This is a genomic window from Bacteroides sp., from assembly GCF_028690125.1.
In the GTDB taxonomy this organism is placed as follows: domain Bacteria; phylum Bacteroidota; class Bacteroidia; order Bacteroidales; family Bacteroidaceae; genus Bacteroides.
Window position 1 is genome coordinate 1 of the sequence record NZ_JAQVBV010000003.1, and the last position, 57671, is coordinate 57671.

Here is a 57671-nt window from a genome sequence, read left to right on the forward strand (position 1 = left end):
TAACGCTCATCACCACTTTCCTTCCTACAGATGAATTACTTAACCACATAAATGATTGAATTTAAATTATTTAATTGTTAGAACTAAAATTTCGTCATTTTACACCACTTACAGACTGCAAAAATAGAGCAAATTGATTGATTGACCAAAGAATTAAAGAAATTATTCCTTAATCGGGAAGCTTTCCGATTTTTTCACCATTGGCTGCTTTCTTTCGTAAAGCGCGCGGAGTGTCTCCAAAAGAGTCTTTGCAGAAATGTGCGAAGTGGGATAGGGAATCGAAGCCATACCGATTGCAGATTTCAGTAATACGCATTTTGGTATGCTGAAGATCCTCCAGTATACCTTCTCGTTTTTTCTCTAATATCCATTCGTAGACGGGTACACCGTATAAGTTTCTAAAAAGACGCCGGAAGGTAGTAGTTGTATACCCTCCTAAATGTGCAAATTCTTCTACATTCTTTACCTTACTGTAATTTTGCATGATAAAATATTGGAAGCTCTCTGTATACGTACTGATAGGATAAAAGAAAGCTCCTAATTGAGGAATTGGATAATAGTTGGTGATAAGATATGTTAATTCATGGCATTTTAACTCAATAAATTTACCACAAGGGAGTTGCTCGTCAAGATAAATGGCCAGGTCACCAATCAGGTACTTCAGCTTTGAACTCATAATCAGAGGAGTATAGGTAATTGGAGCTTCTGCCTGATTGATAATTTCTTCATATCGGTCCGGGCAGATCAGAGGGAGTTCGTTAAACCAGTAACAGATATATTTTACCTCCGTGAGTGCCAGCAATTCAACCATCGAACCAATAGCTTGAAGAATAAACTGTCCCTCGTACAATATTGTGCCGGGATATTCTTCGCTATTAATCAATAATTCTCCTGAAATCATGAAAAGGATGCAATTTTGTGTACACTTGTCTTTAGGGAAATGTTGCCCTCTCGACAGTTTTCTGTATACACATATACCTTCAGTGACTTTGGGGCATTGTGAACAATCTGTATATGTTTTGCAGAAAGGATCTCTAGCCATGAATTTTATTGTAATGATTCTTATAAGGGAACAAAGATAAACTTTTTCTATGAAAATATACGTAAATATGTAGAATCATTCCTTTTTTATTATTGTTTCGCTTGTTCTATTTGTTATAATTCTACCGGAAATATGTTGGATTTTACCTCTCTTTTTTTTCATCCTTTCGAAAATTCAGAGCAAAGATTATTTGGCGAGTGAGATATTTCTGTATTTTTGTCTTCTTTAATACTATCCTCTCAATTACCAAGACGTTAGTATGCCATTCTTGATCAATAATTTATTTAAAGTGTACATTTATGAAAATGAGATTATTAGTTACTTCCATAGGAATATGGCTAATGAATATGACAGCCGGGGCACAACCTGCCATTTCTTTTCAGATAGAGACCTCGAAACCTTGCCAGGTTATAGAGCACTTCGGTGCTTCCGATGCTTGGAGTATGCAGTTTATAGGTTTGTGGCCACAGGAAAAACAGGATCAAGTAGCTGACTGGCTCTTTAGTACCGAAAACGATGAGAACGGTCAGCCTAAAGGAATTGGTTTATCACTGTGGAGGTTTAATATCGGAGCTGGAAGTGCGGAGCAAGGGAGTGCTAGTGGAATTTCCTCTCCTTGGAGGCGTGCTGAATGCTTCTTACAGGCTGATGGAACGTATGATTGGACCAAGCAACAGGGACAACGTAATTTCCTGAGATTGGCAAAGGAACGTGGAGTTGATAAGTTTTTGGCGTTCCTGAACTCTCCTCCCGTCTTTTATACACAGAATGGCTTAGCTACCAATACAGGTCGTGGGGGGACAGCAAATCTCAAGCCTGATTGTTATGAGAACTATGTTCATTTTCTGGCAGATGTAGTGCAGGGAGTAAAAGAGCATGACGACATTAAATTTAGTTATATTTGTCCTTTTAATGAGCCGGACGGACATTGGAATTGGACAGGATCTAGTCAGGAGGGTTGCCCGGCAACTAATCGGGAGATTGCTCATACGGTTCGGTTATTAAACAAAGAATTTACCGATAGAAAGATAGATACAGAGGTTTTGGTGAATGAGTCGTCCGATTATCGTTGTATGTTTAGTACTCATATGACGGATTGGCAACGCGGATATCAGATACAATCGTTTTTCCGCCCCGATAGTGTGAATACTTATTTGGGGGACGTCTCTAAAACTCCTCGTCTGATGGTGGGGCATAGCTATTGGACAAATACTCCTTTGAGTGCTTTACGTCATATTCGATCTCAGTTACGCGATACATTAGACAAATATAAGGTCGATTTTTGGCAGACAGAGGTTTGCATCATGAGTAATGATGAAGAAATTGGCGGCGGAGGGGGCTTTGATCCTACGATGAAGACTGCGCTTTATGTGGCTCGAATGATTCATCATGACATAGTGTATGCCGGTGCTAAAAGTTGGCAATGGTGGCGTGCTATTGGTGAAGACTACAAGGATGGCTTGATTCGTGAGCTCGCAGACGATGACTTTCGGAATGGTAGGGTGGAGGACTCTAAATTGATGTGGGTGTTAGGTAACTATAGCCGCTTTATCCGTCCGGGTGCTGTCAGGCTGACTGTTTCTGCGTTTGACAACACCGGGAAATTGGTTCCTGAAGGGGATACCGACCAGAAAGGACTGATGTGTTCTGCTTATAAAAATACAGATGGAAAGTATGTGGTTGTCCTCATTAACTATGCAAATGAAGACAAGGAGTATTCAATAGGAAAAGGCAACGCGAAAAAAACAGAGTGGCAGGTTTACAGCACATCAGATCGTGAAGGTGAAAATCTGAAACCTGTAGCCAAGATAAAGGGGAGAAAAGTGAATCGGATTCCCGCACGTTCTGTCATTACACTTTTATCAGAGTAACTTTATTTTTATTTGCTATTTCTTTTAGTTTAATTCTATTATCAGCCTAAGTTCGTTGCATTCTTGCCCTATTAATGTGGAAGATTGCATTGTGAATTGATTGTGTCATTTTATTCTGTTGATGCAATTAGAATATATAAACTGTTTTCTATCTATGATTTTATCTCTGATTCAACTAATCCTTTTATACTATGTGTTTTGAAAAAGTTTATGAAACGAATAAGCTCAAATGATTTATTCAGTGAATAAATCATCATGTCTTCTTTTTTATTCTAAGGTCTTTGAAGGTCTGTTTGATTTGTATATTATTAATTGATAATATTCATGAAAAAAACGAGAGAGGAACGAACAATTAGCGAAAAGTTTAAGTCCTTGAAAGCGGTAATATTGCCAAATAATGGAATATAACCTCCTAATTCAATGTCGTGAGACTAACTTTATCAATGTTTTTTGAATGTAGATTAGAGAAACAATAGGTACGATGATTTAAATAAATTAGGCAGGTTGTTTTAATCAAACAGAGAAAAATGGGGAATTTAATTTCATTTATGCAAAAAGTAGCCGATGGGTTACAGACGAGTGGTAATTATGGGACCGCTCATGTGTATAGGAGTAGTTTGAATGCGCTTATCTCATTTCATGGAAATACTCATCTGCCATTTCGGAAAGTTACTCCTGAATTTATAAAGAGTTTTGAGATACATCTACGTGGAAGAGGATGTAGTTGGAATACTGTTTCTACTTATATGAGGACTTTGAGAGCGGTATACAATCGAGCAATAGAATGTCGTAGGGCGATTTATATACCACACTTATTCAAATATGTCTATACCGGAACACGTGCTGACCGGAAGCGGGCCCTGGACAACGGCGAGATGTCACAGCTATTAAATGATTCATCACCAAGTACCGTTATCCCTTATTGCTTGAAAAAGACGAAAGCATTGTTTGTGTTGATGTTTTTGCTGCGCGGATTGCTTTTTGTGGATTTGGCTTATCTGAAAAAAAAGGATTTGGATGAAAACGTACTTACCTACCGTCGGCGTAAAACCGGGCGACAGTTAAGCGTAACATTGACACCCGAAGCAATGGTGCTGGTAAGGAAGTATATGAATACAGACCTAAACTCTCCTTATCTCTTTTCATTGATAACGGCCGGGGAGGGTACTAAAGAAGCTTATCGTGAATATCAGCTTGCACTTCGTAACTTCAATTATCAACTTACCTCACTTAAAGAAATCTTGGGATTTACGTCCGATTTAAGTTCTTATACAGCCCGCCATACATGGGCTACAATGGCTTATTACAGTGAGATTCATCCCGGCATTATCTCCGAAGCAATGGGACATTCGTCTATCATGGTGACGGAAACTTACCTAAAGCCTTTTAGGAATAAGAAAATTGATGAATCAAACATTCAGGTGATTGACTTTGCAAAACAATATTTTAAAAGTGTAATAGCCTGAAATTTAATTTGTTACTTAGTAGGTAACGACAATACTTTCTTGTGACATCCCCAAAGGCGTTTTGGGGGATGATTGCTGACAAAAAGCATAAAAAGATTATTTCCCTCATTTAGGCAGAAAACTGAGGGGCAGAGAATTCTTTGTCCAAGTTTTAAGGTTAATAGACTGTTAATGCTAAGAATTCGTAGTTTCGTGTATTTTGCTATTCTTTTTTAATAGTTTATGAGAAAAAATATGTTATTTGTTTGCTTGTTTTCAGAAATATGTCCATATTTGCAGCGTGTTTTATTCCCGTTACCTACTAAGTAACGGGAAAGTATTGTTGAAACTTAGTGTTTAATAATATATTATTAATGTAATTTTTAAGTAGTTATGAGAAAAAAATTTGTGAAAGTGATGTTCTTCGGAGCATTGGCTCTTTCCACTGTCACCTATGTAGGCTGTAAAGACTACGATGATGACATTGACAATCTGCAAACTCAGATTGATGCCAATAAAGCCGATATCGCCAAATTACAATCGTTTGTGGATGCAGGCAAATGGGTGAAAACAGTAGAGCCTATTACCGGTGGATTTAAAATTACCTTTAACGATGAAAAGTCTTATGAAATCGTAAATGGTGCAAAAGGTGACAAAGGTGAAATAGGGGCAGAGGGTTCTGCGGGTTCTAAGGTTACTATTGATAAAGAAACCAGTGAATGGTTGATTGACAACGAACCGACAGGGTGGTATGCAAAAGTTCAGGACGGTCATTCTCCTTATATTGCTGATGGCAAAAATGGCGATAAAGGTTATTGGTATTTCTGGGACAGTGCAGCTGGTAAATTTGTAAAAGGCGATAAGGCACAAGGTAATGACGGTGAATCTATCACGGGACAAAACGGCAAATCTCCTTATATAGATAAAACTACCGGTCAGTGGGTTTATTATAACGAAGCAGGAGAAAAAGTATTTGGTCCTGTGGCTGCCGGAACTAATGGAAATGATGCTGTATCACCTTTTATCGGCGATGATGGATATTGGTACTATTGGGATGTTAAACAAACAGGTGAGGACGGTACTCCTGGTAAACTTGTAAAAGGTGCTTATGCACAGACAAGCGTGTACGTAGTGAAAGCTAAAGACAGGCCTGCTTATGACCTTCACATCAATGTACAGAACGCAGATGGTACGTTTACTGCAAAAACTTTGGCTCTTCCTTCTGCTGAAGCCATTGCTACAATGGACATTGTTTCAATTGCAGGCGGTGAGATTTCTCAAGGTATGACTCAAGCCATTGAATTGTACTATGGTGTAATTGATAAAGAGATAGAGTTTAACGGAAAGAAATTTGGTGCTAAAGACAAAAAGACTACATTGGTAGGCAGCAACTTTAATACGCTTTTTGCTCTGGTTAATCCCACAAGTGTGGATTTCTCTGAATATCCTGTTACATTGATCAACTCACACGGAGAAGAAGTGTTTAATGTCTCTCAGGAAAAGCACATGAGTACTACTCCCTTAACTACTACTCGTGCAACTGATAAGTGGAACGTTGGTGTATATGCTTTGAAAGTTTCTTTAAACCCTGCCAACGTTACTGGAGACTTGAACGGCAAGACTTATGCTTATGCTTTGAAGACCAAAGATGCATTCAGCAATGAAATTATCTCTAAATATGATGCCAAGATCATTGCAAAAAATGAAGCGAAATCTTTAGTAGCAAAGGAGGTAGATGTTGATTATACAAAAGCTGCGGAACTTGATCAATTGTTTGCCGGAGAATTGACTAAGGTTGTTGATCATTATTACACTATTGATGATAATGAATTGAAGGCTATCGGTGCTACTTTTGATAAGGCTACTAATACAATTTCTGCGCCTGCTAAGCAAGGTTCAGTTAATGTAAAAGTAAACTATTTAAAAACTGATGGTCAGAAAGTAGAAGGAGCAAGTGCTGTGATTTGTAAAGTGACATTTACATATAGTATCGGTACTGATATTAATGTTGCAGAAGCTGCCGTTTGGACGCTTGCTAAGAATGCAAACACTACTGATATGACTCAGAATAAAGCTTCTATCACTATTACTCCTGAAAGCAATGCTGACTTATTCAATTTGTTGAATAAAGACTTTGGTAGCGGTAGACAGGCAACTTTGAAGCTGGATGCTGCTGATGTTAAGTTTGCACAAAGCATTAATAATATTACTTATGCTTCTAATTCTATCAAGCTGGCTGCAAATCAACCTGAAAAGCTTATGAAAGATGGTAAGGTAACAGGCTATAAGATTACCTTTAACTTTGATCCGACAACTATTTGTGCTACCGTTCATAATGCTATGTTGCAAGTTATGAATCCTGCATCGACTCCTGCGTTGGGTGACAATGTACTGAAGAAAGTTAATGTGAAAGTAGAAGTTAAGAATCCGGGTATTTTCGAATTCAAACCTCTGGATGCATACTTTACAAACTCTAACACAGCAGTTGCTTACGGTACTCCGGCTAATAATACTGTAGGACAGGATCTTTATGCTCTCTTCGAAGTAATTAGTGATGCTGACAAAAATCATATCACTTTCTCTGAAGAACGTCCTAATTTCGGAACATCAGCTAATCCTCAATATGGTGCTGCTTGGCTGTCTGGAATATCATCTGAATTGAAAGTACCATTGTACAAAGCGGAGAAGAATGACGGAGTATATTCTGAACGTAAATTGATAATTTCTTATCAACCATTTGGAAACAATCGTCTGGCTTCAATCTCTAAAGAGTTTAATCTGACAGTAAGATCTGCTATCAAGCAAGGTTCACATCCTGATATTGAAGCGAAAAATGGTAAAGTGCTTTCTATAAAAGAGACAGAAAAATCATTCAAGATTGCACCGAATTTATTTGCTGTGAAAGATGTTTATGCTAAAAATGTAGTAATCGCGGCTACAAGTAGAGATGCCAGAGTGACAAATGTTACTATTGAGCTGAGCTCTGAAATTGCTAAATACGCTGAAGTTGCAGGTCAAACTAGTAGTCCTGTAGCCTTTGGTAATGAATTGACAGTACAGTTGAAAGCTAATACAGTATCTATCGCACGTGAAATTACAGGCTATGCTTTAGTGAAGATCACAGATACATGGGGTGCTGTAACTGAAGTTAAATGCCCGATCACAATGAAGGCAGATGGCGCTAATTGAATTTCTAATCAATAAGACTGAATAAGTTTTAGATGAGAATTTAATCTAAGGGTATCTCTTCCCCACTGGAGATACCCTTTTTAAATTATAATTCAAGGAGTATAAATCTGTTCTTGGGAAAGCCCAGATTTTATAACAAACTCTTGATCAAGGATACCTCTAGTTCCCCTGGGGTATCCTTTCTTTTTATACCATAGTATCCTTGAATCAGTACGTAGATTGGCCGATAACATAGGTATTGATGTTGTGTGGCTTTTTCTCCTCTTTCAACCGTTTAGAGCGGCATGAAACGGTGACTAGTACTAATTATAAAATCATTTTTAGACTTTACAGAAGGACTTTCTCTCTTTTCTACACCAAAAAATATCTAATTCGAAAGATACATATTGTAAATTAGTAGTTTGGCAAGGTCTTTCTACATAATCTTGCTGTTATCTTCTTAATTTCTTAAAATCGGCAAAGTGCCGATTCTATGGTTTCGATTATGGAAGTGGTGTGCGATCAAAAGAATGTTAGTCCGTTCGCATCAATAATCAGATTTGTTTTTTGTGCTCTTTAAATATCATAGGGCATAAATCTGTTTTATTTCAACTTTTCCTTAAATTCTTTACTATTCAATATTTCCAGTGCCTTTTGTACACTTTCATTGGTCGTATTCATTATTTGAAAGTACTCATTCATATCCCAGATGTCACGTGCAAGGAGTGCTTTTAATTGGATTTTGATTAATGGAAGCGATTTTTCATACTGTTGTTCATCGAACTTCACTCCTTCTTTTTCACCCATCTCACGCAAAGCGGATAACATATCATCACTGATAACAAACTTCTTGTTGAACTCGTCAAAGTTCTTGTATTTATTTGCTAATTCCTTCCGTTGATTTTCGATGTACTTCATTACATACTTGATCACTACTCCCTTGGCAACCAGATTTCGGTGATAGTCCGTAAAAAGAGTAGTATCAATTGGAACAAAATAATCCGGCATAATACCACCACCGCCATAAACAGTACGTTTGAGTTTCTTGGTCTGTACTTTCAGTGAGTCGGGGAAATGAATACTGTCGGCATTCATCAATTCTCCGTGGTTGAAACGATCTATCAGATCTTTATTATAATCAGTTTCGCTGTCATAAGGTTTTTGAATGCAACGACCGGACGGAGTATAATAGCGTGCGATAGTCAGACGAATCATGGAACCATCGGGAAGTTCAACAGGCCGTTGTACCAATCCTTTGCCGAAAGAGCGGCGACCTACGATTATACCTCTATCCCAGTCTTGTATAGCGCCACTGACAATTTCACTGGCAGAAGCCGTATATTCATCTACCAAAACGACGAGACGACCATTACGGAACTCTCCGTTACCTTTTGCAAAGAATTCACTGCGCTGTGCAGCCCGTCCTTCGGTGTATACGATCAGTTCTTTCTGCCCCAGAAACTCGTTGGCAAGGTCGATAGCGGCATTCAGATAGCCTCCACCATTTCCTTGCAGGTCAAGGACCAGATCTTCCATTCCTTGTTTCTGAAGATCTTTCATTGCTTTTTTGAATTCTTCAGCCGTAGTTGCCCCGAAACGGTTGATACGGATATACCCTATTTTCGGTTGAATCATATAGGATGCATCAAGACTGAGAATAGGAATCTTGTCTCTCTTTACAGTGAATACTAACGGATCTTTTACACCACGGCGGACGATTGTGAGATCTACTTTTGAGTCTTTCGGACCACGAAGTCTTTTCATAATATCCTCCGTACTCATCTTTACTCCGGCAATGGCACTGTCATTGACTGCAATGATCCGGTCACCGGCAAGGATACCGACCTTTTCGGAAGGACCGTTGCTGACAGGTTGTACCACTAGCAATGTATCTTCAATCATTTGAAATTGTACTCCGATACCTTCAAAATTTCCTTGAAGGGGTTCGTTCATCTTCTTTACCTCTTCTGCATCTGAATAGGTAGAGTGGGGGTCGAGTTGTGCCAACATTTTGATGATGGCCTCTTCTACCATCTTGTCCTCGTCTACTTTGTCCACATAAAGATTGGTAATGGCGTACTCTGCCATTTGTAGTTTGCGCATGGCAGGTGAACCGAAGTCCTGAGCTTGTGTGGTGATTGCCCACAAACAAGCTAATAATATATATACCTTCTTCATTGTCTTTTTCCTTCTAATTTATAATTCACCTACCAAGAGGTCTAATCTTTTACTTTCATTCCTTGTGGAATAAATTGGCTAATATCTTTATCATAAGTTAATAATTCACGTACGATAGTTGAACTGACACAGGTTAATTCCGGTTCGGTGAAGAGTAGGATTGTTTCGATACCTGCTAGTTTGCGGTTAATGTCTGCAATCGTTTCTTCGTACTCGAAGTCTTTCACTGTACGGATGCCGCGGATAATAAATTTCGCATTTACTTGCTGGGCAAAGTCAATGGTCAGGCAATCGTATGACATCACTTGAATATGAGGATTGTTTTTATAAAGACCCCAGATCATTTCCTCTCTTCTCTCGATAGGGAAATATGTATTTTTGTTTTCGTTGATTCCAATCCCAATCACTATTTCGTCCATAAAAGTGAGTGCACGTTCCACTACCGAGTAATGTCCGATGGTGAAGGGGTCGAAAGTACCCGGAAATATTGCTTTTCTCATGATGCCAAGTCTTCTTCTATAACCAAATTGTCTATAATAAAGTTTTGCCGTTCCATGGTATTTTTACCCATATAGAATTCAAGGAGTTCTTTTACAGCATCAGTTTTACGTAACGTAACCTGCTCCAAACGAATGTCTTTACCAATAAAATGCTTGAACTCGTCCGGTGAAATTTCTCCCAGACCTTTGAATCGGGTGATTTCCGGGTTAGGGTTAAGTTCGTTAATGGCGTTGATGCGTTCTTCTTCACTGTAGCAATAGATGGTTTTCTTTTTATTACGTACACGGAAGAGTGGTGTCTGTAAGATGTATACATGACCTTTCTTGATGAGATCAGGAAAGAATTGCAGAAAGAAGGTAATCAGCAATAGGCGGATGTGCATACCGTCCACATCGGCATCGGTTGCCACAATCACCTTGTCATAGCGTAATCCTTCAATTCCGTCTTCTATATTTAAAGCAGCCTGGAGTAAATTGAATTCCTCATTCTCGTAAACTACCTTTTTGGTTAATCCAAAAGAGTTCAACGGTTTACCGCGAAGGCTGAATACTGCTTGAGTATTGACATTACGACTTTTAGTGATAGAACCACTGGCTGAGTCTCCCTCGGTGATGAAGATACAGGATTCTTCTTCGAGTCCTTTTCCTTTCGGATCATTCAGGTGGATACGGCAATCGCGCAATTTGCGATTGTGCAAGTTTGCTTTTTTAGCACGTTCGCGTGCCAGCTTGGTGACACCTGCAATGGCTTTACGTTCCTTTTCTGATTCTTGAATCTTCTGGAACATAGTATCGGCTATATCCTGATGCTTGTGCAGATAGTTGTCTACCTCCTGTTTGATGAAATCGCCTACATATTTATTAACGGTTATGCCACCGGGAGTCATATTAGTGGAACCTAGCTTCGTCTTGGTCTGACTTTCGAAAATAGGTTCTTCCACATTGACAGCAATAGCGGCTACCAGTCCGTTACGAATATCTGTATAATCCAGGTTCTTATTATAGAATTCTTTAATAGTACGGGCAATATGCTCTTTGAAAGCACTCTGGTGTGTACCTCCTTGGGTAGTATGCTGTCCATTGACGAAGGAATAATATTCTTCTCCGTACTGTCCGGTATGCGTGAAGGCTATTTCTATATCTTCCCCCTTCAGATGGATGATCGGGTAAAGTCCGGTAGCAGTCATATTATCATTCAGCAAGTCTACCAGACCGTTGCGTGATAAGATACGATGACCGTTGTAGATGATGGCAAGTCCGGTGTTGAGATACGTATAGTTGCGCAGCATCGTTTCAATAAACTCAGGCTTGAAGCAATAATTTACGAATAATGTATTATCCGGTTCGAAAAAGATAAAAGTTCCGTTTTCTTCTTCCGTATCCGCTGTCTTGTCAGTAAGCAGTTCTCCTTTAGAGAAAGTAGCGATACGTACTTTGCCGTCGCGGTAGCTTCGTACCTCAAAGCTTGAACTTAGCGCATTGACCGCTTTTACACCGACACCGTTCAGCCCGACACTCTTTTTGAATGCCTTACTATCATATTTACCACCGGTATTGAGCATACTGACAGCTTCTATCAGTTTCCCTTGCGGAATGCCACGGCCATAGTCGCGGACACTCACACGGAGATTCTCTTCAACAGTGATTTCGATTTTCTTGCCTGCTTGCATTTTGAACTCGTCAATACTGTTGTCAATCACCTCTTTCAGGAGGACATAGATTCCGTCTTCGGCATGTGCACCATCCCCAAGCCTACCGATATACATACCGGGCCGTGTGCGCACATGTTCCATGTCGCTCAGATGTCGGATGTTGTCGTCTGTGTACTCTACTGTTCCATTGTTGTTGTCTACAGATATCAATTCGTTCTCTTCCATAGTTTTTATTTTATCTCTTTGATGAACGCACGGCGGCGCTTATGTTGTTGAGTCTCAAAGTAATCCCACTGTGCCTGAACTTTTCCATTCAATTCCAGTTCGGGGTTGCTTTCCGCAAAGATAAAACCTAATTTTTGATAAACCGGAATTAAATCGGAAAATAACAAAGCATTAACACCTTTATTCTGATACTCCGGCTTTACTGCGATGAGCAGTAAATCGAGCATTTTAGCACGACGTTTCATAAATAAGGCTTTCAACAGATAGAACCATCCGAGAGGTAGCAACCGCCCGTGTGACTTTTGTAAAGCTTCGGACAATGACGGCATGGAAATTCCCACAGCTATCAATTTGTCGTCTGCATCAACGATGAGTGGAACCATTCGCAAATCGAGGATAGGAAGGTACATTTTGACATATTGGTCAATCTGACGCTGTGAGAGAGCAGAGTAGCCATACAGTTCTTTGTATGCCTCGTTCATGAGCCGAAATATTTCTTGTCCGTATTCTCGTGCAAGTTTTTTTCCGGAGGTATATTTCTTTATTCTAAGATTATATTTTCGCTGAATGATGTCCGAGATACGTTGGTGTTTCTCCGGTACAGTTTCCGGAATGTATATTTTGTATTCCACCCAGTCTGCATCCTTCTCAAATCCCATCTTTTCTATGTGTTCGGGGTAGTAGGGATGATTGTAGATAGTAGCCATGGTACTAAGTTGGTCAAATCCTTCTACTAACATTCCTTCGGCATCGAAATCCGTAAATCCTAATGGTCCTTGAATATGGTCCATACCTTTGGATCTTCCCCATTCTTCCACAGTACGAATCAGTGAAGCAGATACCTCAGGATCGTCAATGAAGTCTATCCAACCAAAGCGGACATTTTTTTTATGCCAAGCTTCATTAGCACGGTGGTTGATGATGGCGGCCACACGGCCTACGATTTTATTGTCTTTGTATGCCAGAAAATAATCTGCCTCACAAAATTCGAATGCTGCGTTTTTCTTTTTATTGAATGTGTTGAGCATATCGTCGTAGAGGTCGGGCACTGAGTAAGGATTTTCTTTGTAAAGTTTGTAATTGAAACGGATAAATTTTTTCAATTCTCTCTTCGAAGAAACTTTCTTGATTGTAATAGCCATATCTCGTATTTATGATTGAGGAAGCAAAGATACGTGATAATCTTTAAATTTCAGCGTTCAGGGACTCAAAATCCAAAGAGATGACTTCAAATAGTTGTCCCTGATCTCTTTATGTTACTGTGGCTTATGGGTTGATTGATACTTTTTAGTCAGACAATTGTCTTCTTTTTGCAATACATTTCCCTGAATTCGTGAGGTGTTCTCCCTTTTTTTTTCTTGAAAATACGATTGAAGTTTGATATATTATTATAGCCACATTCAAAGCAAATTTCTGCGACTGTTTTATTTGTATCAATCAGCATACGGGTAACCATGCCAATACGTATGTCAATGAGGTACTCAGTAAAACTTCTTCCTGTATGCTGACTGAAGAAACGGCTGAAAGCTCCTTCGCTCATATTAGCCAGTTCGGCTACTTCGCGAAGGGTAAGATCGCGCATATAGTTTTTCTTTATGTAGTCGTCTACCAACCGGATACGCCGGCTTAGTACATTGGCATCTGCATTTGCGAAACACGAACTGGAGAGTGCGCGGGTATCTCTTGCCAAAGACATCTCATACAGTAAAGAAAGAAAAGTTATCACTGAATAAAATCCTTTTTCTTCGCATGTCAGGGAATTGATTAATGAACGTATTTTCAATATGGAAGATAAAGAAAATGCTAATCCTTTATTCCCGTTTTTAAGCATATTATTTATACTGGAAAACTGATCTTTTCCTAATAATTTCTCAGATAACCAGTCACCGGAAAATTGAATGGTAACTTCACGGATGTTACCCGGAACGAGATTATGGTTACGCCACCCATGTTCTAAGTTTCCATTAGAGATCATGACCAGTTCATAATCTCCTATTTCTTCGATTGAGTCACCAACAACTCGTTCTGCCCCTTTGGCATTTTCTATATAGTTAATTTCAAATTCTTTATGTGTATGAATCGGATAATTAAAATCCGCTTTCTTTCTCTCAATTACGTAGAGGCAATCACTCTCTGAAATAGGGGTGATTTCATGCAATACTGTGTTTTTAGGTGTTGTCATAGCCCGTCTTTTATTTAATGCCTAAAAATAATGTTTTAATTTCAGCTTCACAACAAAAAGGTAGGATAAAATGCAAGTAGCTTATTTAACTTATACTCGAAATAAGTGTTTGGGGGTAAATGTTAAAGTGTTTAGTGCTTTGCGTCTTGTCAATATTTGAATTCTGGTTCATTTGAAATATTGCCTGATAATTGGGATTTTGTGATGAATTTATATTGATGTATGTAGATTATATTTCAGACGCGGATGACGCAGACAACTCCGGTTTAAAAGATAAAATTAAAATTAAATCTTAAAAAATCCGCCTTGCCTGCGTCATCCGCGTCTAAAATATTTTTGTATATTTAGTCTTGTATATGTAATCTTATTTTTTTAATAGTTTAGTGTATTTCTTGATTACTTTCATGGTTGAATTGTCTTGAGAGAATACTGAGTTGAGTCCTTGCTCTTCTTGTGCCGGATCTCCCGTGTAATCATCACCGGGTTTCCAGAATATATGATCTGCCACAGGCTTAGCAAAACCACCCCAACTCCAAAAATTACATCCTGCAAAGCGACCGTTGTTCTCCATATTTTCGTGGATATAAGAGAATACTGCTTCATAATAGCTATCACGGCTTTTTGTAGGACTGCCGGGAACGAAGCTTAGTCCGTCGCGTGGAAATCCGAATTCTTCCAATACAATGGGTTTGTTGTATTTTTGAGCGATAACTGTGTGCTCATCAATATATGCTTTCGTATTTGTAATGGCTGTCTGTAGGTTTGTTGTCAGTGTCTCTTCGTTCACCCATCCCCAGTTCTTAGGCCAGATATGAATAGTCATATAATCTATGTTGGCATCTGAATGAATTGTTTCATATAAACTCAGGTCTCCTTCACATCCGGCTTTGCCTTCGCTCCCTGTAGATACCAAATGATTCTTATCCAATGACTTAATTTGTGTGGCAATGTCAGACATCCATTCGGCAAATGCTTCTTTGTTGGCATCACTGAAAGCACGAGGCTCGTTACCGATTTGCCAGGACATAATGGTAGGATCGTCGGTATATTTACATCCGGTATAACGGTTGGTACGTTCCAGCATATCGTTTATATAGTTTGAAAACAATGCTTTTGCCTTTTCGTTTTGGGCATATTTCTGCACATAAGTAGTGAAGCTGTTCCATCCGTCCACAGAAGGGATAGGTGCTTTTCCTGCTCCCGCCCATTCCAGGTATTGAGAATAACCTCCGGACCATTCCCATGAATTATTCAAGTAAAGCACTGCATACATTTTTCTTTTGCTCATTTCTTTCAAAAGAAAATCCAGTCCGTCGAGTATTTCGTCATTATAAACTCCCGGTTCTTTTTGCAAGGTGGGCTGGATACGTGAAGCAATACCGTCTGCTCCGTCACCCCCAACTAAGATGCGGAGGTTGTTGATACCGTTCTTTTTCATGAAATCCAGTTCGTGTATCAGACGGGTTCTATCTCCTCCTTCTCCCTGTGAACCTAATATTGCACCGTACCAGAAGTTTGTTCCGACATAGCTGTAGGGTTTGTCTCCAATATAGAACTTACCGTTCTTAACAGATACAAAAGGGTTGCTGCCGTTACAAAAGCATACAATACAAAATAAACAGATGATGCTTAAAACTCTTTTCATTATTCTTAGGGTTAGGTTTATTATTTGTTTATATGATTTTCGACGTTGGTACATCCTTTAATAATGGCTAAAGGAGCGGAAAAATTTGCCGGAGACGGAGAAGCTGTAACATGATCAATAGATAATGTGTTTATTTCTGTTGCTTCTATCGGTGCAGTGAAATAGGGTTGGCTGATGTTGTCACCCCATGACATTGTACCATTGCTCAAGCGAATATTTTTTGCATTTTCTGCATAGAAGATAGGAGTATTGGATGCAAAAAATTCTTTTTCGGGTATGCTGGTTGGTCGTAAGTCGATATTACCCCCGGCAACATTATCGAGGTGGCTTTGCTGTAGACGAAAATCGAAGTTAGTAAAGTCGATATTCTCAATCGTACAGTCAGGGGCTGCATAGATATAGACGGAATTTTCAGAGTTACAAGTTACGTTTGTGAAATGTACGTTTCGAATGGCTCCCGGAATACTTTCACGTCCACGAATAGCAGAAATCTTAATAGGCTCTCCATTGCCCCACCAATCGCCTGTATGCAGACGGGTTTCGATATTCAGGTTGGCAAAGTTGATATTGTCAATACCTGCATAATCGCGGATATTAATATTGATACCGCAATTGGAATCAAAGATAGTGATATTGCTAAAATTATAATTGGACATTACATTCTGGTCCCATCCACCAATGCGGATAGCACTTGATCTGGAACGTAATATACAATTGGAAATATTGATGTTTTTAGAGGGACGTGTGATACGCTGAAAACCGGGATCACCGAAGTGCCAGTCATAACCTGCCAATACAATTGCGTCGTCTCCACAGGAAATGTAGCAATCGGAGACATTGACATTACTGCACGAAATAATGTCTAAACCGTCGCTGTTGGGGATAACGAGGTTATTATCTATTTTCAGGTTACGAACTGTGATACGGTCACAATGCACGATGACAAAACACCAGTAAGGAGAGTCAATACAAGTAAAGTCATTCAATTCTACGTTGGTACAGTCACTAAATACAATCATTTGGTGGAAGCGGTCTTTCGGATACAAAGGTCCGTCGCCAATTCCGCTATTGACTTTACGCAGATTCTTTCCTTGACGTACGTAGTCCAATACAGTACCAGAGATTACTTTCGCACTGTCAGTGTACATAAATTCCATTCCTTGCCCGTAGATGGTTCCTTTGCCTGTGATAGATACATTGTCTGCTTTTTCTGTGTAGAAAACTCCTGCAAGTTCTGTGTTGTGACGTTGATATTGTGTTAAATCTGTTGTAGCAATCAGACGCGCACCGGTTTCGAAGCGAAATTCGATGTTGGAGCGCAGGTTTAAAGTCCCTACCAGATAATCGCCTTTGGGGAGAAGAACCACTCCACCACCTGCTTTGTAACAGTCGTCGATAGCTGATTGGATAGGAACTGTAGTCAGTGTTTGACCATCACTTTTTGCTCCGTAATCTAATACGTTGAATTCACTTTTTGCACTTTTACCGCATCCCATCAACATGAGTAATGAGACCAGTATCAGCATATTTGTAAGTTGAATATTTCTCATGGGTTATTTGTTTTTTATTTTTCCGGATAAATATGGATGGCAGCACCGCCATTATTGGCCAACTGAAGCTTAATGGTACTTTTCTTGTCAATCTTCATTGTATGTTTTACCAAATGGTTGGGGTTACTGTTTGTATCATTTGCATCACTATAAATTTCGGCTACATATTTTCCATCACCGAGGAAATCGGTTTTGAAAGATACAGCACGTTCCTTGCTATTATTGATTGTTCCTATATACCAGTCGTTTCCTTTTCTGCGTGCTACAGTGACGTATTCCATTACAGAGGCAGAAGGTACTACAGTGTCGTCCCACGTAGTAGGTACTTTCTGTATAAATTCAAAGCCCGGCTGTCCTTCATAAGCTATCGGAGAATCACAAACCATACCCAAATAACACTCTAATACTACGTACATACCCAGCATATGACAACGTGTATTTGTTACCAAAGGATTGGTGTATTGAATCTGGAATTTGTCTTTGGGTACAGCACGGAAACCTCCCAGATGATAATCTGTAACACCGGCTAAAAGACGGGTGAATGGAATAGCAATGTCCAAATCTGCTCCCATATCCTTTGACCATTTGTAACATTCGTAGTTGCGGGTACCTTCACGTGCAAACTCGTTCGGATAAGTACGATTTAAACCTGAGGGCTTGCTGGAACCGTGGAACTGAACAAATATTTTATGTTCGGCTGCTTTTTTTAGTATCTCTTCCTGAATGCAGATCATTTCCTGATCGTCACGGTCCATAAAGTCCACCATCATTCCTCTGACACCCCATTTCTCGAATTCCGCCAGAGCTTCTTCCAGTCTGTTATAGAGAGGTTTCCAGTTCACCCACATATGCAGCCCTACTCCCTTGCTTGCGGCATATTTGGCAATAGTATCCATATCCAGTGATTTCACAGGCTTCATTACATTGGCTGTTTCGCTTGGAAACTCAAAACTCATGTTTTCATCTTCATACCAAGGTTGTTCTGCATAGCCATAGATAGAATGAAAATCAAGTCCGGCCCGTGCAACGAAATCAATATAGTATTGGTTGGTATAGAAGTTATTACCGGGTAAAAAGAAACTATCCGGAACTATATTCCCGTTCCACCAGGAGAAAGTTGTTTTTCCCGGTTTAATCCAGGAAGTATCTTTGATGGCACACGGATCGTTCAGGTCGGTCAGTAGATTAGAAGCGATAAGAGTTCCTACCTGTTCGCCGATCATCATTACTCGCCAGGGAGACTGATGAGGAAGTTGTGCTTTCACTTTAATCTGTTGCTGACCGGGTAATGGAGATAACTTTCCACGTAGTGAACCTTGTTCATTCATCAGGTACATACCCGCATAGTTGCGGATAGCAGCCTCGGTAATGGCCATATATACACCATCATAATGGTATAGAGTCGGCATTTCCATTAGCTGATTGGCAGGGATATCCGAATATTTCATTTGGGAATAAAATCCTTCATGTGAAGTGGTATATGATTTCAGAAACATGGTCAATACATCCGGATTATTAGCCAGATTGAAAGAGGTCAATTCGTCATACATGATGTAAGATGCCCACTGATCCTGTTCAGGAAATACATAGCGGAATGCTGCCCCGTCATTGAACACGCGAACTACTACGTCCACTTGCCGGTTAGGAGCTTTAGTCTCTTTCAATGGAATGATGGCTTCCTGAAAGGGATCTTCCACATGAGAGCTTTTTCCGGCAATGAGGTTATATTTCTCTATGCCGGAACGCTTAGAGATCTTTCCAATAGTGACATTGTCTCCGAATTTTCCGTTATCAAATTCAAAGCCAAGTGCTCCGTCTTTAACTAATTGTGTGTTTTTATAATACACACTATAACTTGGAAGGTCGTTCTTCTTTATTTGCACCGTAAAACGGATGTTGCCATCCGGAGACTTCACAGTGATACTCTTTTGTGCTTGGATTGATCCGTAAGTACAAAGTAAAAGAGTAAATAGGAATATAATCTTTTTCATCATAATAGTATTTCGTTGTTTAACTCGTCTTTTGCAAGTATTCAGTAACGTACGTAGGTATCAAACGGAAGCTTGTTGAATCTGGTTTACTGTATATATATTCAGGAAGCCCATTCCTAAAGACTAGTTATTTATATCCTGATTCATTAAGATACGTGGCTGTGAAACCATTTTCTTAAAGTCTTCCGCCGACTCATGTCCTTTGTAGGGCAAATAGAAATGTCCCGGTTTATTAGGTTCCCAAGCGTTACGCCAGAATAATATCCATGAGATCTTATATGGTTCTAATAATGGAGCAATGACTTTTGTGAAGTAATCAGCTTGCTTAATTCCTTCCCATCCGGTTTCGGAAACAGTAGGAATCTTACCTGCTTTTTCTGCATATTTTGTCACAATATCCATGTTGTGTTTCATATCGCGACAGTAGTTTTGAATAGCCGTTTCATCGTCACCGAACTGATAAATGTCGAAACCAACAATATCCACATATTCATCTCCCGGATAACGCTCTAAGTAAGCAGCTTCATCCGTGCAGCCGGAAGGGGAATAGGCAAAAAGAAGGTGATGCACACCAGATTCACGTAAGTGGTCTACTGTCATACGCCACATAGCAATATAATCTTCAGGGGTACTTTGTTCAGCTCCCCACCAGAACCATGAACTGTTATGTTCATGATATAAGCGGAAAACAACCGGAATATATTCCCCGTTTTTATCTTTTAAGGTATTAAAAAATGTAGCCAGACGGTCGAGCCACTGGATAAATTCCTCGTGTTTAGCTTGTCCCGGAAGGACGGAATGAACGACGTCATTACCTTTACAATCCCATGTGGAACCACCTGTGATAATATTGTCACCGTGCCAGCTCATGGTGTTGATACCTCCGCGCGCATCCGTTTCGATGATACCTTCACGCATCTTGTTAAAATATACAGAGTCCAGACTTCTGTCTGCTCCCAGTTCCAGATGCCCTATTTCCCATCCGGTTACTGCCGGATAATCCCCTGTGACTTCTTTTACGTCAGAGGTTCCGGGCTTATAGCTCTGATGCCCATAAGCCAAATCGTCCTGATGTCCTACCATAATACCTTTATCCTTTAGTTGGAACAGACGGTTATAGAGGGAACAAGCACGTTTTGTAGCCTGAGGGTCGGAAAGCTTCTTATCTGTGTCCTGTGTTCCACAACTCATGTTCATAAAAGCAGAACATATCATGATGAATAGAATAGATTTTTTCATTGTTTATTTTTGTTATAGGCTTCATTTCTGTCAATAAGCTCATATAGAGTTTCTACAGAAGCCACACTTCTAAAGCCGTCCGGAGAAGTATTGAAACAGTAATCTAAAAGGCGGTCGATGGATGACACAGCTACGTGCATACGCGTATCACAAGACGCATAATAGATGTAAACCGTTCCATCTTCATCCGCAATCCAACCATTGGAGAAAAGGACATTGGAAACGTCCCCAACGCGTTCTTGTCCTATGGGAGCCAGTAGATGACCGGCAGGTTCGGCGATTACTTGATCCGGATGTTCCAAATCCGTCACGTACAGATATAGGACATAGCGTAACCCTGCAGCACACATCCTTACTCCATGTGCCAAGTGAAGCCATCCTTTATTTGTTTTAATAGGGTGAGGTCCTTCACCGTTTTTAAGTTCTTTAATGGTGTGGTAGTGACGGAAATTAATAATGCTTTCTTTATCTATTCTGGCATGGGTAATATCATCCACCAGTGCCCAGCCGATTCCTCCACCGTTGCCGGCATCAATAAAACTATCTTGCGGACGGGTGTAAAAAGCATATTTGCCGTTTACAAACTCAGGATGAAGCACCACATTCCGTTGTTGGCTTTGGCTAATCAGGTCCGGTAACCGTTCCCAATCAATCAGATTCTTAGTGCGGGCAATACCGGCAGCTGCAACAGCAGAAGACAAATCACCTTTGGGAGCATTTTTGTCTTTGCGCTCTGTGCAGAATACACCATAGATCCATCCGTCTTCGTGGCTAGTCAAACGCATATCGTATACATTTACATCAGGCTCTGTGGTTTCTGGTAAACGAACCGGATATTTCCAGAAGTTGAAGTGGTCGATACCGTTAGGACTCTCCACTACAGAAAAGAAAGATTTGCGGTCGTTACCTTCTACGCGTGCTATCATTACATACTTCCCATTCCATTTCATTGCTCCGGCATTGAATACCCCGTTGATACCAAAACGTTCCATAAAGTATGGATTGTTATCAGGGGATAAATCATATCTCCATTCAATAGGAGTATGCGCAGCTGTCACTACAGGATATTTATAACGCTCGAAAATTCCATTACCCGGTAATATCGGTTCATTAGGACGCTCCATAAGAGCAGCATATTCTTCAGCAACCTGTGTAAGGCGCTGATTAAATACATTTACCATTTCTGTCTTTATTTAGATTAAAAAACTTAGTTCTTTAAGAAGGTGTTTCATTCCTGCTCAAAAGAGTCCTGTGATATAGCTCTTCAGATACAGGCGACGCAGACAACGCGAATTTTTAAGTTTAAGATCCGCGTCATTCGCGTCATCTGTGTCGAAAGAATTATTCATTGAGAGTCTATGATTATTCTACTTTTATCTTCTTGACAAAGCGTAAGTTCCAGAAGTAAAACTCCATATCGCCTGCTAACTCGCGATTCATTGCCATTTTCAGGTTAATGCGCTCGCCTTTGTCTTCATAAGGCTTTTTAGCGATCTTCAGACTCGTTTTATTTCCGTCTTTGCCTTTGAATACATCTGTTACTTCTAAGGAAACAGTCTGCCATTTTCCCATTGTGTTGAGAGAAACTCCGTTGTTGGTAGAAGCTGGGTCCCAATTGTATATCAGACCGTCTCCTTCTAGATCCCCATTTCCTATCTTTATGTAGCGTGCCAATGGTACTTCAGCTGGATTGAGTATTTCCATTTTTACGTAGTAATTTTCAGGATTAGCCAATAGATCTGCAGCTGTATCATCCAACCAGAAGTGAGTAATCATAATGTTGTCATATTGCCAAGCTCCCGTATATGTCTTTTTCAACGTAACGTACCATTTAAATAATGGAGCAGCGGGATCAGAGTCTGGATTAACAGGAACAATACCTGTAGGCCACCATCCGTCTGACCATGTTCTGTCATCATTGGTCAGAATGGCAATTCCCTTTTCTCTGAATGGAATTTTTGCAGGTGAATCTAGTTCCGGTGTTGAAATTGTAAGATATGATGTCTCATCCGTAGACGTTCCTTCTGGAACTTCAATGCTAAATCCGCTTTGAGAACAATTAAAGATTCTGATATCTTGATTATTGAATTTAACACTGGCACTGATTGAGTCTATCTTATACAAGTCGAAATCGCTTCCCAATACTTCTACAGTATCTCCGTCTGCCGCAAAATCATTAGAGAATCCTTTGATTTTTAATTCCGGCAGTGTTACATTTAAAGGAGTCGTTATTTCTCCTAAAGCAGTTTTGATAGTCAGTGTATTGGTTACTGTACCGGGCAACACACGTGGAACAACTATCTCCAGGCGATGACGTTTGGTATATACTTGAGAAAGGTCCAAGCTGATATCATTAACAAGTACTTCTGTTACCCGTGCAAGATTGTCGCCAAAAATAGCTATTGATTGATTAAGAGAAGCTACACTGATAGCTTTGGTCGTATCCGATGAGGCTGTGATTTTTCGTACTACAGGTGCTCCGTTGGCTCCCAAGTCAGCGTCCCATCCTTCATCCATATTCACTACATCACTGCAACTAATAGTAGTAAGGGATGTGAATAAGGCAAAAACTGTATGTTTCAAATATGTAATTTTCATGATTGCACTTTATTAAATCTATTCATTAAGTTTATTAACTCCAACCCGGATTATTCTCGTTAATCGAAGAGTTAGAATCTATTTCGCTGGAAGGGATCGGGAACAAACGATGTTTTTCCGAACGTACTTTGTTCACGCCCTGTTCATCTTGTCCGCCGATAGCATTCATTACATCTACATAGATTCCCCACCGAATCAAATCCCAACGACGGTCTCCTTCGAAAGCAAGCTCTATTGAACGTTCTTTCAATACGTTGGATCTGAAATCTATGATGTCGGCAACATTACCTTCTCCGGTTAAAGAGAGTAAGGTAGCTTGACTACGTTCGCGAACATCGTTTAATGCACCTAATGCTATACCATCACTTGTTCCGTGTACTTCTGCATAGGCTTCTGCATAGATTAAAAGTATATCTGCATAACGTAACAAAGGATAGAAAGCATCTCCATGCGTAGTAGTACGATCTGAACGGTCGAGATATTTAGTTGTATACGCCAGATAATAAAGGTCAAATTGTTTAGATAAATAGGTCCAATCATCATTGAAAGGTGCTTCCTTGTTTTCTACTTTTTTACGGTATTCTTCCGTATTTGGATAGAATGCTCCCAATTTATTGGTTACTTCGTAAGTCCATCCTCTTTTCCATCTGTGACGGATACCTTCTTTTACTCGCAAGTCTTTGCTTTCAATCATCTTATACCAGTGGTCACGCTGTCCGTGCCACAAACCATCAGCAATGTAACCGCTTCCATCTTCGATTCCACAGAAATGATAGGAGTAATATTCGCAATAGCGAGTATCCGAAGCAGATGGCTGGAGAGACCATAAGAACTCAGAACCATTGCTGTTAGCACGTTTCCACAAATCACTGTAGGTCTGTATTAATGAATACTCTCCATATTCTTTATCCATTACCTGTTTTGCTTTTTCATAAGCTTTGGTATAATATACTTGCGGATCAAAAGCTTCGTATCCGGGAAGTTGGTGAGTAGTGATTTCAATTTTCTGAGGTTCAGTATAGGCTTTACCTTCTCCTTCACCGCTCCATGGTTTACCACCATATACCCATAGACGAGTACCATTAGGCATAGCTCCTGATGCCATTGTTGCATAAACTTTTGCTAATAAACCAGCGGCAGTACCTGCTGTTACGTGTCCTGTTACGTACTCGCCATCTGTATTTTTGTAGCATTCTGTTTCCGCATCTTGCAATAGTTCGATGATATAGGCATAAACATCTTTAACTTCGCTGCGTGGTACATTTCGGTCTCCGGTTTCGCTGATTGATTCTTTACGCAAAGGGACAGGTCCGTAAGCTCTGACAAGTTGGAAATAAGTCCATGCTTTTAGGAATTTAAGTTCTCCGTTGATCGCTGTTTTTAACCGGTCGTTCACATTCGACATACTGTTTACTTTATACATAGAAAAGTTGCAGCGGTGAATCATTGCATAGCCGTCTTCCCATAATGCATTGACCATGCTATTATTTTGGAAGTTACCTGCTCCAAATGTACCAAATGCCCAGCTAGGTCCCGTTAAATAATCACTATCATATTCCCAGATCAGAGGGAAATTGTTACTGTTGAACATCGTGAGAATCTTGCTATATGTGCCGGTTAGCCATTGATTAGCACCTTTATCGGAGTCTTCAATATCATCCGGTTGGATGAAGTCAAAAGATTCTTCTTTTAGCCAGTCTTGGCATGAGGTCATTCCCGCCATTAATGAGATCCCCATTGCGGCGGCCATGATAATATTATATATATTTTTTGTTTTCATTGTACATTTCAGGTCTTTAAATTAGAAACTCATTTTTACGCCAAAAGAAAAAGTACGGCTGCTTGGGTAAGAGAATAAATCGACACCTTGACGAGATACATCACTACCGAAAGCATTCACATCCGGATCATACCAGCTATATTTACTAATGGTAAAGAGGTTGGATGCACTGGCATAAACGTTGATAGAATTTACGCCTTTCCAGTTTTTCGGGAAGAAAGTGTAACCTAAACTTACATTCTTCAAACGCAGGTATGAACCATCTTCAATATATCTGTCAGTGAACTTCCATTCGCGGGTATATCCGTCGGCAACGGCTCTAGGCCATTTGGCTCCTTCTGTATTTCCTTCTCTCCAACGAGTATCATATTGCTCTCTGGTAATATTAGAGATGCCTGTCATAGAAGCACTGGTGTTGTTTGCAATAGTATTGGCATTTACAATATCATTGCCATAAGTACCTTGCAGGAAGAAGCTGAATGTGAAATTCTTATATTGCAAAGTATTAGTCAAACCATAGATAAAATCCGGGTTTGTATCTCCGATTACGCGCTTGTCTGCATCGGTTATCTGACCATCTTTATTGTAGTCACGGTATTTAATTTCTCCGATCAAGTTTTTTGCTTCACCTTCTGACACATTTGCATAGCGTGGATCTGCCCTAACTTCTGCCAGATTGTCGTAGAAACCGTCTTCTACAAAACCTACTACCGTTCCGATAGGACATCCGTTACGCATTACGAATACGTTCTTGATGCTGTTTACGAACTGGCTTGCATACTGGTCACCTGTCAATCCACCGATACGGTTACGGTTGAATGAGATATTTGCATCAATCTCCCAATTCAGATCTTTGTGTACTGTTGGGTGGAATGCTCCGGTAATTTCAAGACCTTTATTAACAACATTACCTATGTTAGTTGCCATCTGTGTGTAACCGGAGTTAGTTTCGATATTCACTTTCTGAAGCAAATCTTTCGTACGTTTGTAGTATGCGTCGATGGTCAGATTCACTCTTCCTTTTGCGAATGAAACATCCAGTCCGAGGTCTACTTGATCTGTAGTCTCCCATTTCAGATTTTTATTGATCGGACCTTTCCAGGTTTGCTCAGCATATCCTGAGTTCAAAGAACCGTTGAATACATAACCTGCAACAGACATTGCCGGAAGGGTTGCATAAGTATCTATGCCCTGATTACCTGTCTGACCATAGCTTAAGCGTAGTTTTAAATCATCGAAGATGTTCAAGCTTTCAATCCATGGCTCAGCAGACAAACGCCAAGCTAATGCCCCTGATAAGAAGTGTGCATATTTATTGCCTTCTACAAATACACTTGAACCGTCTGCACGATAAGATACAGTTGCCATATATTTGCTTTTATATGAATAGTTCAAGCGTGCCAGATTAGATTGCATCCGTTTCTTTCCGCGTCCAGAAGATAATGGGTAAACTTTACCTCCTGCGCTCATATCCCACATCATAGTCAGGTCGCTTGGGAAATTGTAAGCAGACATTCTGTTGTATTTCCAGTTGGACTCTTCGAAAGTAATACCGGCCAATGCGGCAAAGTCATGATCTTCTGCGAAAGTGTGATTGTAGGTCAATAAAGTTTCACTGGTAACACCTTCAGACCACCCTGTTCCTTGTGCACCTACCCCATTGGTCGGTTCGTAGCCTTGACGAGTCAATCGGTTGTAGTACATATTACGGTCGTTTCCTGAATAGCTGAAACCTAAGTTTTCACGCAATTTTAAACCTTTCAGTAGAGTTGCTTCGAAATAAGAAGATAAGTACACATTGTTTGCACGATATTCATCGAAAGCTTCCCGTACATATACATATGGATTGGTTGCAAGCCAGTTCAATTCATTGTTGTCTTTGGTGTTGATGCTGGCATCATAAGTCGGAGGGAATACCAAAGCTGAATAAATCACACCGTCACCACCTGAAGTACTTGAATTGACAAAGTTAGTCAATGCATTCGTATAGTTTACATTTAATCCAACTTCCAACCAGTTGGTTACCTTACGCCAAAGATTGGAGCGGACAGCAAAACGTTTGTAGTCAGAACCTACAATTGTACCTGCCTGCTTACTATAATTTAATGACATCATATATCCGCCTTGTGCATTACCACCATCTATACTTAAATTATATTCCTGAGTAAATCCTGTTTGGAAGATTGCATCTTGCCAGTCCGTTGAACCTACATTGTAATTATTGCCATATTCATCTGTATAAACTCCCGGGCGGCGGAAATCTTCCGGTGACGGAGAATACTTACCGGTATTGGTCATTAAGTTACCAGATGTATCTGTGCTATAATACCATTCACCGCGATAAGGCAATTGTCCTTTCGGATTAGAGTTCAGTACCTGCTCATTCATGTATTGAGCATAAGTAACAGGGTCCAGAACATCTATCTTCTTTGCAATTTTAGAAACACTGAAGTTGGAGGAGAAGGTGATGTTATTTTTACCTTCTTTACCACGCTTCGTAGTAATAATGACAACTCCGTTAGCTCCACGTGAGCCGTAGATGGCTGTAGAAGAAGCATCTTTCAAAACCTCGATGGACTCAATATCATTAGGATTGATATTGGCTAATGGGTTAGAACCTGAACCGGTACTACTGATACCAGTATCGGGTGCAGTGCCACCACCGCCATAAGGAAGTCCGTCTATTACATAAAGTGGTTGTGTGCTTGTACTAAAAGAGTTTGCACCACGTACCTGAATTGTTATACCTCCACCGGGAGCACCGTCGTTCTGCTTTACTTGCATACCGGCAATTCTTCCTTGAAGTGCACCGTTGATACTTAGTGCCGGGTTACCTTTCAGGATATCATCAGCCTTTACCTGGCTAACCGAGCCTGTCAAGTCCCGCTTCTTCATTGTACCATATCCCACTACCACAACATCATTCAACTGATTGACATCGTCGGCCAGCTTCACATCTAAACGATTTTGTGAATTAACTACTACTGTCTTTGAAGTCTTACCTATGTAAGAGAAGATCAGTATGTCCCCCTTTTGTACTTCAATAGTGTAATTGCCGTCAAAATCAGTAGTTGTCCCCTTCTGAGCACCTTGTACCTGGATAGTAGCTCCAATCATAGGAGAGTTGTCGCTTGCATCAATCACTGTTCCACTGAGTGGAAAGGATTGAGCCAAAACCAAGCTTGTATAGAACAAGCAACAAATAAGAATTAATCCGATTCTTTTCATGGTTTTTTTTAATGTATTAATTATATTAAGGTATGTATAAATCTCTCGTGTATTATACTAAGTGAATGATTTATTTCTTCTCTCTCATCTGTGGCAAAGTTACGATATTCAATGTTACTGAAAGCATACTATAATAGCATTATATAGTATTATTATGATCTCATTCTTCAGACTGCTAAAGTATCGTATTTTAGATATATATTCCAAATAATCAGTGTTAAAGGTGTACTTTTAGTTATCTTTGCAGAAATGATAAAATCATAAAAAAGTATAGTTAGTATCAAGATATAGCATTTTAATATTACTTTTATTACTTAGCTTGTTTTAACTTTGCACTTGATAGTTTTTGTCAGCTCGATTGATATTAACCATAAATAAATATACCATCTTATGAAACGATTGACATTCTTATTACTTCTTTGCTATGGGGGGATTCTGCAAGTTTTGGCATCCGTATTTAATGTGACTGAATATGGAGCCGTTGGCAATGGAAAGCAGTTGGATACACGTTCTATACAGCAAGCTATTGATAAATGCTATGAAGCCGGCGGTGGTCGCGTGTATGTCCCTGCCGGAACGTATTTGGTTGGTACGTTGAATTTACGTTCTAACGTGGAGTTCTATCTTGAAACGGGAGCTACTTTAAAAGCAACTACGGATCTGACTCAATATCAACGTCATAATTCAGAGTTGGCGGGTGTTTTTTATACCGAAAAAGCTAATAATGTATCTATTATTGGTAATGGTTGTATTGACGGAGACGGCATGAGTTTTATGGAACCGGGAAAAGAAAAGATCATTGGAGATCAGGAGAGGTTGCAAACTCGTCAGGGACTTGATTTCCGAAAAGTAAAAGGTACATTAGGTGACGGGCCATTGTATCCGAAAGACAGATATCATCAAATGATTGTTTTTAGTGAGTGTACGGACATTACTCTGAAAGATTTTAAGTGTTTGGATTCTCCGTATTGGTGTTTTGTGATTGTACATTGCGAAGGAGTTAAAATACAAGGACTATACATTAATAATAATCTGATGATTCCTAATAGTGATGGTATTGATATTATTTCTTGCAGCGATGTTACGGTTTCCGACTGTCGTATTTATGCCGGCGATGATGCAATTGTGGTTGCCGGATACGGCTGGCATCATGGAGATCCGGGTTTTAAGAATATTCTGAAACCATCTAAAAATGTGAATGTTAGCAATTGTGTCTTACAGTCACGTTCCAGTGGTATCCGTATTGGCGGACATGATCAGAATCCGATGTCGAATTATAATTTCAGCAATATCACGATTTTCGATTCTAACCGTGGTATCAATATCTCAGTCAGTGACTCTTGTTCTTTGGAAAATGTGACATTTGATAATATCCGTATCGAAACCCGTTTGCATACAGGCGACTGGTGGGGACAGGGAGAACCAATAAATATTACGGCTATGGTTCTTGTCCCGGAGAAACAGAAAATTGGTGTCATCCGTAATTTGTTTTTCAATAATATAACTTGTGTCGGTGAGAACTCAATTGTAATGATTGCCGATAAACAGACGCAATTACAAAATATTTATTTCAATAATTTCGACTTTATATTACGCAAAAGCGCCATTGAGGATGTTGCCGGAGGAAATTATGATTTACGGTTGAATGTAAATCCGAAACGTACTCTTTATGCTGCCGATATTCCCGTATTCTATATAGAGAACGCTAAAAATGTTTATTTCAATCAGGGAAATATCGGTTGGGACAGAGCGGATATGCCGTATCATACGTATGCTATAGATGCGGTTGATGTTACCGGTTTGCGAATTAGTAATACTACTGCTACTGCTTCTCCCGCACATCCAACTTTCCCAGCATTACGTACCCGTAATTGTAAACAGGTAATTAACAATATAATCAAGTAGGCATTAGGTAGGTTCGTTTTCAGGATAACAGTGTGTGTAAAGCCCATCTTCGCATTAGTGAGGACGGGCTTTTATTAGCTAAGTAAAAAGGAATATGTTGTTATACGAATGGTTACACCATCCAATACAAAAGGTGTCACCATACCGGGAAGATAGTGTTAGTATACTAACTGGATAGTTACCCCATTCTGGATATTGATAAAAGAAAACTTGTTTTGAGCTAAATTTATTAGTCTTTGATTATTTCACTCTTTCGATTATTTCCATACACATCCGGCTGTTATGGTAAGGGCATTTCCAAAATCCGGCTTTATCGTCTTTGCGATTGATAATCCCATTGGCTTGTACACTCCAAAACCACTCTCCGTGTTTATGGTCAATCAGCTGCTCTTTGATGAATGTCCAGGTAGATGAAACTTTATGCAGAGCTTCTTCATTGTCCCAATGTTCATAGATATTAAAAAAGCCGACAACGGTTTCTGCCTGTACCCACCAATGGAAATCAGTATCGGTATGCTTTGTATCCAGATGTTTCTCGTAAATCATTCCTTTTCCGGGCAATAGACCTTCAGCGGCTGCTTCGGCTATTTTATATACAATGGGTTCTGTTGCTACAATCAATGATGGGTCGCCTGTGACCAGAACCGCTTCGTGTAGTAACCAAGAGGCCTCTATGTCATGACCATAAGAAACAATGGGATATTTGCTCTGCCAATCATCATTGAAGAATAACTGTAGATGGGACGTTTCTTTATTTAATATTTTATGTGTAAATAGGCTGATCAGGTTTCTTAATTGTTTTTCGAGCTTCTCATCTTTCCAAACCCGGTAGAGGTTAGTATAAGGTTCCAAGATGTGCAAATGGGTATTCATCGTTTTGCGTTCATTGGCATCTTTCTCGCTGAGTCGCATATCGGCTATTTCCTCCCATTCCCGGGTCAGGGCTTCGTAATACCCGTTTTTGTTTTTGTCGAAACTATGTTCCTCAATGTCGTGGAAGAGGCGTATGGCATACTCTAACGCTTCGGGGTCTCCCGTAGCTCGGTGGTATTCACTCAGACCATAAATGGCAAAACCGATTGCATAAATTTGCTTTTTGGTATCCAGTGGCTTTCCGTCCTTGTCTAAAGACCAGTAGATCCCTCCATAATTGCAATCATAGAAGCGGTCTATTAAATAACGTTTTGCTTTGGTAGCTGTTGCCAGATATTCTTCTTGCCTCAATAAACGGTAAGCTGCGGAGAATGTCCACAGGATACGGGCGTTCAATACAGCTCCTTTTTCTGCATCAGGCATTAATACTTCGTTACCTGTGATGCGTCCGTAAAAACCGCCATGATCTTCGTCTGTCATTTGCTCCATCCAGTAGGGAAGGATGTTTTCAGTCAGCTCTTTCCGGAGCTCCTCTTTGAGGGTAGATGCTATTTTATTCATTTTGTTTTTCTTTTCTTTTTTGTTCCAATTCGTCGGTGATTTCTTTCATTCTTTTCTCAGATAATGGGTACATACTGATGAAGATAATCGAGAGAATAGTTCCCACAGCCGGTAGCCAGCTCAGGAATAGTTTTATTCCGTGGATAGCCTCAACGCTTTGTACTTCGTTGGCACGGAAGCCGAAATAAGCAAGGAGCCATCCGGTAAGTGCGCTACCGATAGCCCATCCGAATTTTTGGCTCATGGATGAGGAAGAGAAGATTAATCCTGTGGCGCGATTACCTGTTTTTAGCTCTGAATAGTCGGCGCAGTCTGCATACATCGACCATAGTAACGGGAAAATACTTCCTGCACAAATACTGATAATGATTTGTAGTGTGAAAATCCAAATCAGGTCGCCTTTGTCCAGCCAATAAAATAGGATAGAGAATATGGTTGCTATAACCATTGCACCCATGTATGTTTTGTTTTTACCCAACCGGTTGCTTACAGGAGCGGCCAATACAACTCCTACAATATTGGCTGCCTGACCGACTGCCAGATAAAGTCCGCTGAGTACGAATGAGACTCCGAATAGGGATATACTTTGATAGTCTTCTTCTACAATGAAATACTTAAAGTAATATACGGTAGCCCCGTCACGGATGGAATTGAATACTAATGCGGCTACTCCTGCTCCCAGAAGTATCCACCAGGGGCGATTGTACAAAAGATCTTTTAAATCGGTTTTTAAAGAACTTTGTTTGGCATTGATTGCTTTTACCCTTTCACGAGTCCATGCAAAACAACCGTAAAATAGTATGGCACACATCATCCCAATGACTACTACGCTCATTGTCCAACCGTATTGTTCGCTATGTCCTACACTAAACCAGTTCGTCATGGGCATGAAAAGTAACAGAGCGATAAAGCTGCCAATATAGGCAAATGCCATACGGTAAGTAGAAAGTGTATTTCTTTCTTTAGGATCGGCGCTCATTACTCCCAGCAAAGAGGCATAAGGAACGTTGATGGCTGAATAGACCATCATCATTAATGAATAAGTGACATAGGCATAGATTAATTTGCCGGTATCACTGAAATCGGGAGTTATAAAAGTCAAAACTCCAATAAATGCGAAAGGTATGGCAAGGAATAGTAAGTAAGGGCGGAATTTACCCCAACGTGAATGTGTCCTGTCCGCCACAATGCCAACTAACGGATCGAATCCGGAATCCCATATTCGTGTGATAAGAAACATGGTCCCTACTACTGCCGCCGGTAGCCCGAATACATCGGTGTAGAATATCATCAGATAAGAACCGAACAATTTCCAAAACATAGACGATGCCATATCGCCAAAGCCATAACCTATTTTCTCTTTTAGTGCTATCATAATAATCACAGTATTAAAATATCAGACGAAGCAAAGATAAGCATCTTTAGAGTGTAAATGCGATATAATTAGCACACATTATAGTACTATAATGACTGTTTGTTTTAGGAAATTATTGCCGTTTCGGGGAAATATGTACTATAATAACAATCTATTATATTATAATGGCTAATCGCATGATAGTATTTGTATGTTATCTTTTCATATACTATTTTTACCGCATCGAACAGTTCATTATCTAATCATTAATAACATGAAAAAGTACATTGTATTACTAACACTTTTATGGTTGTCTGTTTGTGCTTATAGTACAACTTCTTTGCGCAGCCGCATTTTACCGGGAACGCTATCCTCAACGGAAGCGATCGTCTTTTGGGAATTTCCTTCTGATTATCAGAAGATAAAACAGTATAATATACGTGTAAACGGGAAATTGGTGGGAAATACAACCCGGAACAGCTTTCGTATTGCCCAGCTCAAACCTGATACGGATTATCAGGTAATGGTATGTGCCGTTTCTGAGCGTAATAAAGAACGTGCGGATCGGGCTATCCAATTAAAAACAACTCCGGCGCCACAGGTTTTTGATGTTACTAAATATGGAGCGAAGGGAGATGGCAAGACTATTAACACGAAAGCTATTCAACAGGCAATTGATGATTGTACTCCTTATGGAGAAATTTATATACCCGCCGGTGAGTATCTGACCGGAGCACTTTTTATATTGAAAGATAACATCAACTTGCATATTGCTAAAGGAGCTACTCTGAAAGCAATGAATAACCTGGCTCATTTCCCATTAGTAAAAAGTCGCTATGAAGGGAATGGCGTGGATGCTTTCGCAAGTGTGCTTAATTTGGGAAAACTGAATAATAAAGATAAAAGGTATACGAATATCCGTGTTTACGGGGGAGGCACAATTGACAATCAGGGTAGTGTATTAGCTAAACAGCAGACTGACAATCTTAGCCGTATGTCTCGTTCGCGCGGACTTCCTATTATTAATTGTGATAATGTATCTATTGATAATATAACGATTACCAATCCTTGTACCTGGAATGTGCATCCTTTGCTCTGCAATGGTGTGACTACTTATGAATGCCATATCGTTTCTTCCGGCTTCGGCCTTAGCAACGCTGACGGATGGGACCCTGATTCTTCGGCAGATTGCTATCTGTTGAATTCTGTTTTGGACGGTCAGGATGATAACATAGCAGTGAAGTCTGTTCATTATATTGATGAAGACGGTAAGGAGATCAAGAAAATTTGTGAGAATATTTATGTTAGTTTCTGCCATTTCGTTCGCGGAGGTGGTATTTGTGTCGGAGTTGAATTGCCTGCAGGCGTTCGTAATGTATGGTTTACCAATTGCCTGATAGAGGGTAGTGACCGTGGATTTATGATATGTAGCCGCCAAAATGGACAAGGTACAGGTGCTATCGAAAACATTCATTTCCGGGATATGGAAGTGAAGCAGACGGGTGACTGGGGAATTAATATCAATCTGTGGTATTGGATTAACAGTTACAAACCGAATCGTTTTACATCAGCGGATATTCGTGAAATCAAGGATATATATTTTGAGAATATACATATTGCTAAAGCGTTGGGCAATCCTATACAAATCCTCGGATTGTCAGAACAGCCCATTAAGAATGTACATTTTAAAAATGTAACGATTGACGAGGCACAGTATGATGTGCTTTTACGGCATTGTGATAACATTTCTTTTGAAAAAGTAAATGTAGGTGACAGGTATTGGTTTTATGACAATGCTAAGAATGTGGTTTGCGACAGAAAGACTTCTCACCCTCTTGAGTTTAAATATCCCTATAAATTAGTGGATAAAGATGCTACATTCAAGGTAAAGGCACTTTATGAAAACCTTCACAAGGTAATGGATAGCGGACGTTTTATCTTTGGCGCGCAAGACGCTACTGCTTCCGGATATGGATGGTGTGATGATTCCGGTAAGAGTGATATTGAACGTATTTCCGGCAAGAAACCTCAATTCTATAGCTGGGATTTTATGAATATTGCTACTCCACACGCTAAGCATCATATCCAAGATACGGAGAAAGTGCGTCGATTGACTTGTCAGGCATTTTATGAAGGAGGAGTCATCTCTTATTGTTGGCATGCGGCCAATCCTGTGACAGGTGGTAGTTTCTATGAAACGGGGGATAGCATTGTGAAAAAGATTCTTCCGGGTGGAGAGTATCATAAGAACTTTACCGATATGTTGGATCAGGTAGCCGAATACAATAAAACATTGATAGGAAAAGACGGAGAACAGATTCCGGTGATTTTCCGACCTTGGCATGAATTCGACGGAGATTGGTTTTGGTGGGGGAAAAAGTATTGTACGGCAGAAGAGTTCAAAGAACTCTATCAGTTTACTGTCACTTATCTACGGGACAAATGTAATATTCGTAACTTCTTGTATGCGTTCTCACCAGACATCAATTTTACTTCTGAAGAAGAATATTTGGAACGTTATCCGGGAGATGAATATGTGGATATTATTGCAATGGACAATTATTGGAATTTCCGCTATGAAGAAAAGGATCTCGATGCAGCACATATTCGTTTAAAAGTCCTTTCGGATTATGCCATTAAAACAGGAAAGATTGCAGCCTTATCGGAAACTGGTCAAGGAGGAATTGATGATCCTAACTGGTTTACTAACCGCTTGCTTAAATCTATCTACGGCTATCCGGGGGAACCTGTTAAGCTAGCCTACGTTGCAGTATGGCGTAATAGTGTACAAGGTTTCTTTACTCCTTATAAAGGACATCCGGCAACAGATGATTTTCTGAAATTTATCAATGATCCGAGGGTTATTACTTCCAGTCCGTATGATTGGCTGGGAATGTATTATCATTTCAATTCACCTATAAAATAAGGTTTTCTTTTAAGGTAAAAAGATGTTTTGCCCTGACATAAGCTGGTAAGAAAAGATACAGCTTATGTCAGAGCTTTTTCTTTCTGGGAACTTATAAAGTCAGCCCATCATTTTTCTTTCTGTCAATCTTGAATGAAAAAATAGAAGGTAGCTTATTTGTACTTATTCTATAGTTTGTTTTTGTTTGTTACATATTGATCTTAAGCGTATTATAACTTATGCTTGTGCCACGCCTTTGGCACAACTATGCCATAGTACTGGCACACTTGTGCCAATGCGATGGAACGGCTGTGCCAAAGGCATGGCACAAGTGGAGATAATAAGCTTTTATTTGAGGCGTTTAAATGATCTTATTATTGTTGTCTAAATTGAGCGAATAAGTAGGATTGTATAGATTACATAGGCTAATACTAGAACTCCTCCCTCTATCCGGGTAATGGTCCGTTTGGCGAAAAAGAGTCCGAGCAGCCAAAGTAAAATGCTGGCACCTACTAGTGTGAAAAGGTCGAAATTAGTAATTCCACTTAGACTCAGAGGTGTTATGGTAGCACTACAGCCTAATACAAAGAAGATATTGAAAAGGTTACTGCCAATCACATTACCAATGGCAATTTCCGGATTTTTCTTCATGGCAGCTACGATGGAAGTGGCAAGTTCCGGTAGAGAAGTTCCTCCGGCTACTAAAGTCAATCCGATGATTGATTCGCTGATTCCCATATTACGGGCAATTCCTGTAGCTCCATTAACGAAGATTTGTCCGCCAAAGATAAGGGCGGCTAGTCCACCTATAATATAAATAGTAGACTTCCACCAGGGAAGTAGTTTTATTTCTTCTTCTTCCGTTGCGGGTGCTTGTTCTATTGTTTGTTCATTGGCAGATTTTGTTGAGAACGCAATAGCAAACGTATATCCCATAAAGATGGTGAAAAAGCAAAGTAGAAGTAATCCGTCTACTCTGTCCAGTATATTCTCTGTAGCTTTATTAAGAAAAACATCATTGGCGCAGATTAATAGCACAATAGAAGAAAGAATACAAAGAGGTATTTCTTTTTTCAGCGTATTTTTGGTGATGACAATCGGAGCCACTAATGCTGTACAACCCACAATCATCAGTGTGTTGAAAATATTACTTCCTACTACATTTCCTATAGCAATGTCGGCACTCCCTTTAATGGCAGAAGCGACACTGACTGTTAGCTCCGGAGCGGAAGTTCCGAAAGCTACGATGGTAAGACCGATGACGATGGGAGGAATGCCGAAGCGTTTTGCTACTGAAGATGCTCCGTCTGTTAGTCCATTGGCTCCCAAAAGAATTAGGAGTAAACCTCCGATGAGTAGTAATATATTCATGATTTTTTCCTTTTTATGGCAAAGATAGTTATTCTTTGAGATGAAATATCAAAAACAATATGTATGTTTGTATGTTTAATAAAAAAGTAAGATTATATGCTTATTTAATCCCGAATATCCTGTATGAAAATGAAATATTTAACCCGATATTGGTTATTGCTCGTGATAGTTCTTGGAACAGTGAATGCACACGCACAACTTAAGGAAGCAGTTAAGAATATATTATTGAGCGATACTATAGCAACTTCTGATACCTCATTGAAGAAAGACTCGGATTCCGTTCAATTAGCAAATTTACAAAAATCATTAGACGAAGCCCGTCTAAGCGAAGCAAATATGCGAATGGAAGTAGAGCAAATGAAACTCCAAATGGCATCAGTCGATTCGGTGAAATTTGCTCAACAGAGGCAACGTATTGATTCCTTGCGCAAGTTTATCAAAGGAGTACCTGTCGTGGCAGATGGAGATACATTGTTCTATCTTTATACAAAACGTGGAGGTTATACTCCCCAGCAACGGGCGCAAATGACCGCAGCTGCGATTGACGAACTTGGAAGACGTTTTAATCTTAGTCCGGATTCTGTTTCAATTGATCACTCGGACATCGTTTCCGACCTTATGTATGGTAATAAAGTTTTGTTATCTCTTACCGATCAGGATGCTTTGTGGGAAGGAGTCTCTCGTGACTCACTGGCAAAAGAGAAACGCGATGTAGTGGTTACTAAGCTACATGATATGAAAGCTGAACATAGTGTTTGGCGTATGGCAAAACGTGTTCTTTATTTTATATTGGTGATTTTAGGGCAATATTTATTGTTCCGTCTGACTACTTGGCTGTTTGGCAAACTCAAAGTCCGTATTTTACGTTTAAAAGATACCAGATTAAAACCTGTTTCTATCCAAGGATATGAATTGTTGGATACGCAAAAACAAGTAAATCTATTAGTTTTTGCGGCGAATATCAGTCGGTATATCCTCATGGGTCTCCAATTACTCTTTACTGTTCCTTTGGTTTTTATTATTTTTCCGCAAACAGAAGGACTGGCATATCGCTTATTAGGTTACATTTGGACTCCTATCCGAAAAATACTGGTAGGGATTGTAGATTATATTCCTAATTTAATTACCATTATTATTATCTGGTATGCGGTGATATATCTGATCCGCTTTGTCCGTTATCTGGCACAAGAAGTTGAGGCCGGCCGACTTAAACTAAGTGGTTTCTATGCCGATTGGGCAATGCCAACTTACCATATAATCCGCTTCTTGCTTTATGCATTTATGATTGCAATGATCTATCCTTACTTACCGTATTCCAAGAACGGGGTTTTTCAGGGAATTTCTGTATTTGTGGGATTAATTGTTTCGCTTGGATCGACTACCGTTATTGGTAATATTATTGCCGGACTAGTAATCACTTATATGCGTCCGTTTAAATTGGGTGACCGTATTAAACTGAATGATACGACCGGAGATATTATAGAGAAAACACCGCTGGTCACCCGTATCCGTACACCGAAAAACGAGGTGGTGACTGTTCCTAATTCGTTTATTATGTCTTCTCATACTGTGAATTATACTACTTCGGCTCGTGAATACGGATTGATAATCCATTCTGAAGTCACCATTGGATATGATGCTCCTTGGCGTCAAGTGCATCAATTGTTGATTGAAGCAGCATTGAATACTCCGGGTGTGGTAGATGATCCTCGTCCGTTTGTACTGGAAACATCATTGAGTGACTGGTATCCGGTATATCAGGTGAATGCCTATATTAAAGAAGCGGATAAAATGGCACAGATTTATTCCGATTTGCATCAGAATATCCAGGACCGCTTTAATGAGGCAGGGGTCGAGATTATGTCACCTCATTATATGGCTGTGAGGGATGGTAACGAGACGACAATTCCTAAAGATGACCTTAAGGGAAAAACAGATAAATAACTATTGATTCTTTTATCAAAAGTGATGAAATATATGTCCGGGCGTCCTTTAGTCAGACGTTTGTTGTTGCCGAATGTTCCACTGATTATTTCTGCTTTCATATTCAGGTGGGTGATAAGAATAGTACCATCTTCCACCAACATATACCCTCTATTTATGAGGGTTTCGACTGTATGGGCTTCTGTATTTTTAGCAGGGGACATTACTTTGATATCAACAGTTTTATCTTCCGTGCTGCATCCTGGAGAATAGATAATAGATAGAATTTGAAATATTTGCCACGGATTAAATAATAAAAATAGGGATGTCCCTCTCCATCACGAAGAAGACATCCCGAGGTGTGTGTTTTTTGAGAGTAGAAGTTATCTTGTTAGGGTAGCTCTGAAAAATATGCTACCTCTTTTTTTTTACATTTCTTTTAGTGCACTTTAATTATATGCAGCAAAAGTAGGACTAAAATATTTCAAACATCTTCCGGGAAAAAGAAGAATGCGTAACAAATGTATTTCGTTTCTATTACGAATTAAACCTTCTCACAAAGAATCAGGAGTTTCTTCTCGTTGTTTAAGGTGGTTGCAAACACATAGTCAGAGCCTCCATCTGATAGTTTAATCCGTTTGCGAAGTTCTCCTACGGAAGCAGGAAAATTGCGAATGCTGATATTACCTTTTTCTATATTCCCCAAAGTTTCTTTAATCTCTTTTTTGTTGAAACTGCAATATTTCTTAATGTGGAAAACTCTTCCGGGAAAATTTCTAATCAGAGAATCGGAAGTGTAAAGGTGACTATTGGGGTGTAGTTTTGAAATATGATATGCAGAAGAGAGACTTTTGTAGGCACCTCCTTTCAGAAGTGAGGCATTGGGCTCATAGAGATATTGTGCAAGAGCGTCAGTATAAACACATTTGCTATATTGCTCCTGTTCACGGCTGAAAGCGAACTCTTGCTCACCTTTAGTAGAGAAGTTTACACAATGGATAGGAATATCTTTGGAGGGTGTTTGTCCCAAGATTAAAAGTAATTCCTTACATTCATTATTGACGGAAATAATATGGACTTCTTGAGTAAATTGTAACTCTTTCAATGCCAAAGATAGATCAAGCATAGGAGAGAGCTTTACCATTACTTTGTTTGCCTTCTTCAATAACAGCTCTTCCAATTCAGCCACGTTAGGCTCGCAATCGGAGATGGCTACAGACTTCCCTCCGTGTTCGTTGCGACGGGCAGGGTCTATAAAAATGCAGTCTACGGGTAACATTGTTTTTAGGTAAGCAACTCCATCTTCATTTTTTATACTGATATGATCAAGACCAAGTATAGGAAAGTTATGTGCTGCAATTTCACAAAGGCCTTCTTGACGTTCTACGTATATGACGGATCTGAATCGGGTAGCGAGAAATGAACAATCGATACCAAATCCTCCTGTAAGGTCTACAAGAGACTCGCCTTGTATCAATCTGGCTTTATAACGGGCTGTAGTTTCTGAAGAACATTGTTCCAATGATAAGTGCTTTGGATACCATATATCTTCTATCTTTTTCCACGATGGAATTTTCTCTGTTGCAACTTGTCTGCCTGCTATCTGAGTGATGGCTGTAGGCATATCTACATCCGGGTATTTTTTTGCTTGCAAAGCCAAGGCACGCACATCATCTGTCTGATGTTCACGGATAAAAACTTGAGTTACTTGAGATATCTGTATCATAATTATCTGTATTCGGAACTATGTAATAGTTTGTAATTGATTATGGAATCAGCTTGTGTTTTCGACGGGCTTCTTCTCTGCTACAAAGATTGAAATGCCACCACTCGCTTGGGAGTGGACGGAATCCGGCTTTTTTCATGACTGTTCTTAATAATATCCGGTTCTGCCGTTCTTTTTCGCTGATCTTTCCTGTTTGTACTAATTCAACTTCTTGAGTAATATGAGCTTCGATACCAAGATGATCGATTTTTGTTCCCATTGGTAATGGAATATTCAAAGAGTCCAAAATCCCGATATCTACTGCAAGTCCGTAATTGTGTAGTCCCCCTCCATGATTCGGATTGGATACATATCTGAATTTGGAAGTACCTTTCACCACATTCCACATTTTCTTTTGCACGGACATAGGACGTGCCGCATCGTAAACAATGAGGCTATAGGAAGGGTGTAATTCTTTTAGTCCTTTTTGCACTTGTGCAAGGGCTTGCGCTGCATCCGGATGAAGATAGGCTTCATTCAGGTCATCATAAAGAATTTCTCCCGTGAAGTTATCTGCCCGGGTATACATTAAGTCGATATGAATAGTTGAATCGAGTTCGGAGATATTAACGAATCCAAGAGAGTCTAATGTGAGTGCTGTCCGGCTTTTAGTAAAGGTGCATTCAAGAGGGAGTGAAGTAACAGGTTTCACTGAATCTATAGATTCAATATGATGTTGTTTTTCTTTTGTTGGAGTATAGGAACAAGAGAAAAATAACACTAACCAAAAAACGAGTACGTTATACTTTATAAGTCCCATAGAGGTCTTGTTTAACAAGAAAACCCCTACAAGAAATTTACTTGCAAGGGTTTTTAATGTGGACCAGCCTGGGCTTGAACCAGGGACCTCCAGATTATGAGTCTGTTGCTCTAACCAACTGAGCTACAAGTCCGGTGTATCCTTTTATTGGATGCGGTGACAAAAGTAGTTCTTTTTGCCGAATTATGCAAGTCCTTTTGATAAAAAACTGTAAAGTTTTCGTTCTCAGAACTTATATTTTCGTTTCGGGTTCTTTGGAAACCAACCTTTCTTCACTCGTTCCTCCTGCTCAAAAACCTCTTTAATGGTCCAAAACGAAGAAAAAGCGAATACACCTAATAAAGAAGATAGAATTACATTATCAATACTTAGTGAGGCAACGACGCCTGCAATGCCAAGTATAAGGAATATCCACCAACATCCTGTTCCCCAATAATATTCAGCCTTTACCACAATAGGATGAAAAAGACCGATAATCAAAAAGGTACAGATTCCAATGAATAATCCAGCCAGATGATATTCATTCAAAATTTCCATCCGATTATTTTTCTACACGAATTGGAATTTCTTTTTTAATGCTTTGCTCCAGAGAAATCAATGTTTCAGTAGCAACTACACCTGGAATTTCCTGCATTTTGTTATTCAACAGATCCATTAAGTGTTCGTTGTCACAAGCATAAAGCTTAGTAAGCATAGTATAAGGACCTGTAGTAAAGTGGCATTCCACAATTTCGGGAATCTTTTGCAGCTCTGCTACTACAGATTTGTACATAGAACCTTTTTCCAGTTTAATACCAACATAAGTGCAAGTTCTATATCCCAGTGATTTTGGGTTCACATGATAGCCTGATCCAACAATAACTCCAAGGTCGATCAGTCTCTGTACGCGTTGATGGATGGCTGCACGGGATACGCCACACTCTGCCGCCACATCTTTAAATGGGATACGGGCATTCTGTGAGATGATCTCTAGGATTTGTCTGTCGAGGTTGTCTATTTTTTCCATAATAATAAATTATATTTTGCTGTTGTTATCATATAGTAAGCAAATATAGAGATTTATTTTAATTCTTCTTCTTTTCCGAGAAAAAAAAGAGGAAAAAGCAAAAAAAAGAGGTGCAACTCCTTTGCACCTCTTTCCTTTTTCTATTTAGAAAGAACTTTTCTTATTACTTGCTTGGCTCGATGCCCAACAATTCTACTTCGAATACCAAAGCAGAGAATGGTTTGATCTGACCAGATTCACTTGCACCGTATGCTAATTCCTGAGGGATATAAAGTTCCCATTTTGAACCTACAGGCATCATAGTCAGAGCTTCTGTCCAACCTTTGATTACTCTGTTAGCAGGGAAAGTGGCAGGTTCATTACGTTTGAATGAGCTGTCGAATTCAGTTCCGTCGATCAAAGTACCTTTGTAGTTTACCTTCACTTTAGAAGTGTCAGCAGGGATTGCTCCTGTTCCTTCAGTGATTACTTTATATTGCAATCCGCTAGGAGTAGTTTTTACACCTTCCTTAGTTTTGTTTTCAGCCAAGAATTTCTCACCTGCAGCTTTGTTTTCAGCATATTTTTCTTCCATAGCTTTTGCTTTTACAGCTTCCATAGCTGTGCGAGTGTACATCTGAGCTTCGTCCATAGTCATCAGACCACCTTTTTCTAAAGCACCTGCGATGAAACCTGCGATGAAGTTATCTTTGCTGATTGTCTTAAGAGAATCTCCAGCAAATAATTCCTGGTTGATATTCTTAATCATGCCGTTAGCGCCATTTATTTGTTGTCCGATTTGCAGACCTGCAATGTATGCGATATCTTTTTTGCTTGTCTTGTTAGCGCCGTCGTTCAAACCTTTGATGAATTCTGCCATATTAGTAGTATCTACGTTCAGGCGTCCAATCAAATAATCTTTCAGACCTTGTGTCTGAGCCATACCGATTGAATAAGACAATGAGTCGATGTCTGTTTTGAGATTTGCTTTAGGAGCTTGAGCTGTACAAGAAGCAAGACCTGCAGCAGCTACGATTGCCATAAAAATACTAACTTTTTTCATGTTGCTTTTTAAATTTTTTATTTATAATACTTCAAGTAATTCAACTTCAAATACAAGTGTACTGTGAGGAGGAATCATTTCTCCGGCACCTTGTGCACCATATGCCAGTTCTGACGGAATATAAAGTTTCCATTTTGAACCTTCCGGCATTAACTGAAGAGCTTCCACCCATCCCGGGATCACTTGGTTTACCCCAAATACAGCAGGCTCTCCACGTTTAATTGAACTGTCAAACAGAGTTCCATCAATCAATGTACCTTCATAGTGGCACTTTACCTGGTCGGTGGCTTTTGCCTTTTTACCATTTCCCTCATTGATGATTTCGTATTGCAATCCGCTCGGAAGGGTAACAACCTCTGCTCTTTTTTTGTTTTCTTCAAGAAAGACTTTACCCTGTTCAATGCTGGCAGCATTCATCTTAACTTCCAACTCTTCGAAATATTTGTTTACTATTTCGCGGGCTTCCTTGTGGCTGATTGCAGTCTGGTTGCCTTCCAATACGTCTTTAATAGCTTGTGCAAAGTCATCCACTTCGATGCCTTTTGCACCCATACTTGATAAGTTTTGGCCTATTCCAAGACCAATTGCGTAACTAAATTTATCCATACAATATTTTTATTGGAGATTGAAATGCAGTCCTTCATGACTTTAACATTCAATCAATTGCAATTTTATGAATCGCAAAAGTACACGTTTTATTTGAATGATTTAGCATTTAGTATTTAAAAATTCTTATATCACCGAAAGTTCACTCTTTTCTTTAATATAAATTTCTTATAATTCGTTAATATACATATCTAGCCAAGCTAACCGTTGCTCTATGAAATCTTTTAGGAACTGTACCTCTTTTTCATAACTTCCCCGGTCTATGTAATTAGGCCACATCACTTGGTGTATATCCCATCCGGCTCCACCGTTTTCTTGGCTTCCGAAATTGCGTGCAGCAGCACCTTCCAATTCATTGGAACGGTTCTGTACAAATTGTGGAAGTTGATCTAATTGTGGTTTCACTGTATTCCATTTTTCTTTGAGTGCTTTTACGAAGGCTGGATCCTTAAACATTTGATCGAACCATGGCGAACAGGTTTTAATATACCAACCTTTCGGACCGGTTGAAGTTGCTCCTTGTTCTGTTGTAATGTGATTGGCATTACCAAAAGCTATATCGAAATCCCATACAAGAGGTTGTTCTATAATATTATTTCCAAGAACAGCCATATAACAACTTCCTCGCATATTTCCGTCACAATTCTTTGAAAGTTCCTGTACGATGAAGTATTTAACAAATGATTCTATATCTATGTATTTATGGTATCCATTTTCAGGATCAGTGAATTTATCGGAATATAAAACAGATTCGGCTTTATTATAGAAGTCTTTAACAAACTTGACTTGCTCCGCAGTTGGTTCGTCCGGATCTTTAAACATCATAGGCAATTTCTTTATATCTGTTTTGAAACGTTCTCCTTCATCATAGTGAAAGTCTAGTTCCAAGAGGTAATCGCCATTAACAGCTTTATCAGCCAGATTGATATTAAGGCGTTCTTCAGACACCTTGACGTGTTCTGTCAAGGCATAAACTCCCAGATATTTTCCATTCAGATATACTTCTACACTAATTGATTTGGGTGTCCATCTCATACCGACAATCTGCGAAATTTTGAATGCAGTAATATTTCTTATAAGTGTTTTATCGGCATAATTAGCAAGTAAAGCCCAATCTTTATCCTTACTCATACCTAACAATTGAGTTTTTTTATCCAGCTTTATTTTATATGGTTTTTTGGGCATTCCCCAAGTTGAATTTCCACGTCCACGTATTCCGGCAGTGCCTTCAACAGGAGTCCCGTCCGTATAAAGTTTATCTGGGTCCTCGACTTTAATTGTTGCCTTTACGTAATTTTCTTTATCTTTAATTTCTGCATTATTCTCTGTATTAATATGGATCTGAGGAATATGTATTGACCTTATGGTTACTATATAATTGATCTTAGTTCCATCTTTTTTCTTTAAGCTGTATGTTAGGGGAGAATCGAAATTGTTAGCTGTTTTTTCACTAATTTGTGGAATGTCGCCGATAGTGACAGAAACGCCACGAAAACCGAAACTTAAAACGAGTGATTGAGTAGAGACACCTTCAGGAAGAATAACATTTACTGAATTACCTTCAATAACGGCTATAATATCTTTATCTAGTTCGCTATTTTGAGCAGCTTCCAGAACAAATGAATAAATACCTTCTTCCCCTTCTCTATTGAGTTTTCTTTTTTCTCCATCGTTTAGATAAACGGTGACTACATTATTATCATAAGCTATACAAACAATAACAGGGTCGCCTTCAGTAGATGTTTTTATTGGAATGCCCAGGTTTGTACCGTTTACTACCCATGTACCTGTGGTACTTTTAGTAACAACGGGAACTCCTTTACTTGCAATATCAATGATGTAATATTTTACAGATAGTTCTATGGTACTTTTATCGCTTAAAGTAAAAGTTGTCGTTGAACCTGTAGCTTTGATCCCACTGACCATTAAAGATTTGTCAAGTGCATCCTCAAATTGCTGGAGAACTGTTGGGGTAGTGGTAGTAATAGGTGGTGGTTCATTTCCATCGTTATTACTAATGTCTTTTTTGTCATCAGAACATGAAAAGAGAAAAATTGAAAGAACAAAACAAAGCTGTAGAAAGGCTTGTAGAATTGATAAATTGTGCTTCTTCATGAATAAATGTATTAAATTGGTTATTAGATTATGATCAACTTAGATTATTATGAGGCTAATAGTATCGGATATTATAGGTTACTTGCTTGATGGTCAGAATGTCGATATGTGTCCGCAAGAAATATATATTACTCAAAAGTATGGAGTTTTTAGCAAACAAACAAGAAAATAACTTGAAAATTTAGTTCTAACATTATTTTTTGAAAGAAAAGTTATATTTATTGTAGAAACAAAAGGGAAATTATCTCAAAGTTCAAGATTACATACGTTTAGATTTTCTTTTATCGACTATTCTCTTTATTTTTGTACTATTATGACAACGCAAGGAGATAGTATATGAAGAATCTGGTAATATTGACAGGGGCAGGCATGAGTGCGGAGAGTGGAATTAGTACTTTTCGGGATGCAGGAGGACTATGGGATTGTTATCCTGTAGAACAGGTAGCGACTCCTGAGGGATATCAGCGTGATCCGGCATTGGTAATCAATTTCTATAATGAACGGCGAAAACAGTTGTTGGAAGTGAAGCCGAATCATGGACATGAACTGTTGGCGGAATTTGAGAAAGATTATCACGTGACAGTGATAACGCAGAATATTGATAATCTGCATGAACGGGCGGGTAGTAGCCATATTATTCATTTACATGGTGAATTGACAAAAGTTTGTTCGACCAGGGACCCCTATAATCCTCATTATATAAAAGAATTAAAACCTGAAGAATACGAAGTAAAGCTGGGAGATAAAGCAGGAGACGGAAGTCAGCTACGTCCTTTTATTGTATGGTTCGGGGAAGCCGTTCCAGAGATTGAAAAGGCGATTCTTTGTGTGGAGAAAGCTGATATTTTCGTGATTATCGGGACTTCACTGAATGTATATCCGGCTGCGGGCTTGTTACATTATGTACCGGGAGGAGCAGAAGTGTATCTGATTGATCCCAAGCCTGTAGAGACGCATACTTCACGCCTAATCCATGTTATCCGGAAAGGAGCATCGGATGGAGTGGATGAATTGAAAGGTGCGTTGAGGGTTGGTTGATTTAAATGTTATTTTGTTATGTAACTTCCATTTCTATGGTAATAAGATACTTATGAAAAACAAATTATTAATAGTAGGAGCGTTTTTGTCTTTTTGTTCTTGCATATATGGACAGGGTCAATCTGCCACAGTAGAAAAAGGACTGTTCATAAATAAAAAAGAGTATTTTCAGCATCCCTGGCAAGGTAAAAGAGTGGGGTATATCGGTGATTCTATTACAGATCCTAATTGCTACGGGGATAAGATTAAGAAGTATTGGGACTTTCTGAAAGATTGGCTCGGAATTACTCCTTTTGTTTATGGCATAAGTGGGCGACAGTGGGATGACGTGCCACGTCAGGCAGGAGAGTTGAAGAATGAACATGGTGCAGAGATTGATGCCATCATTGTTTTAATGGGTACAAATGATTTTAATAGTGGTGTACCTATAGGCGAATGGTTTACTGAACGGGAAGAGCAAGTAATGGCAGCTTCCGGAGAAACTAAAAAGATGGTAAAGCGGATTAGACGTATCCCGATAATGGATAAAGATACTTATAAAGGTCGTATTAATATAGGTATAAATCAATTAAAGAAGCTCTTCCCTGATAAGCAAATCGTTTTATTAACTCCTTTGCATCGTTCTTTTGCAGAATTTAGTGAGAGGAATGTGCAGCCGGACGAGAGCTATCAAAATAGTTGTGGAGAATATATTGATGCTTATGTTCTCGCTATAAAAGAAGCGGGTAACATTTGGGGAATTCCTGTGATAGATTTTAATTCAAAGACGGGCATCAACCCGATGATTGAGGAACAACTTATTTATTTTAATGATCCCACTTTTGACCGTTTACATCCAAATACGAATGGTCAGGAACGGATGGCTCGTACATTGATGTATCAATTGCTTTCATTGCCTGCGGTATTTTAAATAACTTGAGTGTAGAATAAAATAATTATTAATCCGTTGATAATTTCGTGATTATCGATTGATTGATGCGGTGAATGATGAATTCTAAAATATTGCCCGGGTAAAACATTTCAGACATAGGTCATTCAATATTTTATTGTAAATGCATTGCTTGCTATTACAGTCTATTGTTTTTTTGAAAAAGAGTCCGGCATTGATGTGTAATTTGTCAATGATGGGCAGCTAATATTATTCAAAGAATCATATCGGATTTATGTTGAAATACATGAATTTTGTTATCTTTAGAGCTAGCATCTCGATTGAGTTTGAATAGAAATTATTAGGTAAAAGATTGAAAGGACTATCTCCTATGGGTGAGACAGTCCTTTCTTCATGATAGTATTTATGTACTATATTACATAAATAATTACCATTGAATAGCTTGATCTTGATCCGGAATCAGTGTATTGATCTGGCGCTCCATTGTCATGGAACCCTTTACGTCATATATCATTGGATTCTTTGGATCTGAAGTGAAGTCTGTATATTTATACTCTAGACGCAAGATCGTTATATGACGTTCCAAATAAGGCTTCGTCTCATGTTTTTGTATGATTAGCTCATAAGTACAATCACCTACAGGCACTATATTGGCTCCACTTGTAGGGTCACCTTGTTTAATTGTCAATGGCCCTGCCATATTCCCATCTTTATTCAGTGCCCCTTCATTAAAGGTCACAATCACTTTATACTTACTGCGATTCTCATCTTCTTCCCATACTGAGCCTGCATAGAAGAATATTGAATTATCGTCTACTACGCGAGTCACGCGGGTATCTACTATAGCGGGATCATTGGTAGTACCATCTACATAAATATTCATTAATGTAGTTGAATAAGTACCGGAATAGTTGTTGTATAAGTTAATACCCAATAAAGCCTTACACCATCCCTTACGAATATTGCGAGTGTAAGACGGGTCCTCTTCAATATTTAATGGAAGCACCCATTTCTCATTTAAATCTAATCCTTCCAAATTAAAATTGAGAGTGTAGTTTTGTGTATTCTCACCGGCTGGTATAAGGCAAGTTTCTGATGGAAACGAATAAAATCTTTCAGGCAATTGCCGAAACCAAAGATCCTTACGTCCTATTGCAAATTTTTCAGTATTCAAATGAAGCAGTGTATCGTTATCTACTCCGACTTTCACATTGATACTCCGTTCGTTATCACGCGTACCACTGACAATGACCGGTAACTGATAAGATGCCGTGCCGTCGGGTTGGTAGCGTATGTAAATATCGCACACACCGTTGCTACCTACCGGTGCTTTAAACGAAATCATCTGGCTGTGTAGCTCATTTTCCCATTCATCGTTGCATGATCCAAAGAAGACACATACCGCCGACATAATTCCTAAAATATATAATTTTTTCATATTGTATCCATTGTTTACGTTACTACCATTAATCATAATCCTGCCATCCCGGTGCTTGAGTCATATTTTTATTACGTTTCAATTCGTCGTAAGTGATAGGCCAAAAATACTGTTTCCGTGAGAAGGAAGTTTGAAGGTTGGCTACTCTGACCGGTGTATAGAAAGCATCCCTATGGTCTTTGTTTACTAAAGTATTACAACCATAGATCTGCTCACTTTCATGCTCTTCGGCAATCTTCCAACGGCGTAAATCGAAGAAGCGCTGATTCTCGTTGAAGAATTCAATTTGGCGTTCGTGCACAAGCTTATTAAAGAACAATTTTGGATCTTCGTAAACAGCATTGTCGTAGTCAGGAAGTCCGGCACGCATACGGACCGGTTTGACGCCGCGGCGCATTTCTTCGATATCGCGTTTGATAGTATGTGTTTTACTTCCATCCCATGAAGCGATCTCGTAAGCTTTTCCCGAAGTCAAATTATTGAGTGCCTCTGCATATATCAATAGAATGTCAGCATAGCGAAGAGTAGGTTCTACCTTGTCACAGATACTTCCCCCGTGGTTAGCGCAATCTGTAGGATGGACATATTTTTTAACTCCAATACCGGTAATCAACCAATTCTGTCCACCATTGATACGACCGTCGTCTGCACCACGATAGTACCATCTTTGTATATATCTATAATGCTCATCTTTTCCTTCTACGGCACTTGCACAGTCCCATACACATCCATTATAAGCTACTGATGCATAGAAGCGAGGCTCTCTGTTGGTATATTCCATATGAACGTCATTTGGCACGTGATCATAAAGATGTTCATTTTTGTTGTTATTGGTCACATATCCATCTGGGCAAGTTGCACGATCAAATGGCTTTCCGTCCGCCATATCATACGCGTCACATTGTTTTTGTGTCATACCATGGATGTTCCAACCACCGCAGGAAGCTGGCAATTGATGTCTCACCAAGTCAGCGATACCTTGTTCTGTTTCCAAGTTATTACCATCTTTATTTAAACCACGAGTAAAGATCAATTCAGGGTTTTCTGCTGCATACAACTCTCCGTTGAATATAGCGCGATAAGATTCGAACGGATCAATGTTTTGCCATCCTTCAGGGAAGTTTTTATTGGAATAAATGTCATGTGGCGGTGGGGTAATTGTACTGGGATATGATTTGTCATTGTCTTGTACTCTTACTCCTACCGTATAAATTTTATAAAATCCTGTGCTTTCTGCATATTCTATCATATCTTTCGCAGCAGCAGCGGCTTTTGCCCATTTCGACTCATCATATTCCTGTGGAATCAAGTTACGTCCCTTTTTATCTGTAAAGTCTGCCATTTCTGTATTTCCATTAGTCAATGGACTAGCTCCGTAAAGAAACACTTTGGCACGTACTGCCAGAGCAGCTCCTTTTGTAGGACGACAAATATTCAGGTTATCCCGTCTCTCGAATAATTCGTATGCAGCTTGCTGCATCTCAGAAGTGATAAAGTCTACACATTCATCATATGAATTACGGGGATAACTTAGTTCTTCATAAGATTTGGTGTAATCAGCGCCTTCTATTGGCATAATGGGCACCGGACCGTATTTCTTCAACAATAACCAATAGAAATAAGCACGCAAGAAACGAGCCTGCCCTTTTACGTCAGTAATTTCTTCTTGAGTGAAATCTTTATTTTTATATACATTATTGATCAAGATAGATGCCTGATAGATAGCATCGTATGCCCAAGGCCATGAATTGGTATAATATCCTCCATAGGAATATCCGTACCCGTATTCACCCAATTTGAATTTACGGTAACGGTCTCCATTATTTCCTTCATTAAATGCTTGGTCATCAGAGAAATTAGTTGGACAGATGTCACTATGTCCCACTTCAATATTATCACCTTGTAGACGACTGTAGCAAAATGACAACCATTGCAATGTATAGTCTTTACTTTCAAAGATATGATCGTTTGATTGTTGTTCTTTAAAGTAGCGATCTACATTTAAGTAATCGGAACAAGAAGTGAAGCCAAGTCCAAGTCCGACTATGATCGCTCCCATCAATATATATTTTCCTTTTTTCATATTTCTTATTTATTATAGGTTATAAGTTTATCGTCAAGCCTATTGTATAGGATTTAGCTAATGGATATTCTTGTCCGTTAGAACTTCCTAATTCCGGATCCCAAAGCTTGAATTTGGAGAATGTAAGTAAATTAGTCCCCATCAAATAGATACGTACATTATCCAAATGGATACGGTTTACTAATCGTTTAGGAATTGTATAACCGATGTCCAGATTCTTCAGACGGAGATACGAACCATCGCGCAACCAATATGTAGAAGCTCGGTAATTATTAGAGTTGCCGCCATAGCTTAGGCGAGGATAGATTGCATTCGGGTTTTCATTCTCTCCCAATGACCAGTAGTTTCCTGGCACATCGTTTAGGATATTTCCCCAACTATTTGATTGGAATGGATAAACTGTAAATCCATTAATAAAGAAAGATGATTTACCGGCTCCTTGAAAAAGTACATTGAAATCGAATTCTTTCCATTGAGCAGAAAGTCCGAATCCATAAATCATGTTCGGTTTGGTAGTAGCACCGATAGGTACTACATCATTTCCATTAACGACTCCATCTCCATTCACATCCTTATATTTTATGTCACCGGGAGCTACTTCGCCAAAATCTTGTCTTGGACTATTGCGAATTTCATCATAATCTTTGAACAGTCCTTCAGCAATTAATCCACGTGCTTGATCTACACGGAATCCGGCTATCATGTTGTACGAATAATGACTGAATTGTTCATCGTACTCTTTAATCTCATTCTTGCTATAGGTCATATTAGCACGCAATCTCAGGTCTAAATCTCCAAATTTCTCATGAAAAGCAATATTCCCGTCGAATCCTCTGGATAAAACAGCGCCTACATTGGCATACGGAGCTGGAATATGGTTCAATCCCACACTTTGCGGTAAAAACTTACGATTCAGATAGATTCCATCGCGTTGTTCGTGGAAGTAATCGACCGTACCGCTAAGTTTGTCATTGAATAATGAGAAGTCTAAACCTATGTCATGTTTTGTAGCAACTTCCCATGTAATATATGGAGAAGATATTCTCGAATATGATAATCCCGGATAGTAATAAAGAGCTGTTTTGATATCACCGTAATAATATCCATCTGTATCATAAGTTGCAAATCTTTCTACATAAGGGAAGCGTATCTGAGTATCACCGTTCATCAATTTATCATTTCCTACTTTACCATAAGAATAACGCAACTTAAACATATTCATCCATTTAAGATTTTGCTTGATAATTGGCTCTTCTGCAATGTTCCAGGCAGCAGAGTATGCGGGGAAGAAACCGAATTGATGGCCAGTAGCAAAGTTCTCCGAACCGTTGTAACCGAAGTTGAAATCAACGAAATAACGATACTTCCATCCGTAAGTAAATCGTCCGGCAAGACCCTGATGGCGATATTGAATTCCGGAAACTATTCTTTCGTAACCCGCTAATTCATAATAATTCTTGTTATCCACTTTTTTATCTTGTGAATACTTCATTACGGCTCCTACCTGATGATCGCCAAAAGTACGGTTATAATGTAACTCTGCTTCCAGATTCTCATATCGTGTACCGCTAGCTCCTGTTGTTGATAACATCAACTGTTCAGTTTCTATTCTTGTAAACTGGAGTTTACCTTCAGTTGTACGTTGTCGTTCTGCTAACCAGCTTTCCGGCCATCTGTAATGGTTATCACTATTATCCGTATTCGTATCAAAACCAAAGCGTCCGTAAAATTTCAATCCATTTGTTATAAATTTCAGATCTTGTTCTAAATTGACGGTTGTCTGTATTTTATTTTTCCATTTTTCCTGATATCCTTGTTGTGTAATCAGTACCCATGGATTTCTTTTTCCACCATTTCCTTGTGCTCCCCATCTACCGTCACTATATTGTGGAGGAGAGGCAATTGGATTATATCCCATCAGGGAGTTCCAAATTTCACCATATTGACTTCCCGGTAGATTTTGCTTATCCAATGAACCGGCTACGCCAACTTTCAGTAAGGTAGTTTTCGTTAAGTCTATATCTATGTTCATACGATAATTCCAACGATGATAATTGGCATTGGTCTTATAGTCTTTCATAGTCCGATCTGATTCGTACATACCTCCTTCGTCCACGTAGCTGGCAGAAATAAAATAACGTGCTACCGTACCACCACCGGTTAAGTCAATGTTAGCTCGATAGGTAGGTGCTCCATCTTTCAATATCATACCCATCCAGTCTACATTTGGGAAAAGATCAGGATCCAGTCCATTCTCAATTAGCTCTATATCACTATCAGAATAAGCAGCAGATTGATTACGTGTCATTAATGCTTCATTCATCATGCGAGCATACGTTGGTCCATCTACAAATTCCGGAGTTTTCGTGCGTGTATTGTAGGTCATTTCCGCTTTGGCATTGATTCGTGTCTTACCTTCTTTTCCTCGTTTAGTTGTAATCAATATAACGCCGTTAGCACCACGAGAACCATAAATTGCTGTAGCAGAGGCATCTTTCAATACAGTGAAGTCTTGTATGTCTTCTACATTGATTTCATTCATGCTACGTTCAAACCCATCGACTAATACCAATGCACTGGCTCCTGCACCAAAAGTAGAGATTCCCCGAATCCAGAATTCAGAAACATTATCACCCGGTTGTCCTGAGGTTTGACGTGCTATGATACCCGGTACAACACCTCCCAAAGCATTAGTAATACTAGATGTTGAGGTTTTCAATTGGGACACGTCTACCGTAGTTACCGCACCGGTCACAGTTATTTTCTTTTGTACACCAGTACCTGTTATTGTAACTTCGTCCAATACAGTCGATGAAGTCTCTTTCATCACAACATTCAGCACCCTCTTTTCTTTCACGAACACTTCCTGCTTGTCATAGCCAATGTAAGAGAATACCAAATATGAATAACTTGGAACCTTTATTTTAAAATGACCATTTATATCTGTCATCACACCCAAACTTGGTACGTTTTTCACAACAATATTCACACCAATCATGGGTTCTTTGTTTTCTTCTGTGACTGTACCTGTCACTTCTATCATTTGTTGTTGATCTTGAGCATAGGATATATTTATCCACCCTATCATCAACAAAAATAGTAAAATGTAATTCTTCATAAGTATGTGTTTATATAGTATTATTCTGTAGTTAAGTAACGAATTCCCTTGTTGTTGATATCACCAATATAGAAGATTTCCTGCTCAGCATCGTAAGCCAAGGAAGTAGGTCGGTTAAAACGCGCTTCCGTAAGTGGAGCTCCATCTACATAGCCCGTATATTTTTTGTCCGCATTATAGTTACTTCGTCCGGCTACCATAGTAGCTACGCCTTCCGGAGTCAATTTCCAAATGCAGTGATTTACGTCATCACTGAAATAGAAATCATAGTGCTCTTCCTTTCCAGCTTCTTCATACTCTTTATTTTTCACGAATATACCCGCCCATGGTTCTTCAAATCTAGCTACGTTACCGACTCCTTCTGTGCATCCTTTTGAACTGAGAGAACCGGCTATCACTCTTGGTGTATCAAATAATTTAGTTTCTTTGTTGTAGTCAGATCTCATAATTGCTCCTCTTTGAGGTGCAAATACATACATGTATTTTTCTGATGGATGTAGTAACAATCTTGTGTGTGCTGAACCACCACCGATAGCTGTTAATGTAAAACATTTTACTGGCTTAACATCTATATTGGGTAGTATGTCATTAGTGCGCTGCATCTTATAAATAGCTCCATCATTCCAAGATGAATAAAATATCGAACCATCTTTCATTGAAACGCAACCATAGCTACAGTATCCATAGTTGTAAGCACGTATTTTGCGGAATTGCTCACTACGTAAAGCATAATATATATTAGGAGCTGTATTGTCCGCTCCATGTCCATTATCATCAGGGAACAGCAACGTATCACCGTCGGCTGTAAAAGTGAAAGATACCATTTTGGCATACTGTGTTCTCGGGAAAAGCCGTTTTACATAGCGTTGAGTCAGATTCAATTCACGAAAACCATCATAATAGTTACATGAGAATAGTATTTGGTCACCACCTTCCGATGGCTTAGGATCAAACACCATCCAGTCATTAGAAGGACACGATCCTTCGCCGTCGAAAGAGCCATCTTGAAAAGCTGAATTACCATCCTCGTCTACTTTACGAAGCAAAGTTCCTACAACAGTTCTGGCTTCATAGTTGAACGGTTCTTCGAATGTATAATCTGCTACAGTTTCGCCGTTTTTACCGTCAATTCGAACAGTCACATTACCGTCATAAGCACGTTTGGGAACCATGCAATAGAGTTTCTTGCCATCCGAGCCAATGGTCATGGCTGCTTGTCCGCCTACGCTTATATGTATTTTGGAAAGATCTTTTCCAAAATTACTACCCATGATATACATTCGGGTACGCACCGGACCTTGTTTAGGGGTAAAATCTGTAAAAACTACCGGTTGCGATGGATCAAACTCGCTAAGATCATTTTCATCTTTACAACCGACTAATAAACAGCATGTAAGTGCTACAATCAGATGTTTATTCATAAATTAAACAATTAAAAGGTTAATAAAAAAGGTGTATTTAATATCTATTTCTATCTCACAATACTTAAAAAACAGCAACTATCTTAACTTGCTTGCTAGTTGAATGAGACTCATATTTAATTTATTCAATAGTTTTTCGTTTTCCTGCAGACATAAACTTTCAGTCTTTAACAACGAACTCCCGACATATTGAGACTTATTTTTATATCATACTTAGTATAAGGCAAATTATGTAAACTTGATTTTGAAAAAAGAAAGTAACGCATAATAGAGCATAATGTATTGTTTATGTGGTGCTTATGTATATAGGTAAACTTTGCGAAGCGTGATTGTTGTAATCGAAATCTCTTTTTGATAAATTAGAAAAAGTTTGAATTAGAAGAGTGTTTTGTGCTTATTTTGCAGTAATTTAATCAGAACTAAATATAGAAAAATAGAGGAAAAAGTCCAATTTTCTAAATTAATTGATCTAAGAAGTAATAATACTATTTAGAAAATAATCTAAAAGGAGTAAAAGAACTGTTTAGAAGATGCATAAGATAATTTATTGATAGAAAATACATAATACTATAAAATTGATCTATTACTTATTTTATTGTCATACTTCATTATTTGACCCTTTGTATCTGGAACAAATGACTATACATTAATATATTTATTACTTTCATTATATGAAGTGCTGTAATAGTTAGAAAAAGAAGTAGACTTAATTTCAATAGCGTACGATTAGGTATTAATAGATATAATATCATTCATGAAAGGGCGATGCATACTTTATTATAAAATATCACGTAATTATAAGGTAAGGTTGTCTGTATGAGATGAGCATTCTGTATATGTAGTTTTTTGATGAATTAGTTAATTATATCCTTATAATCACGATACTATAGTTTAATGATCTGAATTCGAGGTCTTCATACCTTTTTTGAGTACTAGCAAAGATTTATACTTGATCTCTTGTAACTGTGACATCGCTGCACATAGAGGCTTGTTTTATTAAGGGTTTCGTTTTAAGCATTATTGCGAAAGCTTAAAAAATATCATTCTGCTGAAATAAATGTTATTAAGTGGCGCGAAAAAAACAGTTTTTCTTCTATAACGCTAAAATGAATAAAATATTGTATTTTTTAATTTGTTTTTTGTATTCAGTCCAATCTTTCTTTACTTATTTTGTATCTGTGAATAGTGTCTAAAAAGCAACATT

At 39.1% G+C, this 57671-nt stretch carries 36 protein-coding genes and 1 tRNA gene; 8 read left to right on the plus strand and 29 right to left on the minus strand.

The window, feature by feature from the left end:
* Positions 1 to 169: 169 nt before the first annotated feature.
* Entirely contained in the window at positions 170 to 1042 is an 873-nt protein-coding gene (locus tag PHO71_RS02950) for an AraC family transcriptional regulator (protein WP_300198672.1), read from the minus strand.
* Between the two features lie 299 nt (positions 1043 to 1341).
* On the opposite strand from PHO71_RS02950, the gene PHO71_RS02955 reads away from it, so the two are divergent.
* The 3 genes from PHO71_RS02955 to PHO71_RS02965 all read left to right on the plus strand — a co-directional run bounded on the left by PHO71_RS02955 (position 1342) and on the right by PHO71_RS02965 (position 7547).
* Positions 1342 to 2913 (plus strand): glycoside hydrolase family 30 protein, encoded by a 1572-nt coding sequence (locus PHO71_RS02955; RefSeq protein ID WP_300198675.1) that lies wholly within the window; start codon positions 1342 to 1344, stop codon positions 2911 to 2913.
* Between the two features lie 527 nt (positions 2914 to 3440).
* Complete coding sequence (locus PHO71_RS02960; protein ID WP_300198678.1) at positions 3441 to 4379, plus strand: site-specific integrase; 939 nt, start codon at positions 3441 to 3443, stop codon at positions 4377 to 4379.
* Positions 4380 to 4751: 372 nt separating this feature from the next.
* Positions 4752 to 7547 carry a hypothetical protein gene (locus PHO71_RS02965; protein ID WP_300198681.1) on the plus strand — a complete coding sequence of 932 codons (2796 nt, stop codon included), beginning with the start codon at positions 4752 to 4754 and terminating at the stop codon, positions 7545 to 7547.
* Between the two features lie 582 nt (positions 7548 to 8129).
* Here PHO71_RS02965 and PHO71_RS02970 read toward each other — a convergent pair.
* The 13 genes from PHO71_RS02970 to PHO71_RS03030 all read right to left on the minus strand — a co-directional run bounded on the left by PHO71_RS02970 (position 8130) and on the right by PHO71_RS03030 (position 28294).
* On the minus strand, positions 8130 to 9704 hold the full coding sequence (locus tag PHO71_RS02970) for a S41 family peptidase (RefSeq protein WP_300198684.1): 1575 nt from the start codon (positions 9702 to 9704) through the stop codon (positions 8130 to 8132).
* A 41-nt stretch (positions 9705 to 9745) separates the two neighbouring features.
* Positions 9746 to 10204, minus strand: coding sequence for a pantetheine-phosphate adenylyltransferase (gene coaD, locus PHO71_RS02975; protein WP_300198687.1), 459 nt, complete (start codon positions 10202 to 10204; stop codon positions 9746 to 9748).
* Entirely contained in the window at positions 10201 to 12081 is a 1881-nt protein-coding gene (locus tag PHO71_RS02980) for a DNA topoisomerase IV subunit B (RefSeq protein WP_300198690.1), read from the minus strand. The genes coaD and PHO71_RS02980 overlap by 4 nt, the downstream gene beginning before the upstream one ends.
* 5 nt (positions 12082 to 12086) lie before the next feature.
* Complete coding sequence (locus tag PHO71_RS02985; protein ID WP_300198693.1) at positions 12087 to 13223, minus strand: N-acetyltransferase; 1137 nt, start codon at positions 13221 to 13223, stop codon at positions 12087 to 12089.
* 149 nt (positions 13224 to 13372) lie between these two features.
* The gene (locus tag PHO71_RS02990) at positions 13373 to 14263 is read right to left on the minus strand and encodes an AraC family transcriptional regulator (RefSeq protein ID WP_300198696.1); all 891 of its coding nucleotides are present in this window, start codon (positions 14261 to 14263) and stop codon (positions 13373 to 13375) included.
* A gap of 364 nt (positions 14264 to 14627) precedes the next feature.
* Complete coding sequence (locus tag PHO71_RS02995) at positions 14628 to 15908, minus strand: beta-galactosidase (protein WP_300198699.1); 1281 nt, start codon at positions 15906 to 15908, stop codon at positions 14628 to 14630.
* Between the two features lie 20 nt (positions 15909 to 15928).
* The gene (locus PHO71_RS03000; RefSeq protein ID WP_300198702.1) at positions 15929 to 17458 is read right to left on the minus strand and encodes a glycosyl hydrolase family 28 protein; all 1530 of its coding nucleotides are present in this window, start codon (positions 17456 to 17458) and stop codon (positions 15929 to 15931) included.
* Between the two features lie 14 nt (positions 17459 to 17472).
* The gene (locus tag PHO71_RS03005; RefSeq protein WP_300198705.1) at positions 17473 to 19452 is read right to left on the minus strand and encodes a glycoside hydrolase family 97 protein; all 1980 of its coding nucleotides are present in this window, start codon (positions 19450 to 19452) and stop codon (positions 17473 to 17475) included.
* A gap of 120 nt (positions 19453 to 19572) precedes the next feature.
* Complete coding sequence (locus PHO71_RS03010; RefSeq protein ID WP_300198708.1) at positions 19573 to 20688, minus strand: glycoside hydrolase family 26 protein; 1116 nt, start codon at positions 20686 to 20688, stop codon at positions 19573 to 19575.
* Positions 20685 to 21869, minus strand: a complete 1185-nt coding sequence (locus PHO71_RS03015) for a glycosidase (protein ID WP_300198710.1) — start codon at positions 21867 to 21869, stop codon at positions 20685 to 20687. Before PHO71_RS03015 ends, PHO71_RS03010 begins: the two co-directional genes overlap by 4 nt.
* Positions 21870 to 22050: 181 nt before the next feature.
* Positions 22051 to 23286, minus strand: coding sequence for a glycan-binding surface protein (locus PHO71_RS03020; protein WP_300198714.1), 1236 nt, complete (start codon positions 23284 to 23286; stop codon positions 22051 to 22053).
* Positions 23287 to 23320: 34 nt separating this feature from the next.
* The gene (locus PHO71_RS03025) at positions 23321 to 25066 is read right to left on the minus strand and encodes a RagB/SusD family nutrient uptake outer membrane protein (protein WP_300198717.1); all 1746 of its coding nucleotides are present in this window, start codon (positions 25064 to 25066) and stop codon (positions 23321 to 23323) included.
* Between the two features lie 21 nt (positions 25067 to 25087).
* Positions 25088 to 28294, minus strand: coding sequence for a TonB-dependent receptor (locus PHO71_RS03030; RefSeq protein ID WP_300198720.1), 3207 nt, complete (start codon positions 28292 to 28294; stop codon positions 25088 to 25090).
* Positions 28295 to 28684: 390 nt separating this feature from the next.
* Between PHO71_RS03030 and PHO71_RS03035 the strand changes: the two genes are divergently transcribed.
* Positions 28685 to 30199: a glycosyl hydrolase family 28 protein gene (locus PHO71_RS03035; protein ID WP_300198723.1), complete on the plus strand. Its 1515-nt coding sequence runs from the start codon at positions 28685 to 28687 to the stop codon at positions 30197 to 30199.
* A gap of 240 nt (positions 30200 to 30439) precedes the next feature.
* Here the strand turns inward: PHO71_RS03035 and PHO71_RS03040 are convergent, their stop codons facing one another.
* Positions 30440 to 31633 carry an AGE family epimerase/isomerase gene (locus tag PHO71_RS03040; RefSeq protein WP_367279875.1) on the minus strand — a complete coding sequence of 398 codons (1194 nt, stop codon included), beginning with the start codon at positions 31631 to 31633 and terminating at the stop codon, positions 30440 to 30442.
* On the minus strand, positions 31626 to 33008 hold the full coding sequence (locus PHO71_RS03045; protein WP_300198726.1) for an MFS transporter: 1383 nt from the start codon (positions 33006 to 33008) through the stop codon (positions 31626 to 31628). The genes PHO71_RS03040 and PHO71_RS03045 overlap by 8 nt, the downstream gene beginning before the upstream one ends.
* 253 nt (positions 33009 to 33261) lie before the next feature.
* Here PHO71_RS03045 and PHO71_RS03050 point away from each other — a divergent pair, with 253 nt between their 5' ends.
* On the plus strand, positions 33262 to 35913 hold the full coding sequence (locus PHO71_RS03050) for a glycosyl hydrolase (protein ID WP_300198729.1): 2652 nt from the start codon (positions 33262 to 33264) through the stop codon (positions 35911 to 35913).
* Positions 35914 to 36276: 363 nt separating this feature from the next.
* Here PHO71_RS03050 and PHO71_RS03055 read toward each other — a convergent pair whose 3' ends face one another.
* On the minus strand, positions 36277 to 37263 hold the full coding sequence (locus PHO71_RS03055; protein ID WP_300198731.1) for a calcium/sodium antiporter: 987 nt from the start codon (positions 37261 to 37263) through the stop codon (positions 36277 to 36279).
* Between the two features lie 123 nt (positions 37264 to 37386).
* On the opposite strand from PHO71_RS03055, the gene PHO71_RS03060 reads away from it, so the two are divergent.
* The gene (locus tag PHO71_RS03060; protein ID WP_300198734.1) at positions 37387 to 39207 is read left to right on the plus strand and encodes a mechanosensitive ion channel family protein; all 1821 of its coding nucleotides are present in this window, start codon (positions 37387 to 37389) and stop codon (positions 39205 to 39207) included.
* Between the two features lie 523 nt (positions 39208 to 39730).
* Here PHO71_RS03060 and PHO71_RS03065 read toward each other — a convergent pair.
* The 8 genes from PHO71_RS03065 to PHO71_RS03100 form a co-directional block, all read right to left on the minus strand.
* Positions 39731 to 40912, minus strand: coding sequence for an SAM-dependent methyltransferase (locus tag PHO71_RS03065; protein ID WP_300198737.1), 1182 nt, complete (start codon positions 40910 to 40912; stop codon positions 39731 to 39733).
* A 40-nt stretch (positions 40913 to 40952) separates the two neighbouring features.
* Positions 40953 to 41711, minus strand: coding sequence for a M15 family metallopeptidase (locus PHO71_RS03070; RefSeq protein ID WP_300198740.1), 759 nt, complete (start codon positions 41709 to 41711; stop codon positions 40953 to 40955).
* A 59-nt stretch (positions 41712 to 41770) separates the two neighbouring features.
* Positions 41771 to 41844, minus strand: a tRNA-Ile gene (locus PHO71_RS03075).
* Between the two features lie 92 nt (positions 41845 to 41936).
* Positions 41937 to 42248: a DUF4491 family protein gene (locus PHO71_RS03080; protein ID WP_300198743.1), complete on the minus strand. Its 312-nt coding sequence runs from the start codon at positions 42246 to 42248 to the stop codon at positions 41937 to 41939.
* A gap of 4 nt (positions 42249 to 42252) precedes the next feature.
* Positions 42253 to 42717 (minus strand): Lrp/AsnC ligand binding domain-containing protein, encoded by a 465-nt coding sequence (locus tag PHO71_RS03085; RefSeq protein ID WP_005928359.1) that lies wholly within the window; start codon positions 42715 to 42717, stop codon positions 42253 to 42255.
* Between the two features lie 163 nt (positions 42718 to 42880).
* Positions 42881 to 43759, minus strand: a complete 879-nt coding sequence (locus tag PHO71_RS03090) for an FKBP-type peptidyl-prolyl cis-trans isomerase (protein WP_300198755.1) — start codon at positions 43757 to 43759, stop codon at positions 42881 to 42883.
* Between the two features lie 21 nt (positions 43760 to 43780).
* Positions 43781 to 44365, minus strand: coding sequence for an FKBP-type peptidyl-prolyl cis-trans isomerase (locus PHO71_RS03095; RefSeq protein WP_300198758.1), 585 nt, complete (start codon positions 44363 to 44365; stop codon positions 43781 to 43783).
* Between the two features lie 168 nt (positions 44366 to 44533).
* Positions 44534 to 46480, minus strand: coding sequence for a CotH kinase family protein (locus PHO71_RS03100; RefSeq protein ID WP_300198761.1), 1947 nt, complete (start codon positions 46478 to 46480; stop codon positions 44534 to 44536).
* 336 nt (positions 46481 to 46816) lie between these two features.
* Between PHO71_RS03100 and PHO71_RS03105 the strand changes: the two genes are divergently transcribed.
* Positions 46817 to 47518 carry an NAD-dependent deacylase gene (locus PHO71_RS03105; protein WP_300198764.1) on the plus strand — a complete coding sequence of 234 codons (702 nt, stop codon included), beginning with the start codon at positions 46817 to 46819 and terminating at the stop codon, positions 47516 to 47518.
* 52 nt (positions 47519 to 47570) lie between these two features.
* Positions 47571 to 48428 (plus strand): SGNH/GDSL hydrolase family protein, encoded by an 858-nt coding sequence (locus PHO71_RS03110; protein WP_300198767.1) that lies wholly within the window; start codon positions 47571 to 47573, stop codon positions 48426 to 48428.
* Between the two features lie 406 nt (positions 48429 to 48834).
* Here the strand turns inward: PHO71_RS03110 and PHO71_RS03115 are convergent, their stop codons facing one another.
* From PHO71_RS03115 to PHO71_RS03130, 4 genes are read right to left on the minus strand one after another with little or no spacing between them, the layout of a single operon-like run.
* On the minus strand, positions 48835 to 49845 hold the full coding sequence (locus tag PHO71_RS03115; protein ID WP_300198769.1) for a DUF4973 domain-containing protein: 1011 nt from the start codon (positions 49843 to 49845) through the stop codon (positions 48835 to 48837).
* Between the two features lie 28 nt (positions 49846 to 49873).
* Complete coding sequence (locus tag PHO71_RS03120) at positions 49874 to 51928, minus strand: RagB/SusD family nutrient uptake outer membrane protein (RefSeq protein WP_300198772.1); 2055 nt, start codon at positions 51926 to 51928, stop codon at positions 49874 to 49876.
* A 19-nt stretch (positions 51929 to 51947) separates the two neighbouring features.
* Positions 51948 to 55046, minus strand: coding sequence for a TonB-dependent receptor (locus tag PHO71_RS03125; protein WP_300198775.1), 3099 nt, complete (start codon positions 55044 to 55046; stop codon positions 51948 to 51950).
* Positions 55047 to 55066: 20 nt separating this feature from the next.
* Complete coding sequence (locus tag PHO71_RS03130) at positions 55067 to 56467, minus strand: IPT/TIG domain-containing protein (RefSeq protein ID WP_300198778.1); 1401 nt, start codon at positions 56465 to 56467, stop codon at positions 55067 to 55069.
* Positions 56468 to 57671: the final 1204 nt, after the last annotated feature.

Excerpts from the sequence above, each read along its gene's own strand:
- PHO71_RS02950 (WP_300198672.1), bottom strand. The coding sequence starts at position 1,042 with ATGGCTAGAGATCCTTTCTGCAAAACATATACAGATTGTTCACAATGC.
- PHO71_RS02955 (WP_300198675.1), top strand. The coding sequence starts at position 1,342 with ATGAAAATGAGATTATTAGTTACTTCCATAGGAATATGGCTAATGAAT.
- PHO71_RS02960 (WP_300198678.1), top strand. The coding sequence starts at position 3,441 with ATGGGGAATTTAATTTCATTTATGCAAAAAGTAGCCGATGGGTTACAG.
- PHO71_RS02965 (WP_300198681.1), top strand. The coding sequence starts at position 4,752 with ATGAGAAAAAAATTTGTGAAAGTGATGTTCTTCGGAGCATTGGCTCTT.
- PHO71_RS02970 (WP_300198684.1), bottom strand. The coding sequence starts at position 9,704 with ATGAAGAAGGTATATATATTATTAGCTTGTTTGTGGGCAATCACCACA.
- coaD (WP_300198687.1), bottom strand. The coding sequence starts at position 10,204 with ATGAGAAAAGCAATATTTCCGGGTACTTTCGACCCCTTCACCATCGGA.
- PHO71_RS02980 (WP_300198690.1), bottom strand. The coding sequence starts at position 12,081 with ATGGAAGAGAACGAATTGATATCTGTAGACAACAACAATGGAACAGTA.
- PHO71_RS02985 (WP_300198693.1), bottom strand. The coding sequence starts at position 13,223 with ATGGCTATTACAATCAAGAAAGTTTCTTCGAAGAGAGAATTGAAAAAA.
- PHO71_RS02990 (WP_300198696.1), bottom strand. The coding sequence starts at position 14,263 with ATGACAACACCTAAAAACACAGTATTGCATGAAATCACCCCTATTTCA.
- PHO71_RS02995 (WP_300198699.1), bottom strand. The coding sequence starts at position 15,908 with ATGAAAAGAGTTTTAAGCATCATCTGTTTATTTTGTATTGTATGCTTT.
- PHO71_RS03000 (WP_300198702.1), bottom strand. The coding sequence starts at position 17,458 with ATGAGAAATATTCAACTTACAAATATGCTGATACTGGTCTCATTACTC.
- PHO71_RS03005 (WP_300198705.1), bottom strand. The coding sequence starts at position 19,452 with ATGATGAAAAAGATTATATTCCTATTTACTCTTTTACTTTGTACTTAC.
- PHO71_RS03010 (WP_300198708.1), bottom strand. The coding sequence starts at position 20,688 with ATGAAAAAATCTATTCTATTCATCATGATATGTTCTGCTTTTATGAAC.
- PHO71_RS03015 (WP_300198710.1), bottom strand. The coding sequence starts at position 21,869 with ATGGTAAATGTATTTAATCAGCGCCTTACACAGGTTGCTGAAGAATAT.
- PHO71_RS03020 (WP_300198714.1), bottom strand. The coding sequence starts at position 23,286 with ATGAAAATTACATATTTGAAACATACAGTTTTTGCCTTATTCACATCC.
- PHO71_RS03025 (WP_300198717.1), bottom strand. The coding sequence starts at position 25,066 with ATGAAAACAAAAAATATATATAATATTATCATGGCCGCCGCAATGGGG.
- PHO71_RS03030 (WP_300198720.1), bottom strand. The coding sequence starts at position 28,294 with ATGAAAAGAATCGGATTAATTCTTATTTGTTGCTTGTTCTATACAAGC.
- PHO71_RS03035 (WP_300198723.1), top strand. The coding sequence starts at position 28,685 with ATGAAACGATTGACATTCTTATTACTTCTTTGCTATGGGGGGATTCTG.
- PHO71_RS03040 (WP_367279875.1), bottom strand. The coding sequence starts at position 31,633 with ATGAATAAAATAGCATCTACCCTCAAAGAGGAGCTCCGGAAAGAGCTG.
- PHO71_RS03045 (WP_300198726.1), bottom strand. The coding sequence starts at position 33,008 with ATGATAGCACTAAAAGAGAAAATAGGTTATGGCTTTGGCGATATGGCA.
- PHO71_RS03050 (WP_300198729.1), top strand. The coding sequence starts at position 33,262 with ATGAAAAAGTACATTGTATTACTAACACTTTTATGGTTGTCTGTTTGT.
- PHO71_RS03055 (WP_300198731.1), bottom strand. The coding sequence starts at position 37,263 with ATGAATATATTACTACTCATCGGAGGTTTACTCCTAATTCTTTTGGGA.
- PHO71_RS03060 (WP_300198734.1), top strand. The coding sequence starts at position 37,387 with ATGAAAATGAAATATTTAACCCGATATTGGTTATTGCTCGTGATAGTT.
- PHO71_RS03065 (WP_300198737.1), bottom strand. The coding sequence starts at position 40,912 with ATGATACAGATATCTCAAGTAACTCAAGTTTTTATCCGTGAACATCAG.
- PHO71_RS03070 (WP_300198740.1), bottom strand. The coding sequence starts at position 41,711 with ATGGGACTTATAAAGTATAACGTACTCGTTTTTTGGTTAGTGTTATTT.
- PHO71_RS03080 (WP_300198743.1), bottom strand. The coding sequence starts at position 42,248 with ATGGAAATTTTGAATGAATATCATCTGGCTGGATTATTCATTGGAATC.
- PHO71_RS03085 (WP_005928359.1), bottom strand. The coding sequence starts at position 42,717 with ATGGAAAAAATAGACAACCTCGACAGACAAATCCTAGAGATCATCTCA.
- PHO71_RS03090 (WP_300198755.1), bottom strand. The coding sequence starts at position 43,759 with ATGAAAAAAGTTAGTATTTTTATGGCAATCGTAGCTGCTGCAGGTCTT.
- PHO71_RS03095 (WP_300198758.1), bottom strand. The coding sequence starts at position 44,365 with ATGGATAAATTTAGTTACGCAATTGGTCTTGGAATAGGCCAAAACTTA.
- PHO71_RS03100 (WP_300198761.1), bottom strand. The coding sequence starts at position 46,480 with ATGAAGAAGCACAATTTATCAATTCTACAAGCCTTTCTACAGCTTTGT.
- PHO71_RS03105 (WP_300198764.1), top strand. The coding sequence starts at position 46,817 with ATGAAGAATCTGGTAATATTGACAGGGGCAGGCATGAGTGCGGAGAGT.
- PHO71_RS03110 (WP_300198767.1), top strand. The coding sequence starts at position 47,571 with ATGAAAAACAAATTATTAATAGTAGGAGCGTTTTTGTCTTTTTGTTCT.
- PHO71_RS03115 (WP_300198769.1), bottom strand. The coding sequence starts at position 49,845 with ATGAAAAAATTATATATTTTAGGAATTATGTCGGCGGTATGTGTCTTC.
- PHO71_RS03120 (WP_300198772.1), bottom strand. The coding sequence starts at position 51,928 with ATGAAAAAAGGAAAATATATATTGATGGGAGCGATCATAGTCGGACTT.
- PHO71_RS03125 (WP_300198775.1), bottom strand. The coding sequence starts at position 55,046 with ATGAAGAATTACATTTTACTATTTTTGTTGATGATAGGGTGGATAAAT.
- PHO71_RS03130 (WP_300198778.1), bottom strand. The coding sequence starts at position 56,467 with ATGAATAAACATCTGATTGTAGCACTTACATGCTGTTTATTAGTCGGT.